Origin of the sequence: Hydrotalea sandarakina, from assembly GCF_003254115.1 — a bacterium.
Classification (GTDB): domain Bacteria; phylum Bacteroidota; class Bacteroidia; order Chitinophagales; family Chitinophagaceae; genus Hydrotalea; species Hydrotalea sandarakina.
The window spans coordinates 362,501-420,171 of record NZ_QKZV01000003.1; the positions used below are offsets into that span (position 1 = coordinate 362,501).

Annotated in this window: 50 protein-coding genes and 1 tRNA gene (2 of these 51 running past the window's edge); 18 read left to right on the top strand and 33 right to left on the bottom strand. The window is 36.2% G+C overall.

The window, feature by feature from the left end; genetic code table 11:
- On the bottom strand, positions 1 to 871 hold the 5' portion of the coding sequence (locus tag LX80_RS06780; protein ID WP_111294528.1) for a DUF4476 domain-containing protein. 344 nt of this gene lie to the left of the window's left edge; only the first 871 of its 1,215 coding nucleotides appear in the window; its start codon is at positions 869 to 871; its stop codon lies off the left edge, out of view.
- Positions 872 to 1,061: 190 nt separating this feature from the next.
- On the opposite strand from LX80_RS06780, the gene LX80_RS06785 reads away from it, so the two are divergent.
- Positions 1,062 to 3,515: a M1 family aminopeptidase gene (locus LX80_RS06785; protein ID WP_111294530.1), complete on the top strand. Its 2,454-nt coding sequence runs from the start codon at positions 1,062 to 1,064 to the stop codon at positions 3,513 to 3,515.
- 72 nt (positions 3,516 to 3,587) lie between these two features.
- Here LX80_RS06785 and LX80_RS06790 read toward each other — a convergent pair whose 3' ends face one another.
- From LX80_RS06790 to gap, 6 genes are all read right to left on the bottom strand, one after another.
- On the bottom strand, positions 3,588 to 4,385 hold the full coding sequence (locus LX80_RS06790) for a DUF6263 family protein (RefSeq protein ID WP_111294532.1): 798 nt from the start codon (positions 4,383 to 4,385) through the stop codon (positions 3,588 to 3,590).
- A gap of 87 nt (positions 4,386 to 4,472) precedes the next feature.
- Positions 4,473 to 5,216: a TPM domain-containing protein gene (locus tag LX80_RS06795; RefSeq protein ID WP_111294534.1), complete on the bottom strand. Its 744-nt coding sequence runs from the start codon at positions 5,214 to 5,216 to the stop codon at positions 4,473 to 4,475.
- Between the two features lie 41 nt (positions 5,217 to 5,257).
- On the bottom strand, positions 5,258 to 5,719 hold the full coding sequence (locus tag LX80_RS06800; protein WP_111294536.1) for a TPM domain-containing protein: 462 nt from the start codon (positions 5,717 to 5,719) through the stop codon (positions 5,258 to 5,260).
- Positions 5,720 to 5,728: 9 nt separating this feature from the next.
- Positions 5,729 to 6,322 carry a LemA family protein gene (locus tag LX80_RS06805; protein WP_111294538.1) on the bottom strand — a complete coding sequence of 198 codons (594 nt, stop codon included), beginning with the start codon at positions 6,320 to 6,322 and terminating at the stop codon, positions 5,729 to 5,731.
- 189 nt (positions 6,323 to 6,511) lie between these two features.
- Positions 6,512 to 7,708 (bottom strand): phosphoglycerate kinase, encoded by a 1,197-nt coding sequence (locus tag LX80_RS06810; protein ID WP_111294540.1) that lies wholly within the window; start codon positions 7,706 to 7,708, stop codon positions 6,512 to 6,514.
- Between the two features lie 84 nt (positions 7,709 to 7,792).
- Positions 7,793 to 8,806: a type I glyceraldehyde-3-phosphate dehydrogenase gene (gene gap / locus LX80_RS06815; protein WP_111294542.1), complete on the bottom strand. Its 1,014-nt coding sequence runs from the start codon at positions 8,804 to 8,806 to the stop codon at positions 7,793 to 7,795.
- 239 nt (positions 8,807 to 9,045) lie between these two features.
- Here gap and LX80_RS06820 point away from each other — a divergent pair.
- The 3 genes from LX80_RS06820 to cfa all read left to right on the top strand — a co-directional run bounded on the left by LX80_RS06820 (position 9,046) and on the right by cfa (position 10,699).
- Positions 9,046 to 9,117 (top strand) — tRNA-Glu (locus LX80_RS06820).
- A 225-nt stretch (positions 9,118 to 9,342) separates the two neighbouring features.
- Entirely contained in the window at positions 9,343 to 9,501 is a 159-nt protein-coding gene (locus tag LX80_RS14450) for a hypothetical protein (protein WP_170120394.1), read from the top strand.
- Between the two features lie 82 nt (positions 9,502 to 9,583).
- The gene (gene cfa / locus LX80_RS06825) at positions 9,584 to 10,699 is read left to right on the top strand and encodes a cyclopropane fatty acyl phospholipid synthase (RefSeq protein WP_111294544.1); all 1,116 of its coding nucleotides are present in this window, start codon (positions 9,584 to 9,586) and stop codon (positions 10,697 to 10,699) included.
- A gap of 96 nt (positions 10,700 to 10,795) precedes the next feature.
- Here cfa and LX80_RS06830 read toward each other — a convergent pair whose 3' ends face one another.
- The 5 genes from LX80_RS06830 to LX80_RS06850 form a co-directional block, all read right to left on the bottom strand.
- Complete coding sequence (locus LX80_RS06830) at positions 10,796 to 11,551, bottom strand: hypothetical protein (protein WP_146250406.1); 756 nt, start codon at positions 11,549 to 11,551, stop codon at positions 10,796 to 10,798.
- Between the two features lie 400 nt (positions 11,552 to 11,951).
- Positions 11,952 to 13,079, bottom strand: a complete 1,128-nt coding sequence (locus LX80_RS06835; protein ID WP_170120395.1) for a glycoside hydrolase family 26 protein — start codon at positions 13,077 to 13,079, stop codon at positions 11,952 to 11,954.
- Positions 13,080 to 13,266: 187 nt separating this feature from the next.
- On the bottom strand, positions 13,267 to 14,502 hold the full coding sequence (locus tag LX80_RS06840) for a hypothetical protein (RefSeq protein WP_111294550.1): 1,236 nt from the start codon (positions 14,500 to 14,502) through the stop codon (positions 13,267 to 13,269).
- Between the two features lie 18 nt (positions 14,503 to 14,520).
- Positions 14,521 to 16,170, bottom strand: a complete 1,650-nt coding sequence (locus LX80_RS06845) for a RagB/SusD family nutrient uptake outer membrane protein (protein WP_170120396.1) — start codon at positions 16,168 to 16,170, stop codon at positions 14,521 to 14,523.
- A 27-nt stretch (positions 16,171 to 16,197) separates the two neighbouring features.
- A complete protein-coding gene (locus tag LX80_RS06850) occupies positions 16,198 to 19,404 on the bottom strand; it encodes a SusC/RagA family TonB-linked outer membrane protein (RefSeq protein WP_170120397.1) in 3,207 nt (1,068 codons plus the stop codon).
- Between the two features lie 242 nt (positions 19,405 to 19,646).
- On the opposite strand from LX80_RS06850, the gene LX80_RS06855 reads away from it, so the two are divergent.
- Positions 19,647 to 20,540, top strand: a complete 894-nt coding sequence (locus tag LX80_RS06855; protein WP_111294556.1) for a helix-turn-helix domain-containing protein — start codon at positions 19,647 to 19,649, stop codon at positions 20,538 to 20,540.
- A gap of 13 nt (positions 20,541 to 20,553) precedes the next feature.
- On the opposite strand, the gene LX80_RS06860 is transcribed toward LX80_RS06855, so the two are convergent.
- The 16 genes from LX80_RS06860 to secA all read right to left on the bottom strand — a co-directional run bounded on the left by LX80_RS06860 (position 20,554) and on the right by secA (position 39,529).
- Positions 20,554 to 21,093 (bottom strand): YceI family protein, encoded by a 540-nt coding sequence (locus tag LX80_RS06860; protein WP_111294558.1) that lies wholly within the window; start codon positions 21,091 to 21,093, stop codon positions 20,554 to 20,556.
- 39 nt (positions 21,094 to 21,132) lie between these two features.
- Positions 21,133 to 22,272: an NAD(P)/FAD-dependent oxidoreductase gene (locus tag LX80_RS06865; RefSeq protein WP_111294560.1), complete on the bottom strand. Its 1,140-nt coding sequence runs from the start codon at positions 22,270 to 22,272 to the stop codon at positions 21,133 to 21,135.
- Positions 22,256 to 22,960: a methyltransferase domain-containing protein gene (locus tag LX80_RS06870; protein WP_111294562.1), complete on the bottom strand. Its 705-nt coding sequence runs from the start codon at positions 22,958 to 22,960 to the stop codon at positions 22,256 to 22,258. The genes LX80_RS06865 and LX80_RS06870 overlap by 17 nt, the downstream gene beginning before the upstream one ends.
- The gene (locus tag LX80_RS06875) at positions 22,957 to 24,018 is read right to left on the bottom strand and encodes a type III polyketide synthase (RefSeq protein ID WP_245898011.1); all 1,062 of its coding nucleotides are present in this window, start codon (positions 24,016 to 24,018) and stop codon (positions 22,957 to 22,959) included. Before LX80_RS06875 ends, LX80_RS06870 begins: the two co-directional genes overlap by 4 nt.
- Positions 24,019 to 24,040: 22 nt before the next feature.
- A complete protein-coding gene (locus tag LX80_RS06880; protein WP_245898009.1) occupies positions 24,041 to 24,904 on the bottom strand; it encodes a UbiA family prenyltransferase in 864 nt (287 codons plus the stop codon).
- Positions 24,905 to 24,977: 73 nt separating this feature from the next.
- Positions 24,978 to 26,381, bottom strand: a complete 1,404-nt coding sequence (locus LX80_RS06885) for an MBL fold metallo-hydrolase (RefSeq protein ID WP_111294567.1) — start codon at positions 26,379 to 26,381, stop codon at positions 24,978 to 24,980.
- Between the two features lie 77 nt (positions 26,382 to 26,458).
- On the bottom strand, positions 26,459 to 26,860 hold the full coding sequence (locus LX80_RS06890; RefSeq protein WP_211307716.1) for a DUF4442 domain-containing protein: 402 nt from the start codon (positions 26,858 to 26,860) through the stop codon (positions 26,459 to 26,461).
- Between the two features lie 146 nt (positions 26,861 to 27,006).
- Positions 27,007 to 27,744 carry an MlaE family ABC transporter permease gene (locus tag LX80_RS06895; protein ID WP_111294571.1) on the bottom strand — a complete coding sequence of 246 codons (738 nt, stop codon included), beginning with the start codon at positions 27,742 to 27,744 and terminating at the stop codon, positions 27,007 to 27,009.
- A 49-nt stretch (positions 27,745 to 27,793) separates the two neighbouring features.
- Positions 27,794 to 30,193 carry an NADP-dependent malic enzyme gene (locus LX80_RS14680; protein ID WP_317046464.1) on the bottom strand — a complete coding sequence of 800 codons (2,400 nt, stop codon included), beginning with the start codon at positions 30,191 to 30,193 and terminating at the stop codon, positions 27,794 to 27,796.
- Positions 30,194 to 30,300: 107 nt separating this feature from the next.
- Entirely contained in the window at positions 30,301 to 30,987 is a 687-nt protein-coding gene (locus LX80_RS06905) for a response regulator transcription factor (protein WP_111294573.1), read from the bottom strand.
- A gap of 163 nt (positions 30,988 to 31,150) precedes the next feature.
- Positions 31,151 to 32,332: a M20 metallopeptidase family protein gene (locus LX80_RS06910; RefSeq protein ID WP_111294575.1), complete on the bottom strand. Its 1,182-nt coding sequence runs from the start codon at positions 32,330 to 32,332 to the stop codon at positions 31,151 to 31,153.
- Between the two features lie 19 nt (positions 32,333 to 32,351).
- The gene (locus LX80_RS06915) at positions 32,352 to 32,777 is read right to left on the bottom strand and encodes an SPOR domain-containing protein (RefSeq protein WP_111294577.1); all 426 of its coding nucleotides are present in this window, start codon (positions 32,775 to 32,777) and stop codon (positions 32,352 to 32,354) included.
- A gap of 9 nt (positions 32,778 to 32,786) precedes the next feature.
- Positions 32,787 to 33,674 (bottom strand): aldehyde dehydrogenase family protein, encoded by an 888-nt coding sequence (locus LX80_RS06920; protein ID WP_111294579.1) that lies wholly within the window; start codon positions 33,672 to 33,674, stop codon positions 32,787 to 32,789.
- 54 nt (positions 33,675 to 33,728) lie between these two features.
- The gene (locus LX80_RS06925) at positions 33,729 to 35,198 is read right to left on the bottom strand and encodes an aldehyde dehydrogenase family protein (protein WP_111294581.1); all 1,470 of its coding nucleotides are present in this window, start codon (positions 35,196 to 35,198) and stop codon (positions 33,729 to 33,731) included.
- A gap of 36 nt (positions 35,199 to 35,234) precedes the next feature.
- Positions 35,235 to 36,149, bottom strand: coding sequence for a deoxyribose-phosphate aldolase (gene deoC, locus LX80_RS06930; RefSeq protein ID WP_111294583.1), 915 nt, complete (start codon positions 36,147 to 36,149; stop codon positions 35,235 to 35,237).
- A gap of 86 nt (positions 36,150 to 36,235) precedes the next feature.
- Entirely contained in the window at positions 36,236 to 39,529 is a 3,294-nt protein-coding gene (gene secA, locus LX80_RS06935) for a preprotein translocase subunit SecA (protein WP_317046465.1), read from the bottom strand.
- A 226-nt stretch (positions 39,530 to 39,755) separates the two neighbouring features.
- Here secA and LX80_RS06940 point away from each other — a divergent pair, with 226 nt between their 5' ends.
- From LX80_RS06940 to mdh, 8 genes are all read left to right on the top strand, one after another.
- A complete protein-coding gene (locus tag LX80_RS06940) occupies positions 39,756 to 40,373 on the top strand; it encodes a DUF6992 family protein (protein WP_111294587.1) in 618 nt (205 codons plus the stop codon).
- A gap of 82 nt (positions 40,374 to 40,455) precedes the next feature.
- A complete protein-coding gene (atpG, locus tag LX80_RS06945) occupies positions 40,456 to 41,334 on the top strand; it encodes an ATP synthase F1 subunit gamma (protein ID WP_111294589.1) in 879 nt (292 codons plus the stop codon).
- A gap of 42 nt (positions 41,335 to 41,376) precedes the next feature.
- A complete protein-coding gene (scpB, locus tag LX80_RS06950) occupies positions 41,377 to 42,114 on the top strand; it encodes an SMC-Scp complex subunit ScpB (protein ID WP_111294591.1) in 738 nt (245 codons plus the stop codon).
- A 47-nt stretch (positions 42,115 to 42,161) separates the two neighbouring features.
- The gene (gene lysA, locus LX80_RS06955; RefSeq protein WP_111294593.1) at positions 42,162 to 43,373 is read left to right on the top strand and encodes a diaminopimelate decarboxylase; all 1,212 of its coding nucleotides are present in this window, start codon (positions 42,162 to 42,164) and stop codon (positions 43,371 to 43,373) included.
- Positions 43,374 to 43,385: 12 nt separating this feature from the next.
- Positions 43,386 to 44,168: an ABC transporter ATP-binding protein gene (locus tag LX80_RS06960; RefSeq protein WP_111294595.1), complete on the top strand. Its 783-nt coding sequence runs from the start codon at positions 43,386 to 43,388 to the stop codon at positions 44,166 to 44,168.
- A 161-nt stretch (positions 44,169 to 44,329) separates the two neighbouring features.
- Positions 44,330 to 44,677, top strand: coding sequence for a hypothetical protein (locus tag LX80_RS06965; RefSeq protein WP_111294597.1), 348 nt, complete (start codon positions 44,330 to 44,332; stop codon positions 44,675 to 44,677).
- Positions 44,678 to 44,895: 218 nt separating this feature from the next.
- On the top strand, positions 44,896 to 45,402 hold the full coding sequence (locus tag LX80_RS06970; protein ID WP_146250408.1) for a TlpA family protein disulfide reductase: 507 nt from the start codon (positions 44,896 to 44,898) through the stop codon (positions 45,400 to 45,402).
- A gap of 37 nt (positions 45,403 to 45,439) precedes the next feature.
- Complete coding sequence (gene mdh / locus LX80_RS06975; protein WP_111294601.1) at positions 45,440 to 46,369, top strand: malate dehydrogenase; 930 nt, start codon at positions 45,440 to 45,442, stop codon at positions 46,367 to 46,369.
- A gap of 44 nt (positions 46,370 to 46,413) precedes the next feature.
- Here mdh and LX80_RS06980 read toward each other — a convergent pair whose 3' ends face one another.
- The 4 genes from LX80_RS06980 to LX80_RS06995 form a co-directional block, all read right to left on the bottom strand.
- Entirely contained in the window at positions 46,414 to 47,421 is a 1,008-nt protein-coding gene (locus tag LX80_RS06980; RefSeq protein WP_111294603.1) for a glycosyltransferase family 9 protein, read from the bottom strand.
- A gap of 108 nt (positions 47,422 to 47,529) precedes the next feature.
- Positions 47,530 to 48,747, bottom strand: a complete 1,218-nt coding sequence (locus LX80_RS06985; RefSeq protein WP_111294605.1) for an MFS transporter — start codon at positions 48,745 to 48,747, stop codon at positions 47,530 to 47,532.
- A gap of 92 nt (positions 48,748 to 48,839) precedes the next feature.
- A complete protein-coding gene (locus LX80_RS06990) occupies positions 48,840 to 49,517 on the bottom strand; it encodes a DedA family protein (protein WP_111294607.1) in 678 nt (225 codons plus the stop codon).
- Positions 49,518 to 49,531: 14 nt separating this feature from the next.
- Positions 49,532 to 50,776, bottom strand: a complete 1,245-nt coding sequence (locus tag LX80_RS06995; protein WP_111294704.1) for a dicarboxylate/amino acid:cation symporter — start codon at positions 50,774 to 50,776, stop codon at positions 49,532 to 49,534.
- A gap of 295 nt (positions 50,777 to 51,071) precedes the next feature.
- Here LX80_RS06995 and LX80_RS07000 point away from each other — a divergent pair, with 295 nt between their 5' ends.
- The 3 genes from LX80_RS07000 to LX80_RS07010 all read left to right on the top strand — a co-directional run bounded on the left by LX80_RS07000 (position 51,072) and on the right by LX80_RS07010 (position 53,983).
- Positions 51,072 to 52,565, top strand: coding sequence for an amino acid permease (locus LX80_RS07000; protein WP_111294609.1), 1,494 nt, complete (start codon positions 51,072 to 51,074; stop codon positions 52,563 to 52,565).
- Between the two features lie 205 nt (positions 52,566 to 52,770).
- The gene (locus LX80_RS07005) at positions 52,771 to 53,493 is read left to right on the top strand and encodes a YebC/PmpR family DNA-binding transcriptional regulator (protein ID WP_111294611.1); all 723 of its coding nucleotides are present in this window, start codon (positions 52,771 to 52,773) and stop codon (positions 53,491 to 53,493) included.
- A 61-nt stretch (positions 53,494 to 53,554) separates the two neighbouring features.
- Positions 53,555 to 53,983 carry a thiol-disulfide oxidoreductase DCC family protein gene (locus LX80_RS07010; RefSeq protein ID WP_245898010.1) on the top strand — a complete coding sequence of 143 codons (429 nt, stop codon included), beginning with the start codon at positions 53,555 to 53,557 and terminating at the stop codon, positions 53,981 to 53,983.
- A gap of 8 nt (positions 53,984 to 53,991) precedes the next feature.
- Here LX80_RS07010 and LX80_RS07015 read toward each other — a convergent pair whose 3' ends face one another.
- Entirely contained in the window at positions 53,992 to 56,379 is a 2,388-nt protein-coding gene (locus tag LX80_RS07015) for an alpha-ketoacid dehydrogenase subunit alpha/beta (RefSeq protein ID WP_111294613.1), read from the bottom strand.
- Positions 56,380 to 56,862: 483 nt separating this feature from the next.
- Between LX80_RS07015 and LX80_RS07020 the strand changes: the two genes are divergently transcribed.
- Together LX80_RS07020 and LX80_RS07025 are read left to right on the top strand one after the other, a co-directional pair.
- Positions 56,863 to 57,309 carry a DUF1573 domain-containing protein gene (locus LX80_RS07020; protein ID WP_170120398.1) on the top strand — a complete coding sequence of 149 codons (447 nt, stop codon included), beginning with the start codon at positions 56,863 to 56,865 and terminating at the stop codon, positions 57,307 to 57,309.
- 69 nt (positions 57,310 to 57,378) lie between these two features.
- Positions 57,379 to 57,671, top strand: the 5' portion of a protein-coding gene (locus tag LX80_RS07025; RefSeq protein ID WP_111294617.1) for a DUF1573 domain-containing protein. 82 nt of this gene lie beyond the right edge of the window; the window shows 293 of its 375 coding nt (coding positions 1–293); the start codon lies at positions 57,379 to 57,381; its stop codon lies off the right edge, out of view.

Below are 57,671 nucleotides of genomic sequence, written 5' to 3' on the forward strand. Positions count from 1 at the left end.
TATTTTGATTATCATTATTAGTTGCATTCAAATTACCGGAACTGTCAATTGTATTGGTAGCCACCGTTGTAACTACTTCTTTTGGCATTTGTGGCGTTGCCGGAACTTCTGCTGGTTTTACTTCAGCTTTAGGAGCCTGTTTTAAAGGTATGAATACAGCAACTGTGTCGGGTTTACTAACACCCTGCACCACGTAAATTTGATCCAGCCCTTCTGCACTCATTCTTTCAAAAGTTTTAGCCACATTGCCATTATTGGTTGCACGTGTTACCGGTTTAGGCATTACTTGTTTTTTGATAACAGCATCAGTATTAGTTGAAACAGTACCTGAATTATTTGAATTAACTGAATTGGGTTCAGCAGCGTTCGCCTTTAATGGTTTTACAGCTGCTGCTGTAGTTGATGTTGCTGTAGTAGATGCCGGATTATTATTGGTGGAAGAAGCCGCAATATTATTATTTTGTATTTGTGTAGTTTGAGCAACTGTTGAACTTTCTGAACCGGAAGGCATGGTAGCTGCAATTACCAGTTCATTCGATAAACCGGTTAATTGCCAATTGCCATTCTCACCTTTTGATAAATTATAGCCCGCATCCTGATCGGAAACAGGTATTTCAAAATTTAGTACTAATGATGGATTTTGCTGCCATTGTAACTGAATTTGATGTTTCCCGGGCATTAATCGGGGAATAATCATATAACCACCTGCGGTTGAAGCATAGTTTTGTTCATTTAACTGCACCGTATAGGGTTGCCGGTTGGCCGATTGTAAATAAACAAAATGATAATTCTGCGCAAACCCATTTTCATTGATAAAAAAGCATGCAACAAAAAAGGGAAGAATGGCTAAAGCTATTTTCTTGAAAATCATTACTCATTAAAATTTACACAAAGCTAACTGAAAAATGCGAGCTATCAGATACCCTTACCAAAGCAATATTTTTTGTGTTTTTGGCTTTCTTTAACCAAAACTAAACCTTGCCTTATTATCTTTATTCCCTATTTATTTTCGCAAACAAACTTTTCACAATTTTATTCATTAATCATTAGCAAAAAAACACATGAAAAAATTATTATTTGCATTTTTTGTTTTTACCTATGCTTCAGCATTTTCTCAAAAAGCAGATGATTGGCAGAAAATATATCGCGGTTTTGCAACAAAAATCAATGACCTGGTACATACCAAATTAGAAGCAAGTTTCGACTATGCTCATAGTTATTTAAATGGTAAGGAATGGATTACACTGAAACCTCATTTTTATCCAACAGACTCATTAACCTTAGATGCAAAGGGTATGCAAATTGATAAAATAGCAATGGATAAAAATGGAAAAATGTTGCCCCTTACCTATCAATACGATAGTTTGCAATTGAAAATTAAATTAGATAGAAGCTACACACAAAACGAAAAATATACCATTTACATTCAATACACAGCAAGGCCCAATGATTTTAAAGGGGAAGGAAGTGCAGCTATTACTGATGCCAAGGGATTATATTTTATTAACCCATTAGGCAAAGACCCCAATAAACCTACACAAATATGGACACAAGGTGAAACAGAATCGAACTCTGTTTGGATTCCTACTATTGATAAACCCGACCAAAAATGTACAAATGAATTTATTTTAACGGTTCCTGATAAATATGTAACACTATCAAATGGTAAATTGATTAAACAGCAAAAAAACAACAACAATACACGAACCGATACTTGGTTAATGGATTTACCTCATAGTCCCTATTTATTTTTTATTGGGGTTGGCGACTATGCCATTGTGAAAGATAGTTATAAAGGGAAAGAAGTATCGTATTATGTAGAAAAGCCTTATGAAAGCGTTGCCAGAAAAATATTCGGACATACACCTGAAATGATTCAGTTTTATTCAAACATTTTAGGAATTGATTTTCCTTGGCAAAAATATGCTCAAATTGTAGGACGCGATTATGTGAGCGGCGCCATGGAAAACACAACTGCAGTATTACATCAGGAAAGTGCACAACAAGATGCCCGCCAATTAACAGATGAAAATATTTGGGAAGAAACCATTGCGCATGAACTATTTCACCATTGGTTTGGCGATTATGTTACCTGCGAAAGCTGGAGCAATTTAACTGTAAATGAAAGTTTTGCGAATTACAGTGAAGTGCTTTGGGATACTTACAAATATGGAAAGGAAGCAGGTGATTATCAGAACTGGAAAGATATGAACGACTATTTCTTAAGTAATAGTGATAACAAAGATTTGGTTCGCTTTTATTATGAAAACCGTGAAGACATGTTTGATGCTGTTAGCTATAATAAAGGCGGAAGAATTCTTCACATGCTGCGAAATTATGTAGGAGATAGTGCATTTTTTAAATCGTTGAATTTGTATTTGAATAGTAATAAATTTGGTAATGGCAGTGCCGTAAAACTGCGCCTTGCATTTGAAGCTGTTACAGGTAAAGATTTGAATTGGTTTTTTAATCAATGGTATTTTGGAAGTGGCCATCCCATTTTAGACATTAACTATGTGTACGATGATAAAGCCCATTTAGAAAAAGTAATTGTTCAACAAAAACAAGTAACAGGCAAAATTTTCAAATTACCTTTTGCTATTGATATTTACACAGGCGAAAACAGGCAACGGTACCAGGTTTGTGCAGAAAATGCAATTGATACTTTTTACTTTAAAGTTGATGAAAAACCTAATTTAGTAAATGTTGATGCCGATAAAATTTTATTGGCACAAAAAACGGATCACAAAACTGTTTCAGAGTTCTTTTATCAATACAACCATGCGCAAAATTATTTAGACAAAAGAGAAGCTGTTGTTTATGGGGGTAATCATTTAGATGATATTTTGGGTTACACTTTAGTTGAAAATGCATTATATGATCCTTTTTTCAGAGTGCGTCTTCAGGCATTAAATATTTTTAATAATACCAGCCAAACTTTGCACCAGCCTACTATTGATAAAATTGAGAAACTAGCTAAGTCTGACCCCAAAAAATTAGTGAAAGCCGGTGCCATAGATGTATTAGGTAAATTAAAAAATAAAGATTACAAAAGTTTCTTTATTAACTCGTTACAAGATTCCTCTTATTCTGTAGCCGGCGCAGCTTTAAATGCTTTGAGCAAAATTGATAGTGTGGAAGCCTTTAAACAAGCACTAACGCTTAGTAAAGCAACTGCCAAAGGACGTTTATTATCTTCTATTGTAAATATGTTTATGCGTTATGGCGATGCTGATAATTTTGATTATGTAGCTTATAACTTTAATGCTTTACCTGTTGGGCAAGAAAAGTTTGAATTGTTACCCGACTTCACCGTTTATTTAGCTAAAATTAATGATAGCACTCAATTTAAGCGCGGCGTTGATTATATTATCCAGTTTAAGAATGATATTCCCCAAGCTTATCATGAACAAACTGATCCATTTATTAAATTGTTTTTGAATGAACTAAAATCTAAAAAACAAACAATGGGTCAAGTAAACTTAGCTAATTATATTACCGAAAAATTAAAATAAAAAAATCAATTCCATAAAAAATGCCGTGACTATATTAGTTACGGCATTTTTTTTATCATACAAATATTAGTATTAATCAGTTACTGTAGTTGTAATTGTACCTTTAGATGTAACAGGTGCAGATTGTCCCATCATTTCCATTGTTCCTCCTAAATCAACATTACTGGTTTCGTTCATTAATAAACGACTGGCTTTATTATAGGTTCTTGTAGCCAGGGCAGTGCCTTTTAAATTTTGAACGATGTCCATACCGTTTCTGTTCATTGTTTCTTTTAAAACCATATTGGCTTTTACTTCCAGCACAATCGTATTGTCGGTAATTTGCTTAATGGTGTATTGTGAAACTGTTTTAGAATCGGCTTCGCTGGTGGTAGAATCAGTCCATTGAAAACCTTCTTTTAAATTATTGGCAGGTAATAAAAACAAATATTTTGCCTGATCATCAGCACCGCCCATTTTAATAATGGCATCTACTTTTTGTGACTGCGAAAATAATTTACCATCTTTTACTTCAATTAAATTTGGAACATTTAATGCTTTGAATAAATCAGCCATTTCAGGATTATTACGCAAAGCAGAATCGTCTGAGTCAAAGTTCTGATCCTGCCCCATCACTTTTACGCCACCTTTAACTCTTGTAATGGTAGCTGAGTAGGTGTAACCATTGGCACTAACATTTTTAATGGTATCAATTGTAGTAGTTTGCCCGCTTGTAACAGTTTCAATATCCTGTCCGGCAAAATTTATATTGGTAGTAACTTTAATATCAGTAACTGTTTTAAAAGTTTTTCCGGGTTGTGGCAAGTTGGTTTGAGCATGCACAGCCAATAAACTACCATAAGTAAGCAGGGATAAAAATAAATGTTTCATATTATGTTTTTAAAATTTAATGTAAATCAAAAATATCATTTTAAACAAATGAAAAAAAATTTACTATTTTTTATAGTCCAATAGCAATTACCAACTACCACCGGCTCCACCGCCCCCACTACTTCCACCGCCAAAACCACCAAAGCCGCCACCGCCGCCTCCGGATCCACCCCAACTGCCACTACCTCTATTATTTAACATGCCGGATAAAATGATGGGCGCAATTAATCCACCGCCCCCACCTCCCCCACGGCCCATGTTACGTAAAATAAAAAAAACAATCAATAACAATATAATAAACACCAATGCACCACTTCCGGTAGGTACATCTTTTTTTCTTGCTACTTTATATTCACCAACAGCAGCCTTTGCTAAATCATCGGTAGCTTTATTCAGCCCCTCGTAATAATTTTGTTGCCTAAAAGCAGGCACAATATCATTTCTATAAATTTCTGAAGTAGTAATATCGGGAATAGCCCCCTCTAAACCGTAGCCAATTTCTATCCAAACTTTTCTATCATCAATAGCTGCTAAAATTAAAATGCCATTATTTGTTTTTTTGTTTCCTATGCCCCAAGCTCTGAACAAACGATTGGCATAATCTGCAATATCTTCTCCATTTAAAGTCTTAACCAATACAATGGCAATTTGGTTGGAAGTAGAGTCATCTAATGCAACTAATTTCTCTTCTAATGCTTCATTTTGTTGGCGAGTTAATACATTGGCATAATCATTTACCAACCTGGGAGGATTGGGCTTAGGCAAAACATCCTGTGCCAAGCATAAAAAACTTGGCAACAGAAGCAAAATAAAGAGAATTAATTTTTTCATTTTTAATATGCTTCAAACTTTAGCTGCAGAACAGTAAATGTTTAATCCCCAAAAACAATATCATCAGGTAGTTCATTGCCATCAGCTGCGGCTTGATTAGGAAAATGAGTAGCTAAGGCCATACCAATTTTATTAATAATTATTGTTATGCCTTCAGCAAAATGACTGGCATTGAAATGTTGCAACATTTCCTGAACAGCTTTTTCCCAAAATTCCTGACCAACTTTTTCATGAATGCCTACATCGCCATAAATGGCCAATTTTCTGCTTTGTATAGCTATATAAACCAAAACCCCATTTCGTTGCTGTGTTAATTGCATGTTTAATTCAGCAAAAATTTGTGCAGCCCTTTCAACAGGATTTTGGTTATTACAAGTATTTTCAACGTAAACACGTATTTCACCACTGGTAATTTTTTCAGCCTTTTGTATGGCTAATACAATTAATTTTTTTTCCTGCTCGGAAAAAAAATCCTTGGTTTTTTTTGGTGAAAAAATTCCCATTAATAAAAATTATTTAATGTTGAAATTAATATCGGGCGCTTTTTCAGTTCCGGGATCGGCTTGGTAATAAGGTTTTTCGCTAAAGTGAAAAATGGCGGCAAAAATATTATTGGGGAATGTACGTACTTTTAAATTATAACTATTAACTGCGGTATTATAATCGCGCCTGGCAACATTAATGCGATTTTCTGTTCCTTCAATTTGTGCCTGAAAGTCTTGAAATGCCTGCGTAGTTTTTAAATTAGGGTAAGCTTCAGCCACAGCCATTAATCTGCTAAATGCCCCTTGCAATTGGCCTTGTGCCTGTTGAAACTTTTGCAAGCTTTGCGGATCATTAATGTCTACATTTACGCTGGTTGCTTTAGAACGAGCATCAATTACTTCTTTTAAGGTTGACTTTTCGAAGTTAGCAGAGCCTTCAATGGTTTTAATGACACTATTATATAAGTCGGTACGGCGTTGATAATTGGTTTCTACATTACTCCAAGCTTGTTTAACAGCCTGTTCACCTTGTACCAAACCATTGTATTTGTTACATCCACAACCGCCTAATAGTAAAATAATAGCAGCAATAATAATGAGTGTAAGGGTTTTTGAATTCATACTTGCGGGGTTTTAAACATGTAAAAAAATAAAAAATATTTGAATATTTGTTGCTGTTTTTTTTGTAAGATAAATGTTTGCAATGAACTTATGGATTTATTTTTCAAAATATATGCCTAAAATTTTTTCAGCCGAAATGGCACAAAAAAACCATCCTTTCGGATGGTTGAAAATTATTTAGTTGATTTATCAACTATTAATGGCTGCTATTCCCGGCAAAACTTTGCCTTCAAAATATTCCAGCATAGCGCCACCACCCGTACTAACATAGCTTACTTTATTAGCAAAACCAAACTGATTTACTGCTGCAACACTATCGCCTCCACCTACTAAGCTAAAGGCACCTTTCTGTGTAGCTTCTGCAACAGCAACGGCTATGGCTTTGGTTCCATGCTGAAATTTGGGCATTTCAAAAACACCCATTGGGCCATTCCAAAGAATGGTTTTGGCGGAATGTATAATATGTGCAAACTGTTCACATGCCTCAGGGCCAATGTCTAAACCCATCCAACCATCGGGAATGTTGTTAGAAGGGCTTGTTGAAGTTTCTGCATCAGCAGCAAACTTATTGGCTATAATACTATCACCGGGCAAATGAATGCATACGCCTTGCTTTTCAGCAGCTAACAACAATTCTTTTGCTGTGGAAATTCTATCGTCTTCGCATAATGAACTTCCAATAGAACCACCTTTAGCCTTCATAAACGTATATGCCATTCCACCGCCAATAATAATATCAGTAGCTTTTTTCAATAAATTTTCAATTATTAAAATTTTATCGGAAACCTTGGCACCGCCAATAATAGCAACAAATGGTTTTTCAGCTTGATGCATGATTTTTTCTGCACTGGAAACTTCAGCTTCCATTAACAACCCAAACATTTTTTTATCGGCAGGAAAAAATTGCGCAATAACAGCTGTAGAAGCATGTGCCCTATGTGCAGTACCAAAAGCATCATTTACATAAACAGTTCCTAATTTGGCTAATTTTTCTGCAAAGGATTTATCGCCTAATTCTTCCTCTTTATAAAAGCGAAGATTTTCTAACAATAATACTTCACCAGATTGTAATGCTGCGGCTTTATTGTATGCTTCAGTACCAATACAATCATTAGCAAACTGCACAGGTGTGCCACCCAGCAATTCTGATAAATGTTGCACCAAATGTTTTAAAGAATATTTTTCCGATGGACCATCTTTGGGTCTACCTAAATGGCTCATTAAAATAACACTTCCACCATCTGTTAAAATTTTTTTGATGGTTGGAATGGTAGCCCGCATGCGATTATCGTCTGTGATTTGATAATTTGCATCCAAAGGCACATTAAAATCAACCCTTATTAAGGCCTTTTGGCCATTAAAATTGAAATTAGAAAATTTGCTCATGTTTTTTCTATTTATTTAGAAAGCCCCCTCAAGATAACAATAAAATAATATCAAATAAAAAAAGCCGGTGATACCGGCTTTTAGCTATTTTTTTATCAATCCGGCAAAATAACGAACAGTGCGTACCAATTGTGATACATAACTCATTTCATTATCATACCAGCTTACAACTTTCACTAATTGCTTATCGCCTACTGAAATTACTTTAGTTTGAGTAGCATCGAACAATGAGCCGTAGTGCATACCAATAATATCACTACTTACAATTTCATCTTCATTATAACCAAAACTTTCATTGCTGGCTGCTTTCATAACAGCATTGATTTCTTCAGCGGTTGTTTTTTTAGCCAATACAGCGGTTAATTCAGTAGATGAGCCGGTGATAACCGGTACACGTTGAGCACCACCATCTAATTTACCTTTTAATTCGGGTAACACCAAACCAATGGCCTTAGCAGCACCGGTGCTGTTTGGTACTATATTAGCGGCAGCAGCACGTGCCCTTCTTAAATCGCCTTTTGCATGTGGTGCATCCAAAGTATTTTGGTCGTTGGTATAAGCATGTATGGTGGTCATACTTCCAACTTCAATGGTAAAGGCATCATTCAAAGCTTTTGCCATTGGGGCCAAACAGTTGGTAGTACAAGAAGCACATGAAATGATAGTTTCAGACCCATCTAATATTTGGTGGTTTACATTGAACACAATGGTTTTCAAATCACCCGTTGCAGGCGCAGAAATTACAACACGCTTAGCACCTGCTGTTAAGTGGGCTTCAGCTTTAGCCTTATCGGTAAAGAATCCGGTTGATTCAATTACAACATCTACCTGATGGTTGCCCCAGGGAATTTGTGCAGGATCGCGCTGCGCATATATTTTTACTTCATGACCATTCACTACAATTGAATTTTCAGTAGCAGTAACAGTAGCATCAAATCTACCCTGTGCACTATCATATTTTAACAGATGAGCCAGCACTTTCGGACTGGTTAAATCGTTTATAGCTACTACATCAATGCCTTCCATATTAAAAATTTGGCGATATACTAACCGGCCAATTCGTCCAAAGCCATTAATGGCAACTTTAACTGTACTCATTTTTACAAGTATTTAAATGATAAAAAAGATAAATCGTTGGCAAAATTACAGCTTTGTTGTTAACTATTTGTTTTGTATTTTGCTAAATAAGGCTATTTCATATTTATTGATGCAAATCAAAAAAAATATGTATTTGATGATGAATGATGAATAATGACATAACTATCCAAAAAATAAATTTGCTGAAAAATTTTGAGAGAATATAGCCTACCCCTATTTTTGCACTCCCAAAAACAAATGGAGCGTTGGTCAAGGGGTTAAGACGCATCCCTTTCACGGATGAATCACGGGTTCGATTCCCGTACGCTCTACAAAAAACCGCCAATCAAGCGGTTTTTTTTATTGCATTAATTTATTGAAATTTTCCCTTTCAAAAGTTAATGGAACATTACTAAAATAAATTTGTCAAACAGTTGTACCTTTACACCCTAACAGGGAAATGAGGCCTTCCTACTTAAACCACCTGGATATATTTCTATATTAAGGTTAATGGCATCTACAAACGTTAACCGGCATTTGCCACAAATGTTATTTCGATGAAAAAGCCATTTTATTTCCCCAATTTATTAATGCCCATTCCTTCCTTTCACTTGCTTATTCCAATAATGCATTACCTAAAAAATATTTGTTGTCCTAATACCAATCAAGCAAGGTTAATGCCGCAAGTTGTTGTTATTCCGGTAAGAAATTACTAAACAATACTTTTAAACAGTAATCAACAAACCATTATTGCGTTTGATGGGATTTTTTTTGAAATACATATAACAATTATATAAAATGAGTAAAGAACAGAAAGTAATAGAAAGCCTATTATCGGAAACAGACATACACATTAATGGTAAGCATAAATGGGACCCACAAATTAATGACCATAAATTTTACAAACAGGTAATTGATGAAGGTTCAATTGGATTAGGTGAAGCGTACATGAATGGTTTATGGGATTGCGATGCGCTGGATGAATTTTTCTACAAGGTGCTAACAGCCAAAATTGAAACTAAGATTAAAAAAAATTTGAAAGTATTATCATACATATTTGCCAGCAGATTTATTAATAAACAAACCAAAGAAAGATCTAAACAAGTTGCCTATGTGCATTATGATATTGGGAATGACCTTTATAAAAATATGCTAGACAAAAGATTAATTTATTCTTGCGCTTATTGGGAGAATGCACAAAATATTGATGAAGCACAAGAAGCAAAATTAAATTTAATATGTAGAAAATTACAACTGGAACCCGGCATGCGATTGTTAGATATTGGCTGCGGATGGGGAGGATTGGCAAAATATGCGGCAGAGAATTTTGGTGTATCCGTTGTAGGTGTTACGCTATCAAAAGAACAAGTAATTATTGCTAAAGAAGTAAATGAGGGCTTGCCTGTTGAAATTAGATTACAAGATTACAGAGATGTTCATGAGCAATTTGATAGAATTGTTTCTGTTGGTATGTTTGAACACGTTGGACATTTAAATTATCATCATTTCATTAAACTAGCCCATGAAAATTTAACTGAGGATGGTATATTTTTATTACACACTATCGGCAGTAGTGAAAGTGTAAGTACTACTGACCCTTGGATTAATAAATACATTTTTCCTAATGGTATGTTGCCTTCTATTCCTCAAATAGCAAAAGCCATTGATGGTTACTTTGTAATGGAAGACTGGCATAACTTTGGTTTATATTATGATAAAACCTGTATGGCCTGGCTCAATAACTTTAAAAACAATTGGCCACAAATACAACAGCATTATTCTAATGAGTTTTACAGAATGTGGACCTACTACTTATCCGTAAGTGCCGCTTCGTTCAGGGCAAGAAACAATCATTTGTGGCAAATAGTGCTAACTAAAAAAAACAGAAAAGGCATGTATCTTTCAGTTAGATAAAATAATAACTACAATTTATTTGCCATATATAAGAAAACCCCTTGAAAAGTTATTGAATCAAGGGGTTTCATTTATACTCAATATTTTCAGTAAATCTTAATTCATTATACCTTCTGATAATTGTTTTATTTGCTGATAGGCGAATTCATTTTCAGCAATTTTTTGACGATTATAGCGTTGTACCAAAGAATCTACTTGCTTTTTCATGGGCATTTCATCTGCCCCACTGAAACTGCCTTTTACATATATTTTTTCTTTTAAATTAATATTGGTTGGGGCATAAGCCATTATTTGTTTTGCTGTTGCAACAAGTTTTTGTTCATCCATGTGCTGATTGCGTAAATATTGCAAAGTATAATTAAGCAAACCATAACCTTCATATTGCGATTGTACCAACTGTTGTAACACAGCGAAAATTTCGTTTGTATTTTGAGTTGACAATAATTTTAACCTGCTTAAAATAAGCCATCCGCCGTATTGGCGATAAGTATTGATATAAGGATGATTGGCATTGGCTTGTATAAATTTTTCGTAAATATTGTAAGCTTCAAGCGGTGTGTGTAACTCTGCCCATTCTTTTAATTCCTGCATACCGGGTAAGCCACCGGATACAATGAATGCTTTTTGTTCTTCAATTAATGTTTCATTGGTTTTAGAGGGAATTTGAAGAGAAGAAACAAACTGAACCGACGGTGTAAATTGTTGATAGGGCAATGAATTATCAGCAGCAAAAGAAGCGGCACTTTTAAATGCTGCAATTTTTTGTTCATCGCTGCTTTGCACCATTTTGGTTTGATGACAAGCTGCCATTATTAAAACAACAGCAAAGAATAATAATTTATTTTTTCTCATATAACCGATTTTATTTTTATTAATACTCAACAGTGTTTCAGTAAGAGTTTCAAATATGTATACCCAGAATGAATTGTAAATAAAAATAGAAAATATATTATATAATACAAATAAAATTTGTAAAAATTAACAGATAAAATATAAACGTTCAAACATCAAAACAGTTATCAGCTGTTAACACTTCACGTAAACCAAGTTTGGCTAGTTATAAAATAAATCCATAAGAAAATGTGTATAGGCATCGACAGAAATTTCATTTTGTATTCTTGTTTTAAGCCTAAAGATATTTTAGGGAAAAGAAAATTCATTGATTTAAAAAATGATGATGCACACATATATATAGATACAAAAAAGGCCTAAGTAAAAACAAAGGCCCGGTTCCATTCTTAATAAACGACTACTACTTATGAGAAAATAATTGGTACACTTTTGAAAAAGTAAGTTGATTTTGAAATAAAAACATTCCGGATTTTGTCATTTGCAAAAAATCGGGTGCAGAAGCCTCACCTTTAAAAGGAACATAATACTCTTTACTTCCGTCATGTTTAACACCGGCATTACGCCATGCCAAGGCATATGCAATACGAGCATCTTTTACTGCCGGTAAAAAGGTATTTGTCCACCAGTGTTCGTTAGGAATAGTATTATATCCAAATTCAGTTAAAGCAGGGATTTTGTGATTTTCCAATGCAAAAGTATCTAAAGCTGCCAACATAGTACGACAGTTTTTAATAAATTCATCATCTTTATTGTTTTGCTGGTAAATATCAAATCCAACAATATCAACAAAAGTATTTCCCGGATACCTTTCTGCATATTCCTCTAAGCCATGAAATTTATCCGTATTATAAGCGTACAACAAATGATGTACGTTTGCAACATCCATTAAGTAATGCACGGTATATTGATATAGTTGCTTCATTTCATCCGGGGAACAATGCACCCTACCCCACCAAAACCAATTACCATTCAACTCATGAAAGGGACGAAAAATAATGGGAATATATTCTCCACTTTTACCTTTTAATGTATTAAAGAAGCGAGCAACTTTATCTAACCAACTATTATACAAACTATTATTTTTACCACCGGGCAAAACAGATGCTACTGTTCCGGGTGCAGCATCCCAGGCTGTTTTTCCGGTTAAAGGATTGTGCAAATGCCAGCTAATGGTAATAATTCCACCCCGCTCATAAGCCTGTTGTATCAATTTTTGCGTCTTCACAAAGGGCACTCCGTCAATATCATGCTCTGCATCCAATTCAATACCTGAAATTTCAAATCCGTAAACTGCCGGATAACTGCCAATTACTGATTTAATATCACTTTTGCCTTTCTTGTATTGCCAGTTATAACCGTAAGCTAAATCATCTTGATGCCCAAATAAAATTCCTTTTTGTAAAGACAGTTGTAAAAAGGCATACAAACTTTTTGTTTCAACAGTTGCATGCTCATCAATAGGTTGCGCATATAATTGATGAAAAGAAAAAGCAAATAACAGCAATATTAATAGTATTGTTTTTTTCAATTTTTTGCTTTGGCAAATATTATGGATGCAGTTCAGCATGCTATATCTATACAATAATTTTAAGTAAAGTTTTCAATTCAAATTTCGTTATTTCATCAACTAAACTATTTCAATTGAAATGAATAGCGAACCGATTTTTTTTATAAATCGGTTCGCTTCAAGTTATTATTAGAAAAATTGAATACAGCTATTTCACCAACATTACATCATCAAAATAATACGTTTCATCTACATCGCCATTTTGTCCTTTTAAGAAAAATCCTAACTGTTGTAAAGTTGTTCCCGGCTTCCAGAAGTCAATAGAGTTTAAAGGAATTTTAAAATAAGTCCAAACATTGGGTGGAACGGTAATTGGGTTGATGGAATTTTGCCCATAACCTGCTGAAGATGTATTGGTTTCAATATTTAAAGTATGGGTAACGGTACCCCCTTTAACCCAAAATACTAAGTAGGTATATGATGGGTCATAGGGCAAGCTTGGCCACCAATTGGAGAAACCTTCTATTTTCCAACCTCCGGCAGGATAGGAAGCAATGAATGAAGCGTTACCGGTTTTAGCAGCATTTGTTGATTTACCGGAAGGAGAAGCCCAAGAACCGTCAGACCAGCCATTTTGAAAATCATCTGTAAAAATTTGATAAGTATTATCTATATCAATTAGTTCCTGCTTATCCGTTAAAGTTTTAGAAGTTCCACCCGAGTTATAGGTAAAAGTTAAAAAACCGCGAATAATTGAGGTGGAAGGAAACTGCAAAGTCATTATCGAATCATTCTGATTTACAATGGTAACGTTAGCGGTATTACCATTCACATCGCCAAACGTTACACCGGTAACTGCAGCAAATCCTACACCACTTAGGGTAATTTGTGAGCCTGCATAAAAATCATAATTAGAGTACCCGGAGGGTGTTGGTGGGGGCGCTAAAATGGTAAATTTATAAGCAGCCTTGCCATACAATGTTGTTACAACTAAACTATCATTAGCTAATGGTGGTAAATATGGAGTTTTAGAAGGCACCTGTACTATAATAGATTGGTCAGTCATCAAAGCTCTATTGAAATAAGCGGTATAGCCGTTAAAGGTTACTGAAACAGCACTACCCAAATTGGTACCATAAATTATGTAATAATTCCCCAAGTTACCTGCTGTGGTTACAGAATCAAATGGACCAACTTTGTTGGTACGTGCAACAGGTGTTTTAATAACATTACCTGATGCATCATAACTTATTATCGTATCATAAGTAGTGGTGGTGTCCGTTTTACTCCAGGTATGTACTGAAGTTATGGTTGGTTTACCTGTTCCGGGAGTAAACCCCAAGCTATCATATTTTCTGCAGGAAACAATTAACGAAAACATTAATAACATTAAACCTGCAAAAGCAATATGAGATTTTTGAATATATATTTTTTTTGTTTTCATATGCTATTTTCTAAAAGTTTAAAATTTATAGGGCACCGGTGGCATTAATAAAGATGGATTAGCCGCCGTTTCTGTAGCAGGATAAGGCAATATAAAATTGGCATCTGTTAGGGTAAAACTTCTACCGGGATTATAACTTGTAATTTGTCCGGTATTACCATCCACATTTACAGTACGTCTATCCTGTGCATTTATCATGGCAATAGCCACAGGATGGTGCGGATTATTGAACCCATCAATTCTTTGTAAATCGTACCAATAATCGCCTTCTATGGCAAATTCTAATCTTCTTTCATTCAATAATTGTTTATAGGTAAAGCTGGTAAGTGCAGGTAAACCGGCTCTTTGACGTACTTTATTTAAATATCCTAAAGCTACTGCATCGGTTGATACAGCGTTGGTATCAATACCTTGTCCGGGTTGTACACCGGCAGATTTTCCTAAAATTGCTTCAGCACCAATTAATAATACATCGGCATAGCGCAACAAGTAAGTATTATTTGAAGTAGCTTGAAAAGCACTTAATCCGCCATTATCATCAGGGGTACCTACTACGTACTTTTTCATACCGGCACCAGAACCCTGCGCATTTACAGCGCCCATACCCATATCTATTCTGTGCACATAATAACCACCGATTTTCTTTTGTATTTCGGGATAATAATCACCATCAATCATGATACATCCATGTCGTCGTATTGAATCACCCGCATTTTTAAATGCATTTTGCAAATCGAGACTAGGTCCTAACTCACCCCATCCATCACCTGTTCCTGTAATATTGGTATTGGGTGCAATTACTGATTGAATTTGATTTCCAAAACCATAACCGCCATTAGATGTCCATTGCAATGCAATCATTGATTCTTTATTATTATTGCCTGCCAATTCAAACATTTGTGTATAGCTGCCCGGCACATCTAATCCAACTAATCCAAATTCGCCACTATTAATTACTTTTTGTACTTCAATTAATGCACTATCATATTTCTGTTGATACAAATAAACTTTGGCCAACAAGCCTGAAGCCGATGCACTGGAAACATGTCCGGTAGAAGCAACTCCGGGTCTGCAATTTGCTTCAGCGAATTGCAAGTCCATTGTAATAAATTTATATACATCGGTAACCGGATTGGTCCGTACAGTTGAAAAACTTCCTACATAAGGCGATGGGTCGGTAATGATAGGCACATTACCAAATAAGCGAGTTAAATAAAAATAAGCGGCAGCCCTCATTAAGCGAGCCTCACCTAATGCATTGTTTACAACGGCTGAAGGAACAGAGGGTGGAACCGCATTTGGCAAATTGTTTATCAATGCATTTGCTTGCGCAACAACAGTGTACAATGAATTCCAGGCACTCATTACTGTTTGTGTAGCATTACTGGCACCAAATGCACCAAATGCATCAAATGCCCCATCGGTACCTGCATAGCAAATGGCATTACCGGCTTGTAAATCGCCAATAGCTAAAAACGCTTTACCATTAAAACCAAACCAGGGTGCTGCATATAAAATGTTAGTACTTGATTGCACCTGATCGGTAGTTTGGTAGTAAGTTCCTACGGTTGATGCGTTTTCAGGTGGACGATTAAAAAAATCTTTTTTACAACTTGTTACGAATAGCCCTAGAACAAGTATTAAATGAAATAAATATTTATTTTTCATATTATTCATTGCTTAATTGTGATTGAATTAGAACTCGGCATTAACACCAAACGTAATAGTACGAGGTGTTGGATACCGGCCATAATCTATATTTTGCAAAATGGGGTTTTGGTTTAATGAACCTATTTCAGGGTCTAATCCGCTATATTTAGTTATAACAAATAAATTTTGACCACTGATGTATGCTTTTAATCTTGCCATTTTTACTTTACTAGCCCATTGTTGAGGCAAGGTATATCCTATTCTTACGTTTTGGATACGTAAGTAAGAAGCATCTTCCAAAAAGCGATCGGACATTACCAAATTATTATTACCAAAACCTGAACGAGGAGCCGGTATGTTTGAATTTGGATTATTGGGTGTCCAGAAATTAGCTACATCAGCTCTTTGATTCATGTATAGGCTGTACATACCCATAGTTTGGAAGGATACTGCGTTCAATATTTTACCTCCTTGCGAACCCACTAAAAATATAGATAAATCAAAATCTTTATAAGTAAAATTGTTGGTAATACTATAAGTGAAATCAGGATTAGGACTACCTAAAGGATATTGCTTATTAGGGCCTCCTTTACCATCATTCCCATCATATAAAATGTCACCTAAATAAATAGTATTGGTTTGCGAACGGTCGCTACTAATTTGTTGAGGTTGGCCAATAACATTTTGCGGGTGTTGCGCCAAATAATTTAATTGATCTTGTGTTTTAATAATTCCCAATACTTTGTATCCATAAAATTCACCTATAGGACCACCCACTTGTGTATAAGTTGCCGGAATTAGTGGACCGAATCCGGTTGAAACATTACCAATTAAGGCAGGAAATCCATTTAAGGAAACCACTTTGTTATTGTAATGTGAGAAAATAACATTAGTAGTCCAAGTAAAATTTTTCTTAATAATATTTCTGCTGGTAATGCTGAATTCAAAACCTGTGTTTTGAATTTCACCGGCATTAACCCATGGTGGTTGTACTACAGCTGCACTTGAGTATTCAGCTGTACCACCGCCTAAGAAGGCTGGCAAAGGTTGTTGGAACAAAAAGTTTTTAGAGGTTTTTTTGTACACATCAAACGTTGCATCTACTCTATTATGTAAAATGCTGAAATCAATACCCGCATTACTTTGTATGGCTGTTTCCCAAGTTAAGTTAGGATTGCTGAAGTTGGCAAAACTAAATCCTGTTCCTAAGCCGGTTACTACAGGGGTAATAGCTGAGCCATAACGGTATTGGCCATTGGTATTAGAATTACCGGTAGTACCATAACCCAAACGAATTTTTACGTTGGTAAACAAGTTACTGGCTTTACGCATAAAGGGTTCATCAGATAAACGCCATGATGCAGCAACACCCGGGAAAAAGCCAATTTGATGCCCCGGTGCAAAGTTGGATGACTGGTCGCGACGATTGGTTGCGGTAATACTATACTTATTATTGAATGTATAAATTATCCTTAGTAACCATGACTCCATTGATGTACTTCCTTTTGGCTCATCTAAAGTATTAGATGATTGCGTACCCAGATTTAAAGTTTGTACCGCATTTCCTGCAGTAAACCCTTTGGTACTTGCAACAATTCCATCATAAGCTGATTCCCATACTTCGTGACCAAACAATGCCTGTACAAAATGTTTGGTACCAAAAGTGTGCGTATAATTCAAATGTTCCAACCAACTCCAATAATGATCAAAATTGTTATTTTCTAATAATACGGCTTGTGTGTTTACAAATGCAGGGGCACTTCCTGTTGCACCGTATGAATAAGTGGGACGAAATATTTTTGCCTGTCCCCAATTAAAACTTCCGTTAACCTCAGAGTGTAGTGTAAAGTCTTTATTAAATTTAATATCGCCATACACCCTACCTTGTATATTACTGCGAATTAAATAATTGGTTATGCTTAATGCTTGCTGTACCGGGTTTTGGCCACCTTGTATTATACCATTCACTACTGCAGGACCGGAAAAGCTACCATCGGCGTTGTAAACTGAAACATCCGGTGCCTGAAGCAATGCATTATAAATAATTCCATATGAATTGCCTAAACCTATATTGGCTTTGTTTTGATTAGCAGTAATGCTGGTACCCATTTTTAACCAATCTTTTACTTGTGAATTGATGGTTGTATGAAATGCATATCTATTAAAATCAGAGCCAATAACGGTACCCTTTTGCTGAAAATAACCACCGGAAATATAGTAATCCGTTTTTCCATTTGAACCTGAAGTAGATAATGTATGGCTCATCAAAGGTGCTCTTCTGAAAATAGCATTTTGCCAATTCGTACCCGGCCCTAACTTGCTCGGATCTGCAAAATCCACTCGCCTGGTTAAACCGTATAAATCGGCCAACGTATTCTCGAACTTGGCATATTGCGGCAAATTCATCATTTTTAAAAATTTGCCTTGCTCTTGAAAACCATAGTAGGCATCATAATTCAAATGCGCTTCGCCATATTTACCTTTTTTGGTTGTAATAATAACTACACCATTCGCACCTCTACTTCCATAAATAGCAGTGGCGGAAGCATCTTTTAAAATATCAATGGATTCAATATCATTCGGATTAATACTTGCCAACACACTGGGCTTTTGTTCTTGCTCGCTGGGCGATAATCCGCCTAATGTTTTATCGTTTGAAGATGCCTGAGAAGGGGCATTTCCATCAATAGCCACACCATCTATAACATACAATGGTTCTGAGCCACTAAATGAAGTAATACCACGAATGCGAACTGAAACAGCTGCACCTGGTTGACCAGAGTTTTGCGTTACAGTAACACCACTGGCACGACCTTGTAACATTTGATCGACAGATGGTTGTGGTATATCTGCAATTTGTTTTGAACTAACTGTAGAAATAGCACCATTAACATCTTGTTTCCGTTGTGTACCATAACCAATTACCACAACATCATTTAAATCAGAAGAAGATGGTTTAAGGACAACATGAATATTATCTTTTCCATTAATATTCACTTCTTGCGTTTTTAAACCAACATAAGAAAATACCAATACGTGTTTATCGTTGGGAACATTAATAGAAAATACCCCATTGGCATTGGTTGTAGTTCTAACTTTTGAGTCTTTTACCATTACCGTAACGCCATCTAACATGGCACCTTTATCATCGGCAACAGTTCCGGAAATTTTCCGTGTTTGCGCATGTACCACATTACCCAACAGTAGGCACATTACTACGCAAAAAAATGAAAGCAGCTTCGTTTTTTTCATATAGCAATTCGTTTTGCCAAAATTAAATGCAACCGATTGCATGTTTTAATACTTTTTTATCCATTTATGAAAAATATTTAACAATTTTTAGCGGGTTGATTTTGAAAGTACTGTAATAACCTTGATTTGACATATATCAAGAATATTTTAAAACAATACTTTTTTAGCCTAAAATGAATAATTTTATGCCGGATGCAGCGTTTTAAAAGTCAAGTTGTCTAAGGAAAATTTAAATCGGTTACATGCATAATCCGACTAAAATTCTAAAAGAAATTATTCCATTAACCCAGAATGATTGCTTCACCATTTTTGCAAGGGAAAAGCAATCCGTTGATTATCCTTTACACTACCACGAAGAAATTGAGTTAAATTTTATCATGAATGCACCTAAAGCAAGAAGAGTAATAGGTGATCATATGGGTGAAACGGATAATCTTGAGCTAGTACTAATTGGTTCTAATTTGCAACACGGCTGGTTCAATCATCAATGTACCAGTAAAGAAATTACTGAAATAACAATTCAATTTCATCCCGATTTATTTGATGACAATTTGCTAAAACGTAATCAACTCAGCTATATTAAAAACCTTTTACAACTTTCATCACGTGGCATATTATTTTCCAAACAAACTGCTTCAGCAGTAAAACCTTTGTTATTAAAACTGCCACAAAAACAAGGTTTTGAATCAGTTTTAGAATTGTTTACCATTTTGCACCAACTATCAACTTCCAAAAATTATCGACTTCTAGCGTCTAATAACAACCTTCATAAAATAAAAACAAATAATTATGGTAATTCACGCTTGGAAGCAGTGATGGAGTATTTGAATAATCATTTTCACCAACCAATCAATCTTGCTGACATTGCCAATATAGCCGCAATGACAGAAGTTTCATTCAGCCGATTTTTTAAAAACAGAACAGGCCAAACTTTTATTGATACTTTAAACGAAATTAGAATTGGCCATGCTGCAAGATTATTAATTGAAACCAATTTAAGCATAAATGAAATAGCAGATAAATGTGGCTATAACAACATGAGTAATTTTAATCGCGCCTTTAAAAAAAGAAAACAATGTACACCTAAGGAGTTTAGGGAAACTTATACAGACTTTGGTACAAAAATGTTTATTTAAAAAATGTATTGCGTCATTTAACCGCCATTACATTTAATTGTACTAATACCGTATTAGCCAAAACCCAACTTGAAGAACCAACACCAAAATCTAAACGATTAATGGTAAACTGACCTTGCAAACGATATCCTATTGACGTAGCCTCAACTTTAAATGGGAAATTAATTGTTTTAGAAACACCTTTTATAGTTAATTTTCCGGTAACCCAACACATTCCATCTGTCAAGTTTTTATATACATTAGTAGATATGAAATGCAGTTCTGGGAACTTTTCCACATCAAAATAATCACTTGCACGCAAATGCTGATCTCGTGCATTGATCCCTGTATTTACAGTGGCCGCTTCAACCGTTACATTAAAATAGTCTTTGGTACAGTCTTGTTCGTTAATAATCATTTCACCTTGTAATCCCTTTAGCGTTCCCGAAGTATTAATGCCAAAGTTTTTAATGGTAAAACGAATGTGGGAAGCTGCATCATCGGGATGAAAAATTTGAGCATTTACCTGCATAAAAAGCATGAAACAACTTACCAACAAACTAATTCTTATCATATATGCATTTTAGCCTTATATCTATTCAACAAAGCAAAACTAAAATGGTTGGCCATGTGTAGCAGCGATGATATGCCTGGCTAAGAAAGGTAAGCGGCGCATTACTCCTAAAGAAAGAGAAGTGAGCCAATCTGCACCCATTAATGATTGTACTTTTCTTCCATACCATAATCGAGTTTTGAAATGGTGTTCCCAATCAATCCTGTATTGTCGTTCCATTTCAAGCCTATTAATCATACCTTTCAAAAACTTGTCAACCACAGTAAAAGCTAATTTGCCGGAATGCATTGCCATACTCATTCCATTACCACATAAAGGGGTAATTAAACCCGCAGCATCACCAACCATTAAAACATGATTTTGTATTTGCGTTTTGGGTGCAAAAGATACCTGTGCAATAGCCTCGGGTTTTGCGTATAAAAATTCTGCCTCACTAAAAATTTTTTTTAAAGCGGGATTTTGATACAAAACCCTTTCTTGCATTGCCTCAATACTGTTTTCATTTTCCTTCAAGTTACGCATTGTAGTAAGATAACACAAGCAACATTTTTCATCTTCAATCATGGAAATACCGCAATAGCCATTTTTGAAATTATGCAGTGCTATCAAATTATTGGGAAAGTGATATTTAATGTGATATTTAATGCCAATAAAATTATTACAGGATGAAAATTTTCTTTCTTCGTTAATTCTTTTCAACTGAACATCTATATTGCTTCGTTTACCAAAACTGCCTATAACAACTCTTGATGAAAAATTTCCCTTGGTGGTAACTACCGCAAAAAAATCTTGCAAAAAGTTGATGTTCATCACTTTTGTTCCTGCAAATACTTGTACATTTTTTTCAATGGCAAGTTTATATAATTCATCATCTAACTTAAACCTGCTTATACCAAAGCCCCCTAAATCTAATTGAAACGGATAGGCATTGCCTTTGATATCTGTTACCAGCAATTGTTGAATTTCAGGTAATTGCCATGAGTTTAATGGCAATCCTAATTCAATTAAAAAAGATTTGCTTTCATTACTCACATATTCACCGCAAACTTTATGAAATGGATATTCCTCTTTTTCAAAAACAGCAACATTGTAACCGGCATTTGCACATTGAATGGCAAAAGTTAAACCACCCAAGCCACCACCTGCAACAATTATATCAAAATTAATTTCTCTTTGCATGTTGTACCAAGATTAAATATCGAAATGCCCATTTCCAAGAAATAGTATAATGTTGAATATCAGCAAATTCCAATAAAGAAATCCACTCCGTTTTTCGCCATCCTTTTGCTACGCTTAAAGCTGCATCGTGCTTTACTAAATATGATTTTGAAAAGATTTTAGTGAGGAATAAAATTGAATAGTATGCGAAACCATTTCTATGCAAATCATTTATAAAAAAACCTAACTCGCAATTTTCTTTCATCCATTTTAATTGAAAACAAATTTCTTTTTCGGTGAAATGATGGCAGAACAAACTTGAAAATATAATATCGGGTTTTTGTTTAAAATGAACAGTTGCAAAATCTGCTACTATCCAATTCGTATTCATCCTGCTGTCAAATAATGCTTTAGCAACTTCAATACAATTTTCGTTTTTATCAATACCTACTATGCTGATTGTAATATTATGTTGAATACAAAAAGTAGCAATAGCTTTTAAATTATCACCTCCACCACAACCTATTTCACAAACAGTAACTGATTTCCTATTACCTACTAATTTTTTAAATCCATTCAATGTAATTTTATGGCCGCCTAACCAAGTATTAATCACATTCAATTCCTGCATGTTTATTTTGATTTCCTCAAAAGGGATATTCTCCCCATCTAATAATTCAGGTTGATATGATCGATTTTGCAAATTCATATTAAAGTAGCAGTAAAGGTTTCCATTGTTAAACCGGGGCCAAATGCTATTCCAAAAACGGATTCCTCATGCAATGGCTTTTGCTTCATAATTTCATTTAACACAAATAATATACTTGGCGAAGACATATTGCCATAGTTTTCTAAAACATATCGGGAAGGGATTGTTTTACACGGCGGCAATTGTAATTTTTGTTCAATTACGTCAATAATTTTTCTTCCGCCGGGATGAATACACCAGTGTACAATATCTGGCGTTGAAAGTTTATTTTTTTCTAACGCAGTGGCAACTAATACATCAATATCACTTTCTATAATTGTTGGAATAAAACTGCTCAAAGTCATCTCAAAACCATTGTTACCAATTTGCCAGGCCATATCATTTTTGCCTTTATTTTCAATTGAAGAATAAAAATTATTCAATTGTATTACTGCTTTGGAATTATTTTGGAGAATTTGATTAGAAACCAATACAGCAGCGGCACCATCAGCAAACAACATGCTACTTGTTGCATTATCGTCCGAAAATTTGGGTTGAAAATGTATTGTACATAATTCAACAGCAACTATTGCAACCAAAGCATTGGGTTCGGCATTACAAATATAATTAGCCATTTTTAGTGCATGAATGGCTGCATAACATCCCATAAAATTAACAGAGGTTCTAAAAATGCTTTTAGACATTTGAAGCATTTCAACCAATTGCAAATCAATACCGGGTGCACACATACCTGTACAACTTACCGTAATAAGATGCGTAATTTCAGAAGATACTGCTACCCCTTCTAAACAATGTTGAACAGCAGAAAAAGCCAATTGTGGCGCCAAGGACTGATAAACTTCCATACGTTTAGCTACGGTAGGATTCTCATTCCCTTCAAAAAACAATTGTCTATTATTTAGTTCATGATCCGAAAAGTCTGATAAAACGGAGTAGCGTTGACGAATGCCACTTTGACGGTATAAATAGGCTAAGATTCGTTTTTGTGATTGGTTTAAAGCATACATATCCTGCATAAAATGCAGAATATTGATTTGCTGATGACAATATTTTGGCACCGCTGTTCCTATGGATATAATATTAGCCAAATTGTTGCAGTATAAGTATAAAAATAAAAGCTACATTAGTAAATATAGCAGCAATCCAATTCATTCGCATTGTTTGTTTAAAGTTTGCCTGTGCTGAATCTTTCCATACGCAATACAACCAGTAAAAAAAGTTAACCAATACCGGTAAAAAGAATAATTGAATAACAATAAATACATAGGCAGCACCAATACTTATAAAATAGTATGCCATGCATAAAAATGCCAGCATGTACATGAACATACAAAACAAAAATGTTCCTCTCACCCCCAATAACATGGATATGGTAGTTACCCCATCTGCCTTGTCGGCTTCATGTTGATACACTTGTGTAATTGGATAAAAACCACCAATTAATAAAATAGAAATAACAGCACCCATTATAGGGAATGTAACAATTGATTCACCGGTTGCGGCAACATAAACAGTAAAAAAAATTAACCCACCTTGATTAAATACCACTGTGAGAAAGCCAATAATTGGAAATTTTTTTAGTCGAATTCCTCTGTAACTATATAGCCGAGAAAAACATACGTATATGCAAATACCTATGCCAACAGTTGTACTTAACCAAAATGCCCATAAAACCGCTAACACATCCATTATGAAGGAAACATAAAATAGTTGCTTAGTGGGCAACATTGGTTTAGCTACCCCGCCAATACTTTCTGTATCCTTATCCATGTAACTATTATAGGCATTACTGGCAGGATATAATAATACATGAATAATAATAAAAAGCTGCAATACATTTTCCCAATGTATTGTTTTTACAAACAATAAAGCAAACCAAAATACCGGCATTAAAAAAAAAGAAAAAGGGAAGCGTAACAATTGTATAGTGGATTGCTTTAGCATAGTTGATTATTATCGTCGAACTTTTTTGTTCGTGGAATGGATAATTTATGAAAACGCTTCCCTTTCAATACCACTAATCCAATAAATGCTCTGAATGAAGTTCAGGAATTACTACTTCTTTAAATCCTTTTCGCAATAATCTACTGCGAAAATCTTGTTGAACATCATATTCCCCATGTACTAAAAATAATATACGCACCAAATCTTTTTGTTGGCAAGCTACAAACTGCAATAAATCGTCATAATCACCATGTGCACTCATACTATGCATTTCACCGATTTCTGCTACAACTTTATAATAATCCGCAAATATTTTTACCTCTTTTGCACCTGCCAATAAACGTCCGCCAAGGGTATGCGGCTCGCAATAGCCTACCATTAAAATGGTATTTTTACTATCGCCTATATTATTCAATATATGATGTTTTACCCTGCCTGCATCTGCCATTCCACTTGCAGAAATAATAACACAAGGTTCTGTTTTAAAATTCAATGCTTTACTTTCATCGACAGTTTTAATAAAAGTGAGACCGGGAAAATCAAATGGATCACTATCTTGTTCCATAACCTTTCTAATTCTGCTATTAAAGTATTGCGGATATGACTTAACCACTTGTGTAGCTTCTCTGCTTAAGGGACTATCCACATAAACAGCCACTTTAGGCAATCTTCTTTCTAAAGAAAGTTGATTTAAAGCATACAATAATTCCTGTGTACGACCTACACTAAATGCAGGTATAATTAATTTTCCTTTTTTTTCTACACAAGTATGTTCAATCCATTTTAATAAAGTATCCGGAACACTATGTACATCATCATGTAGCTTATTACCATAGGTACTCTCTAAAATAATGTAATCAGATTGCGGAAATGTTTGTGGGGATCGTAAAATAACATCATTATATCTACCCACATCACCACTGAAAGTTATTTGCTTTGTTTGGCCATTTTCAGTAATACGTAAATGTATGGCTGCACTACCAATAATATGCCCAGTATCGGTGAACATAAATTCAATGCCCGGCTCAATAGTTGTCCATACACCATATTCGGCCAAATTAAAATAATCAAAAGCTTTTTCTGCATCCGATAAATCGTATAAAGGTTCATAAGGAGGAAGCCCTTGCTTGGCTCTTTTTTTATTAATGAATTTCGTATCATCGCGTTGAATTTCTGCAGAATCTTGTAATAAAACATCACTCAATTCGCGAGTTGCAGGTGTTGAAAATATTTTACCCTGAAAACCTTCTTTCACCAACTTTGGTATTAAACCACAGTGATCAATATGTGCATGCGATAAAATTAAATAATCAATTTCAGAGGGTACAAAACCAAATTGCATATTTAATTGTTCAGTTTCTTTACCCAACCCTTGAAACATACCACAATCTAACAATATTTTTCTTCCATTATCTAAGGTTACTAAATGTTTTGTGCCGGTAACCATTCTGGCAGCACCGTGAAATGTAATTTTCATATTCAAATTAAAAATAAATTATTAAATGTTTGTTTTTAAAGTTAATACAAATTCATATTCAACTTTCAAATACCGGTTTATTTTCTTTTAAAACTCCAGTTAAATTCAAAATTGGCAACAATTTCATGATGTTCATTTACACCAACTGATCGGCAGATAATGCTAACACCTTCACCTGTATTAATGGTTTGTTGAATAGCTGCAGCAATGTCATCACCGTTAGTACATTTAAAATGAATAGCACCGGTAGCTTTTTTCAGAAATTGGGCATTTAACCCCACCACCAACATGCTTACGTTAGCTTGTTTATCGGCAATGTGTGCAAAAGCTAAAATACCGGTGCTTAACTCTGCTGCCATACTCAGCACAGCAAAATATATGGAACGAAATGGATTTTTATTTAAATAACGATACTTTACACCAATAACTGCCTCGTTGGTTGTTAATTGCTTTACACGTAAACCTGCCCAAAATGCCATGGGCAGATTTTTTAATAAAAAAAATTGATATAGGAATGGGTTACTAACAACCTTTTGAAAGGATTGGAATGATTGTACTTTCATATGTGCAAACTGAATAAACTACAATTTAACAAATTGTAGCCGGTAACCCAAACAAAATAACATTAAAGCAATAAAGCAGCTAATGCATAATCGGCAAACAAAATCAAAATACAACTGGTAACTACGGCACGGGTACTAGCCTTTCCAATTTCTAATGCACCACCCTTTACAAAGTAACCAAAATAAGCAGGAACACTGCTAATAATAAAAGCAAAGGTGTATGATTTGTATAAAGCAAATTGTATGTTGTAAAGATTTAAATTTTGCCGTAAACCAACATCATAAATATCATATGATATAATGCCGGTTAAACTGCCGGCTTCCCTTCCACCCCATATTCCTAACACAGCAGAAATAACTATTAATGCTGGAACAACTATTAATGCTGCTAAAATTTTAGGGAACAATAAATAACTTTTTGTATTGATACCCATAATTTCTATGGCATCAATTTGTTCGCTAATGCGCATATTACCCAATTCACTTGCAATTTTACTACCAACTACTCCCGCCAAAACAATACAAACAACGGTGGGTGAAAGTTCCAAAATCATACTATCACGAACAATTTGTGCAATGGTTGCCTGTGGCACTAATGGGCTAACCAATTGATAGGCTGTTTGTACAGTGGTTACCGCACCTAAGAACAAAGAAATTATCACAACAATTGGCAAGGCGCCAACACCAATATCAACACATTGGTTCATTAGTTCCTTCCAATACATTTTCCAGTTTTCGGGCTTGGTAAACATGCCCTTCAACAACAATAAAAAAGCGCCTAGATGCGAGAAAAATGACATTCGTTTTCGTTTGTGTATAGTTAGTTTGTAAAAAAACTTATTAAAAATATTAATTCTTTTTCAAACGGCGTTTTTTCCACCATTTGGTTTTTTGAATTTCAGCTTCAGTATCCAATTTACATTTCATTTGTGCATCAACAACGGCAATTAATGCCATATTTACAATACTACGTACACTGCTTCCCAATTGTAACACATGCACCGGTTTCTTTAGCCCTAACAAAATGGGCCCAATGGCATCCGCACCACCTAACTCTTTCAATAAATTATAAGCAATATTACCGGAAGTGAGATTAGGGAAGATAAGTACATTTACATCCTGATCAACCAAATCACTGAATGGATAATTATCTTTTAAAATTTCGTTATTAAAAGCCAAGCTGGCTTGCATTTCTCCATCAATAATTAATGAAGGGTTTCGTTGTTTTACAATTTGTACGGCTTCGGCAACCAACTTTGCCTCATATGAATTACTGCTACCAAAGTTACTATAGCTAAGCATTGCAATGCGAGGGGTTAAGTTAAATGTGCGCACCTCACGGGCTACCATTAATGTAATATCAGCTAATTCTTCGGCAGAAGGATTAAAATTAATTGTAGTATCTGCCAAAAATAAAGGACCACGTTTGGTAAGCAGTAAATACATGCCTGCAATATTTTTTACACCTTCATCGGTACCAATAATTTGTAAAGCAGGTTTAATTGCATCGGCATAGTTGCGGGTTAGCCCCGAAATCATAGCATCAGCATCTCCCGTTTCAACCATCATACAACCAAAATGGTTCCTGTCTTTCATGCGTTTAAAACTCTCATAACGGTTAAAGCCTTTACGTTGTCGTTTCTGGAAAAATATTTGTCCATAAAATTCACGCTTATCGGCATAAGCATCGCTTCGTGGATCAATAATGGGCAAATCAGAAATATCAATACTGTTTTCCTCAGCTATTCGTTTAATGTCTTCTTCAACACCTAATAATATAGGATATCCTATTCCTTCATCATAAACAATACTGGCAGCTTTAATAATTTTTAAATTATCTGCTTCTGCAAACACAATGCGCTTTGGTGCACGGCGGGCTTTACTGCTAATAATGCGCATTAATTGATTATCTAAGCCTAACCGTTTATTCAATTCCAAAACATATTCATCCCAGTTATCAATAGTACGTTGCGCCACACCTGTTTCAATAGCGGCTTTGGCTACGGCAGGTGCAACAGTTGATAATAATCGAGGATCAACGGGTTTGGGAATAATATAATCAGGACCGTAAGTTAAGTTTTTAAGGTTGTAAGCTAAGTTTACAACATCAGGCACCGGTTTACGGGCCAATTCGGCCAATGCCTTCACTGCGGCCAATTTCATGGCTTCATTAATTTGAGTAGCACGTACATCTAATGCGCCCCTAAAAATGTACGGAAATCCCAATACGTTATTTACCATATTCGGATAATCGCTTCTGCCGGTAGCCATAATAATATCTTTCCTAACGGCAATTGCATCTTCATAACTTATTTCCGGGTCGGGATTAGCCATGGCAAATACTATAGGATTCTTAGCCATGCTTTTAATCATTTCTTTAGATACAACATTACCTACACTTAAGCCTAAAAACACATCAGCATCTTTCATTGCTTTTGCCAAATCCCAGTCGGGTTTATCAACTGCAAATTTCTTTTTTAAATCATCTAAGTCGGTACGGCCTTTGTGTAACACTCCATCTTTATCAAACATAATAAAGTTTTCATACTTCGCCCCTAACTCAATGTACAATCGTACACAAGCCATGGCTGCGGCACCTGCACCATTTACAACAAATTTTGCTTTTTCAATTTTCTTTTTTTGAATATCTAATGCATTCAGCAAAGCTGCGCTGCTAATAATTGCAGTGCCATGCTGGTCATCATGCATAATCGGAATTCTAAGTTGTTTACGCAGTTGTTCTTCAATGTAAAAACATTCCGGTGCTTTAATATCTTCCAAATTAATACCGCCAAATGTTGGCTCTAAACTTTTTACAATAGCCACAAATTTTTCCGGATCCTTTTCATTAATTTCAATATCAAACACATCAATATCCGCAAAAATTTTAAACAAAACCCCTTTCCCTTCCATTACAGGCTTGCTGGCTTCGGGGCCAATATCGCCCAAACCTAACACTGCCGTTCCGTTTGAAATAACGGCAACCAAATTGCCTTTTGTTGTGTATTTGTAAATATTTTCAGGATTTTCTTTAATAGCCTTGCAAGGCTCTGCAACACCGGGGCTATAGGCTAACGATAAGTCGCGCTGTGTTTTTGCTTCTTTGGTAGGTATTACTTCAATTTTTCCCGGACGTCCTTTGGCATGGTATTCCAATGCCTCTTCTCGCTTTAACTTTTTAATATCCATGGCTGCATTTTTTTGTTGCCGGCTAATACAACTTTGGGCATCGCCTGTTGTGTCACTCACTTCAGGGTTCGGGGCAGTAGGCAACAATGCCGTTACCCTAAAAACATTGTTTTAGCCGCATGCAAAGTACAACTAAAATACAGAAATAACCATGATTGTAATAAGCGCTAAAAATTTTGCGTGTAATCGGCCATATGTGTTAAGCCATGCTGATGGGCAAATAAAGTTAAATGCTGACGGCTGGTAAGTTTTAATTTATTGGACACTGCTTCAAAATAGCCATGTACCGATTTTTCGCTCAGGTTCATTAAATCGGCTACTTGTTTATACTTTAACGAAGTGGCAGCTAAAATTATGAATGCCATTTCTTTGGGGTTAAGTGTGGGTAATGCATTCCGAAAAGCAATAATTTTTTCTTTCCGTTTTTTAACGGTTGCCAGAATGTGCTCAATGTCAAAGTCAAGCCTATAGTCAATAAAAATATCTCCTTTTAGCACTTTCTCAATGGCTTCGGCCAAAATATTTTCCAACAAGGCTTTTGCAACAAAACCATCCATACCGGCTGTAATAGCATGTATGGCCATTCCTTCAGTACTATGCGAGGTTAATCCTATAATTCGAATTTGGGGAAATTGATCTTTTATAAAACTGGTAGCTTCAATACCATCTATCAATGGCATTTCAATATCCATTAATATTACATCAGGTAACTCTTTGTGGGTAATTATTTCCTTCAGTAAATCCATACCGTTACGAGCAAAATACAACAACTGCATTCCTGGTTCCCGTAATACCCAACCGGTAGTTTTATCTAAAAAATTTACATTGTCTTCAGCAATCACAATTAAGGCCATACTCAGCAGCAAATTAGAATATTACATCAATTTATACTGCAAGGTATGGGTTTACACTTTACAAAAATTCCGTGAAATCACCTGATTTTTTTGTTGAAAAGTATAGTAGATTTGCAAATTTGCGTTGTTTTTTAATTAAAAATTTTCACCATCAATATTGGAATTATAAGGAAGCACTTGCTCCCAGCCAAGCCATCATACCCATTCCCGTTTCTATGGCTGCTTCATCAATATTAAAAGTGGGCGTGTGAACCCCTGAAGTAATTCCTTTTTCCGTATTCATTACACCCAACCTAAAAAAACATCCGGGTATCACCTGTGTGTAATATCCAAAGTCTTCAGCGCCCATTCTTACTTCTGTTTCTTCAATATTATTTTCACCCATATATTGATTAGCTAATTGCCATGCATTCTCCGTCAATTCAGCATCGTTATCAACAGTTGGGTAACCAATATCAATATGCAATTGCACTTCTGCCCCCATACTTTTAGCCATACCATTAACCATTTGTTCAATTAATGTATGGGCTTTAAATCGCCATTGCTCATCCATTGCTCTAAATGTTCCCATTAATTTAACCTCGCTGGGAATTACATTAGTGGTATGCCCGCCCTGTATAGAACAAATTGACAACACCGATGGCGACAAAGGGTTATTGTTGCGAGAAATAATTTGTTGCAAAGCAGTAATAATATGAGCTGCTACCAAAATAGTATCAACAGTTAAATGTGGTGCAGCAGCATGTCCACCTTTACTTTTTATGGTAATATAAATTTCATCGGCACTTGCCATAACGCGTCCTTTTCTAAAACTTAGTTTTCCTATTGGCAAACCCGGATGTACATGTAAGCCAATAATACCTTGTGGTTTAGGATTTTCTAATGCGCCTTCTTTAATTAATAAACTAGCTCCACCGGGATTTCTTTCTTCACCGGGTTGAAAAATAAATTTCACGGTACCTTTCCACGCATGCTTCAACTCATTTAATATTTTAACTGCCCCCAACAAGCAAGTGGTATGCACATCGTGCCCACAGGCATGCATTACACCATCATTAGTTGAGCGATAGCTAACGGTATTTTCCTCTTGAATGGGCAAAGCATCCATATCGGCACGCAAAGCCATTATACGAGATGCAGGTTCAATTCCTTCAATTGTACCAACAATGCCTGTACCTGCTTTTACTTGAAATGATATACCCCACTCCGTTAGTTTTGATTGAATGAATTTAGAAGTTTCAAATTCCTGATAACTTAATTCAGGGTGTGCATGTAACCAGTGGCGCACTTCAATAAATTCGTTGGCATATAACTTAGCCTTTTGTTGAATGGCTGACAAAAGCATAATGACAGTTTAATATCTTTTAATTAATAGCACCCGTAGCTGTGTATTCCACCATATCATCTACTACATAAACGCTGAATGGGAATGTATTATTTAATTGCGTTCGTAATACTTCCGCATCTTCCCGTTTTAAAAAATTGCCGATACGCACTTTAAAATAAGGGCTTTGAAAAAGAACGTATGATTTTTGTTGAGGGAATTTAGACAATAGTTCAGATTTTATTTTAAAAGCTTCATCGCGACTACTGGTGCTTAATACTTGAATGCGATAACCTTTCACCAATCCACCAGTTGCTTTCAACATTAAGCGTTTATTCATTGCTGCCTGCTTAGCCACCAAGGTGTCCATCCGAGCATCTTTATACACAATAATCGTATCCGCAGAATTAGCATATACTTGCGTGGCGGCAATAATAAAAATAGCTATTAACAATACTCTAATCATATACACGTATTAATATCCCGATTTGCCGGCAGCCACCGTTTCAATAGGATGCCAAGTTGTTTTTATTTCCTGTACATCGGTTATAAAATAAGGCGATTGTGCAGTGTCGTCTAACCAACTTATTGCATTGTATTCAACAACACGTTTTACATTTAAAGCCGATTTTTCTTTCACTAGCTGCATTTCCTGATTTGTTAATTGATAGGTTACAACTGCATTCACATCCATGTGATCGGCAAAATATTTTAGCAGCTCGCTAACTTTTCCGGTTAAAATATTCACTACACCTGCAGGCACATCAGATGAATGAATAATTTCTGCGAAACTAATGGCAGATAAAGGCAACTGTTCTGCCGCCAATACCACACAGGTATTGCCGCCTGCAATTACGGGCGCTATGGCTGAAACTAAACCAATTAAAGCCGATTGCTGTGAAGCAACTATAGCCACCACTCCGGTTGGTTCCGGCACAGAAAAATTAAAGTGAGGCGATGCTACCGGATTAACTGAACTAAAAACCTGCTGATATTTATCGCACCAGCCCGCATAATATACCATACGGTCAATGGCTGCACTAACTTCATTGTTGGCATCAACAGATTTATATCCTAATAAAAGTAATTCATCAATTAACTGGGTTCTTCTACTCTCCATCATCTCAGCTATACGGTATAGTATTTGCGAACGATTAAAAGCTGATTTCCCTGACCAGCCGCTAAAGGCACTTCGTGCAGCAACAACAGCATCGCGAAAATCTTTCCGAGAGGCCAAACACATGTTAGCAATCAATTTTCCATTGGCGTTTTTTACGGCATAATACCGTCCGGACTCTGTTCTTGGAAATTGTCCGCCAATGTAAAGTTTATAAGTTTTTAGTACATCAATTCTTTCAGTCATATTTTCAAATTGAAGATTCAGATAATTTTACTTTGATACACAAGCGCCATTACGTTACTTAACATAAGCATTTAATCCATGTAAACCACCTTCACGTCCAAAGCCGCTTTCCTTGTATCCGCCAAATGGTGAAACCGGATCGAACTTGTTGTACGTATTTGCCCATACCACACCAGCACGTAACCGCGTTGTAATATTAAATATTCGTGAGCCCTTGTTGGTCCATACTCCTGCACTTAAACCATATGGTGTATTATTGGCTTTTTCAATTACTTCATCATCCGTTCTAAATGTTTGAATGGCTAATACCGGGCCAAAAATTTCTTCCTGTGCAATACGACTGCTTTGTGCAACATTGGTAAATAAAGTAGGCCTGCAGAAAAAACCTTTATTAGGTAAAGCACAACTGCTTTCAAACATTTCGGCACCTTCCTTCTTCCCAATGGCAATGTATTTTTGAATGGTTTGTAATTGTTGCTTGGAATTAATGGCACCAACATCAGTATTCTTATCTAATGGATTTCCAACTATTAAAGTAGCAATTCTGTCTTTCAGTTTCTGAAGTACCTCTTTGTAAACAGATTCCTGAACAAACAAACGGGAACCGGCACAACATACGTGGCCCTGATTAAAATAAATACCGTTTATAATTCCTTCTACAGCCTGATCAATGGGTGCATCTTCAAAAATAATATTAGCTGCTTTACCGCCAAGTTCAAGCGTTAATTTTTTATGAGTGTTAGCAGTAGCACGTTGAATAATTTTACCCACTTCTGTACTGCCGGTGAAAGCAATTTTATCAATGTCGGGATGATTAACAAGTGCTGCGCCTGTTTCACCGGCACCCGTAATAATGTTTACAACACCTGGCGGCAAATCGCAATCTTGAATTAATTCTGCCAATTTTAAAGCAGTTAATGGTGTAGTTTCTGCCGGTTTTAACACAACCGTATTACCACAAGCCAATGCCGGTGCAATTTTCCATGCAGCCATTAATAAAGGAAAATTCCAAGGAATAATTTGGCCTGCAACGCCTAACGGTGACACATTTCTGTTAGGGAAGGCATAATTCAGTTTATCAGCCCAACCGGCATAATAAAAGAAATGATTGGCTGCAAGAGGAATATCAATATCACGTGATTCGCGAATAGGCTTTCCGCCATCTAAACTTTCAATAATTGCAAATTCACGAGCACGCTCTTGAATCATTCTGGCAATTCGGAAAATATATTTAGCCCTTTCTTTGGCAGGCATTTTGCCCCAATGTCCATTATAGGCAGCCCGTGCAGCCTTAACAGCTTTATCAACATCGGCAGTACCTGCTTCAGCTACTGAAGCAATTTTTTGTTCCGTAGCAGGATTGATAGTATCGAAATATTTTTTGCTTAATGGTTTTTCAAATTTGCCATTAATGAACAAATTATATTGCTCGTTAATAGAGGCAGCACTTACACTTTCCGGCGCAGGTGCATATTTTATATTGAATTTTAGTGCGGGTTGAATATTTTTTGATGATTTAGCCATAAGCTTTTATTAATAATTTTTTAAATTCAAATACACTTAATCTATAGAGAAATAATTTGCTGCCTGGTATACACCGGTGCGTTCTTTTTCCAGTTGCATTAATACATCATTGGCAAGACTGCTGGCACCAAAGCGAAACCATTCATTACTTAACCAATCGGTTCCCAAAGTTTCCTGCACCATTACCAAGTAATGCAATGCAGCCTTAGCTTTTGAAATACCACCGGCAGGTTTCATGGCAATTTTTTTCCCGGTTCGATAATAAAAGTCGCGTATTGCTTCTAACATTACTAATGTTACAGGCATTGTTGCAGCAGGCTGAATTTTGCCGGTTGAGGTTTTAATGAAATCGGCACCGGCATACATGGCAATTTCACTGGCACGGCGCACATTATCGTAAGTTACTAACTCACCTGTTTCTAAAATTACTTTTAAACGAGCATTACCACAAGCTTCTTTAATGGCAGCTATTTCATCAAATACAAAATTGTATTCTCCTTGTAAAAATTTGCCGCGACTTATTACCATATCTATTTCATCGGCACCTTGATCAATGGCAAATTTGGTATCGCGCAATTTTACGTCGCGAGATGCCTGACCACTGGGAAAGGCAGTAGCAACAGCAGCAACCTTTACATTTGAACCTTGTAGGGCTTTTTTAGCTACCGCTACCATTGAGGGATATACACATATAGCCGCTACCGTTGGTAAGCCCGGGTAGGCATCATGTAAATGCATGGCTTTATAACATAACTGCTTTACTTTTCCATCGGTATCTTTTCCTTCCAACGTGGTTAAATCAATCATGTTTAAAGCCAACTTTAAGCCTTCAACTTTACTTTCAGTTTTTATACTACGCTTGGTAAAACGTGCAGCACGTTCTTCCACACCAACATGATCAATTTGAGGCGTATTTCTAAAATCGGGTAAAAATGCTGTTACAGCAGGCATATAGCAAGTTTAATTTTTTTCAAATGTAAATAAAAAAGGGGTTAAAAGCCTGTAAGCTTATAACCCCACTAAAATGACAAATATGATTATGCTTCTTTACCGTGGCAGTTTTTATATTTTTTTCCGCTACCACAAGGACAAGGATCATTGCGACCTATTTTAGGACCTACTTTTACGGGTTCTTGCTTTACAGGCGTAGGATCGTAATAATCATCTTCAGTAGTTGTACCATCAACAGATTCTTTGCGAGTACGCATATTACTTAAATCTGTTTTTTGCTGACGACCTTCACGAACTGCTTCTCCTTCCTGTGTTGGTATAGTAGCTAAACAAAGAAACTGAACAATATCTTTATTTACCTCACTGTCCATTTGTTTAAACAGGTTAAAAGCTTCAACTTTATAAATTACCAGTGGGTCTTTTTGTTCATATGCTGCTGTTTGTACACTTTGCTTCAGGTCGTCCATGGCTCTTAAATGTTCTTTCCAAGCTTCATCAATAAAGGCTAAAGTTATCCAGCGCTCTAATGCATTCACCAATTCAACACCGTTGGTATCAAGTGTTTTTTGCATGTTTACCAACACTTGTAATTGTTTGCGGCCATCGCTAAAAGGAACAATTACATTTTCAATATGTGCGCCTTGTTGTTGACGAATGTTTTTAAAAACCGGTAAAGTTTCAGCAGCTAATTCGGCTTTTTTGTTTTGATAATTACTAATGGCTTGATTGTAAAGTTTTTCCGTTAACTGTTCGGCCGACATTTTGTTCAGTTCTTCCGGTGTAATATTGGTATCGGTACCAAAATGAACAATACAAGCCAAACGCAAACCTTCAAAATCATCATCAGCTTTAAACCCATTAATAATTTCGCCGGCAACACTGTAAAATGCATTATCTAAATCCAATGCTAAACGTTCACCGAACAAAGCATGGTTACGTTTGGTGTAAATAACCGTGCGTTGCTTGTTCATTACATCATCATACTCCAATAAACGCTTACGAATACCAAAGTTGTTTTCTTCTACTTTTTTCTGTGCACGTTCAATAGATTTGGTAATCATACTGTGCTGAATTACTTCACCTTCTTTATAACCGGCAAATTCCATTACTTTGGCAATACGGTCGCTGCCAAACATGCGCATTAAATCGTCTTCTAAAGAAACAAAGAAAACAGAAGAACCCGGATCACCTTGGCGACCTGCCCGTCCACGCAATTGCAAATCAACCCTACGCGATTCATGACGTTCCGTACCGATAATTGCTAGTCCACCCACTTCTGCAACACCCGGCCCTAATTTAATGTCCGTTCCTCTACCCGCCATATTTGTTGCAATGGTAATGGCACCTGCCATACCGGCTTCAGCAATTACCTGTGCTTCTCTAGCATGTTGTTTAGCGTTCAATACATTATGTGGAATTTGTTTTTGGCGTAACATCCTACTTAACAATTCACTTACTTCAACTGAAGTGGTACCAACTAAAACCGGACGACCCAGTTTGTTCATTTTCACAATTTCATCAATAACAGCTCCAAACTTTTCACGCTTGGTTTTATATACCAAATCATTATTGTCTTTACGAATAAGTGGCTTATTGGTGGGTATAGTTACTACATCCAACTTGTAAATGTCCCATAATTCTGCTGCTTCGGTTTGAGCAGTACCGGTCATACCGGCCAGTTTATGGTACATTCTAAAGTAGTTCTGTAAAGTAACGGTGGCATAGGTTTGTGTAGTAGCTTCAATTTTCACATTTTCCTTGGCTTCAATGGCTTGATGCAATCCATCTGAATAACGCCTTCCATCTAAAATACGACCGGTTTGTTCATCAACAATTTTCACCTGTCCATCCATCACTACATATTCAACATCTTTATCGAATAATGTATAGGCCTTTAACAGTTGGTGTACGGTATGTATGCGGTCGGCTTTTTGTGTATATTCATTAATTAATGCTTCTTTTTTGTGTAATTTCTCTTCAGCAGAAATTTCTTTGTTGTTTTCAATTTCGCCAAGCCCAACGCTTATATCAGGCAACACAAAGAAATGAGGATCTTCGCCCGACCTTGTAATAAGGTTAATGCCTTTGTCGGTTAATTCAACCGAATTATTTTTTTCATCTATATAGAAATATAATTCGGCATCAACAATGTGCATTTCTCTAGACTGATCGGCTAAATAATAATTTTCGGCCTTCTGCAATTTCATTCGAATGCCGGGTTCACTCAGGTATTTAATGAGTGCATTATTTTTGGGAAGACCACGAAAAGCACGATATAATAATAAGCCCCCGTCTTTAGGGTCATCATTGCCTTCGGCAATTTTTTTCTTTGCTTCATTCAAAAATTGATTAACTGCCTTTTTTTGTGCTTCAACCAATTTTTCAATTCTAGGCTTAAGTTCAAAAAATTGTTCTATGTTATCCTGCTTTCCAATTGGACCGGAAATAATTAAAGGTGTACGAGCATCATCAATTAAAACACTATCAACCTCATCTATAATAGCGTAATGGTATTTTCGTTGCACCATTTCATTGGGAGAGTGCACCATGTTATCGCGCAAATAATCGAAACCAAATTCGTTATTGGTACCGAAGGTAATATCGGCCAAATAGGCGTTTCTTCTATTCTCCGAATTGGGGTCGTGTTTATCAATACAATCAACTTTCAATCCTAAAAATTCAAAAATAGGGCCATTCCATTCTGAGTCACGACGTGCCAAATAATCATTTACCGTAACTATATGTACACCTTCACCCGGTAAAGCATTTAAGTAGGCAGGTAAAGAAGAAACCAATGTTTTACCTTCACCGGTTGCCATTTCGGCAATTTTGCCTTGGTGTAAAACAATACCCCCTATTAACTGCACATCATAATGCAACATGCTCCAAACTACTTGTCCGCCTGCGGCAGTCCATGTATTTTTAAATACTACCTGGTTATTCTGTATAGAAATGTAATCTTTTTTTACACTTAACTCGCGGTCTAAATCGGTGGCAGTAGCTACTAAAGTGCTATTATCTTTAAATCGACGAGCTGTTTCCTTAACAACAGCAAAAGCCTCGGGCAATATTTCATTTAAAACAATTTCAATATGTTTATCCCTGTCTTTTTTCAGCTTATCAATTTTATGATATAACTTATCTTTCTCATGTATTTCTTGAGGCGGTAAAGAATCGGCCGTTTGTTGCAGCTCAGCAATTTCGGTGTCAATTTCCGAAAGATGAGCCTTTATTTTTGCTTTAAATTCAACTGTTTTATTCCGCAGTTCATCATTACTAAGGGCATGAAACTGCTCGTAATAATGATTGATTTTGTTTACGATAGGAAGAATTTTCTGAACATCTTTCTCGCTCTTGTTTCCCCCTAAAATTTTCGACATTAATTTCAACATAACTTAAAATAACTGATGATGCATAAAAATTTTATTCAAATTGGATGCTACAAAATGCATTTAGCCAAATTGTCATAAAAATAAGTATCAAAGGTAACTAATTTGCCACTTTGAATACTTTATTAACCGCAATAATACTGCTTTATCAAATACTTAACGAATTGAGTTTTTATTTTGAACTTTTTTAATCTTGGTTTATTAACGGATAAATTATATGAATAGCGCATTGAATTTTTGTTACAAAGTATTATTGGTTGCCATTGTTATTTTTTTCTGCCAAAAAAGTTACGCTCAAATAAACAGCAACACTAATCAGGAATTATCAGATAGTGTTTATAGAAACAGACAGAATATTATTAAAAGAAATATGACCGTGTTAGGGGCATGGGCAGGTGTAAACATTATACAAAGCAGCATTAGCGCAGCCAGTACAACCGGAAGCACACAAGCGTTTTTTAAAATGAATGTTTACTGGAATGTTGCCAATGCCGCCATTGCCGGCATAGGAATTTTAAGTGCAAAAAAGGCCTTAAAACATACTGTATCGGCCCAAAAAAACTGGCAACAACAACAAAATATTGAAAAACTACTATTACTGAATACAGGGTTAGATGCCGCATACATTACTACAGGCTTGTATCTTAAAGAACATGGCTTACGCGTTAATAACCCCCAAACCCAGGGCTATGGCACCAGCATAATGGTTCAGGGTGGATTTTTGCTGATTTTTGACCTAATTCAATACTTTGACCACCACCAAAATGGCAAAAAATTAAACCAACTGAATTTTGAACCTACCAATAGCGGTGTAGGCTTGGTTTGGCACCTGTAATTAAAATTTTAAGTAGTTTTTTAGGGAAGGATGGGAATTTAACTCCAATCTGCTACTTTTGCAGCCAATTTAAAGTTGAACTATGCCCGGTCAGTTAAAAGAAGTACGAAACCGAATTAAAAGTGTACAAAGTACGCAGCAAATTACAAAAGCCATGAAAATGGTGAGTGCTGCTAAATTGCGCAGAGCCCAGGATGCCATTATTCAAATGCGTCCTTACGCCAATAAATTGCAGGAAATGCTCAGCAATATTGTGAGTAATATGGAAGGCGGCACCTCTTTAGCCTTAGCCGAAGAACGCCCTGTTGAAAAAGTATTATTGATAGTAATTACCAGCGACAGAGGTTTATGCGGTGCTTATAATTCAAACGTAGTTAAACTTACCAAGCAAATTATTGCTGATAAATATGCAGCCCAATTCAAAAAAGGAAACGTTAGCATTTGGAATATCGGGAAAAAAGGGTACGAAAGTTTAACTAAACAAGGATACCATACAAATGATACCTATAAAGATATTTTTCTGCACCTTAGTTTTGAACAAGTTCAAGAAGCCGCTCAAGCTGCCATGAAAGCATTTGTAAACAAAACTTTTGATGCAGTTGAAATTGTATACAGCGAATTCAAAAATGCAGCTTCACAGCGTTTTGTTGCTGAACAATTTTTACCCATTCCCAAAATTGAACAATCGGGTAAACAAAAGGCCGACTTTATTTTTGAACCTGAAAAAGAGGTATTATTAACTGAATTAATGCCTAAAATTTTAAATACCCAATTGTATAAAGCTGTTTTAGACGCACATGCAAGTGAACATGGCGCCAGAATGACTGCTATGGACAAGGCCAGTGATAATGCTAACGAACTATTAAAAACATTGCGCATTTCATACAACCGTGCACGTCAGGCAGCCATTACTACCGAATTAACCGAAATTGTAAGTGGTGCAGCTGCGCTGCAGGGTTAAGAAAAAAATGTTATTTTAGCAGCCCTTAACAACTAAGCATTTGTGGAACTAAGTGAAATTATACCCCATTTAGAGGCTTTAATTTTTGCCAGCGAAAAACCCCTGACTGCTGCCGAAATGGTAGAGTTAGTGAACAATGCTTTGGGGTTTATGGAGGAACGCATAATGCCCGATCAGGTAGAACAAGCTTTAGAAGCTATTAAAGAAAAATACCAGTCGGAATTTTATGCTTTTGAGGTTGTTGAAAGCGGCGGTGGATGGCAGTTTTTAACAAAAAAAGCCTATCACAAAACTGTTGTACAATTAAATGGTGATAAGTTTTTAAAACGCTTATCCAATGCAGCCTTAGAAACCTTAGCCATTATTGCATACAAACAACCTATTACTAAAGGTGAAATTGAAACCATACGTGGCGTAAACAGCGATTATAGTGTTCAAAAACTTTTAGAAAAAGAACTTATCCTAATAAGTGGCCGAAATGAAGCGCTTCCGGGCAAGCCGTTACTATATACAACTTCCAAAAATTTCATGGATTATTTTGGGATAAATTCACCCAACGATTTACCCAAAATTAAAGAGGTATTAGCCGATGAAGCCATGAATGCTACCATCATTAAACCTGAAGATTTTGCCAGCAATACCGCTTCGGCAGAAGATAGTGAAAATAGCACCATTGTTGTAAATGAGCAGGGTGAATTGCTGATGAATGATGAAGGCAACAGCAACAATGAAAATTCCGAAAACAACGAAGAAGATTCGGCTAAAAATTCTGAGGAATAAAACAATCCTTACTAATTCTCATTACATTCAAGCTGTATCTTCGCAAAATGCAGCAACTGAATAACCTAACCTTAATATCTATTGCAACGCAATATGGTACACCGGTTTATGTGTATCATGCGGAAAAAATTAAAGCGCAATACCAACAATTAACACAAGCATTTGAAGGCATCAATACCCGTTTCTTTTATGCATGCAAAGCATTAACCAATGTTAACATATTAAAATATATTGGCAGTTTAGGGTGTAATATTGATTGTAGCTCTATTAATGAAGTAAAGCTGGCACTGTATGCCGGAATTCCTGCAGGCAACATTTTATATACTTCAAACGGTATTGCCTTCAGCGAGATTGAAGAAGCCGCAGAAGCGGGTGTACACATTAATATTGATAGCATTGCCAACCTGGAAAAATTTGGGAAGAAGTACGGCAATACCTACCCCGTTGGTATTCGGTTACGACCCAATATTATGGCAGGCGGTAATTTAAAAATTTCAACAGGGCATAATAAAAGCAAATTCGGCATTCCTATTGATCAAATAGATGAAGTTTTAAAAGTAATTAATCAAACTAACCTTATTATCAAAGGGCTGCACATACATACCGGAAGTGAAATAAAGGATGTGGCAGTTTTTGTAGAAGGCATTGAAGTGTTGTTTGATTTAATACCCAAATTTCAACACCTTTCTTACATTGATTTAGGTGGAGGTTTTAAAGTGCCTTATAAAGAACAAGAAGAAGGCACTAATATTCAACTGTTGGCCGAAGAAGTTAAAAAAGCGTTTGCGGTTCACCCTAACCCCAATGGCCAACCTTTAACTGTTTGGTTTGAACCCGGCAAATATTTGGTTAGCGAAGCAGGGTATTTCATTACACAGGTTAATGTAATGAAACCAACATCTGCAACCACTTTTGTTAGTGTAAACAGCGGGTTCAATCATTTAATACGCCCTATGTTTTACGATGCTTATCATCGTATTCAAAACATTAGTAATCCCAATGGACCCATACATCACTATTCTGTTGTAGGCTATATTTGCGAAACTGATACATTTGCATGGAACAGACCCTTAAATGAAGTTAGAGAAAACGATTTATTGGTTTTTTACAATGCCGGGGCTTATGGTTTTGAAATGAGTAGCAACTATAATAGCCGCTTTAAACCTGCAGAAGTATTGGTATTGAACAATGAAGCACATTTAATAAGAAAAAGCGATAGCTTCGAAGATCTGTTGAAAAATCAGTTAATTATTCTATAAGCATTTTGCCTTATGATTGAAATAAGCCACATACGCAAAGCCTTTGGCGATAAAACCATTTTGGAAGACATTAGTGCCCAAATGGAAGCAGGTAAATGCAACCTGATTATTGGAACCAGCGGTAGTGGTAAAACTGTTTTAACAAAATGTATTGTTGGCTTATTTACGCCCGATTCAGGCGATGTTTTATACAGTGGTGAAAGCATGCTCACCATGAATAAACACGAAAAAAAATTATTAAGGCAACAAATAGGAATGCTTTTTCAGGGTTCTGCCCTATTCGATTCTAAAACTGTTGAAGAAAATGTTCGTTTTCCACTTGATATGTTTTCTAAACAAACCATGGGGGAAAAACAAAAAAGAGTGGATGAGGTATTGGCAAGAGTAAACTTATCAGGTTCCAATAAAAAATATCCCGCCGAATTAAGTGGGGGAATGAAAAAGCGTGTGGGTATTGCACGAGCCATTGTACTCAATCCCAAATATTTATTTTGCGATGAACCTAACTCAGGGCTTGACCCGCAAACCTCACTACTCATTGACAAACTAATTAAAGATATTACACATGAATTTAAAACCACAACTATTGTGGTTACACACGATATGAATAGTGTAATGGAAATTGGCGATCATATCATTTATCTGCACAATGGCAGAAAACAATGGGAAGGAAGTAATAAGGATATTATATTTAGTAAAGACACATTATTAAACAACTTTATTTTTGCATCTGAGTTTTTACAAGATGCAAAAGAAATGCGCATGATTGAAGCATCAAAAAACAACCAGCTTTAACTACCCTCTTTTTCGTAAGTAACTTTTTGAAAGTAAATAATCTTTACTCGCGTGCTTGTAACAATTCTTTTTAAAAAAATTATTTGTTACAAAATAAACTTCTGTGTTTGCTGCAAGTCTGTAAATAAAAACACTTTTTAAAAAAACAAAAAATGAAACTCATGAAAAAAACAGTTTTTTTACTCGCTTCCGGCTTATTTTTTACCGTAGCAGCAATGGCACAAACAGGCGCAACCACTAGTACAACAACTACTCAAAACCCTGCTGTAAAATCAGGAATGAAAGATATGCGCCACGATATCAGAGATGAAAGGAAAGACAAAAGAGAACGTGCAAAAGCCATTGAAAATGGCAATACTGCTAAAGCTAAAAAATTAACCAAGGATATACACGCTGATCAAAAAGACATTAATCAAGACAAAAAACAGTTACAAAGCGAGGGAGTTAAGCATCCCATTAAACGTGCCGACCGCCAAATACACAAACAAAATATGGCACATAAGGGATAAATGTTGTTGAGGTATTTAGTTGTTCAAACCTGCGAAAATTCAATAAATGATTTTTGCAGGTTTTTTTATGCCCAAAAACAAAGCTTATTTTAACAATACAGGCAACATTTCTCAATTAATTTTGCCGTGCCCATAAGTGGCAATGCAGCTATTCGTATCTTTACATTTTAATAAACTTGAATAGTGCGTTTATTTAAAACCTCTTAAAAATAGTTTACATGAAGCAGCTTCTCATTGCTTTCACCATGATTTGCCTTTATCCAATTATGGCAAATGCACAGCAAAACAACGACAGTTTACCACCTTACTTAAAAAATCCAACCATTCCTTCTTTTCAAATTTTAACTACTGACAGTACCTGGTTTACTAACCGTTCTATTCCCAAAAATATTCCTGTAGCTATTGTTTATTTTAGCCCGGAATGCGGCCACTGCCAGTACGAAGCCAAAGAGTTGAATAAAAAAATGGATAGTTTATCCAATATATTTTTCGTTTGGGTAAGCTATCACCCTTTTCCGGATATTAAAAAGTTTTATTACGAATATGGATTAAGCAAATACAAGAATATTGTTGCAGGAAGAGATCCACAATATTTTATTCCGGCATTTTATAAAGTAGAGTTTACACCTTATATAGCTTTGTACAATAAGCAAGGCAAGTTTGTAAAAGAATTTAGGCAAGGAGCTTCCCCTCAGGAAATTATGGAAGCTCTGCATTTGAATTAAAAATAAATTTTATTCACTAATTTTTAAATATACATTTATGAAAATTACCGTTGTAGGTGCCGGCGCCGTTGGTGCTACTTGCGCCGATAATATTGCCAGGAAAGAACTTTGCCAGGAATTGGTATTATTAGACATTAAAGAGGGTATTGCAGAAGGAAAAGCACAAGATATGATGCAAACCGCTGCATTATTGGGCTTTGATACCCGTATTACCGGAAGTACAAACGATTATACGAAAACTGCCAACTCAGATGTAGTTGTAATTACTTCAGGTTTACCACGTAAACCCGGAATGACAAGAGAAGAACTGATTGGCGTAAATGCCGGTATTGTAAAAGGTGTAGCTGAAAACATTTTGAAATATTCGCCCAATGCAATTTTCATCATTATATCCAACCCAATGGATACTATGACCTACTTAACGCTACAAGCAACCGGATTACCCAAGCATCGCGTTATTGGTATGGGTGGCGCATTAGACAGTTCACGTTTCCGCTATCAATTAAGTCAACACTTGGGTTGTAGCCCAGCCGATTTAAATGCGGTAGTAGTGGGTGGCCATGGTGATACTACCATGATTCCATTAATTCGCATGGCTACATGGAATAGTGTTCCTGTAACCAAATTTTTATCGGCAGAACAACAACAACAAATTATTAATGATACAATGGTAGGCGGTGCTACTTTAACCAAATTAATTGGCACTTCTGCCTGGTATGCACCCGGTGCTGCCTGTGCTTCAATGGTTGAAAGCATTGTACGTGATGAAAAGAAATTAATAAGCTGTTGCGTTTACTTGGAAGGTGAATATGGCCAAAAAGATATTTGCCTGGGTGTACCTGTTATTATTGGCAAAAATGGCTGGGAAAAAATTATAGATTTCGATTTAAATGAAGAGGAAAAAGCTGCTTTTGCAAAAAGTGCTGCAGCAGTTAGAAGCATGAATGATGTATTAAAAACATTATAATAATTGCCTTATTAAATATTGAGCCTCGTAAACTTTTACGAGGCTTATTTTTTTGTTACCCTTTCTAAAGCATCAGTGGCAATTTTTGTAACATCTTGCCATTCCATACAATGAAAATGTTTTTTTGGACAAGTACGTGTACCAAAATTAGAACAAGGTTGGCACGATAAATTAGGTACTACATAATTATGGGCTAATTTTTCTATCTGCCCATGGTTAGCTGTTCCATAAAAAGGGGCTACATCTAATGCAGGTGAAGTACCTCCCCAAACTGCTAAAACCTTTTTTTGAAAAGCACAGGCAATGTATAACAATCCGGTGTCGTGCGAAATAACGAGATGGGCTTGCCGAACAATATCAGCCGATTCATGAAGAGAAAATTTGCCACAGGCATTATAAATTTTTATTTCGTCAACACCGGCCACTAAAGCCCCAATGGCGGCATCTTCTTTTCCACCCACCAATACTATTGGATAGTTTAGCAATGAACATAACTGTTGCAGCTTTTCAACAGGTAATTTTTTGGTATAGTAAGATGCCCCAATAACAATGGCAATATATCCGGCACTGTGCGAAACCGGTAAATCGCCTGCTTTTAAAACTGCATGTGGCGGAATAAAATAATCCAACCCTTTCCCATCATCATATACACCCAATGGTGCAAGTGCATCCAAACACCGCAAACTAATGTGGCGGCCGGGCATAAAGTTGATGTGAAAACGGGTTAATAACCACTTTTGCCAACTTAACTTTTTAAACGATAAAACTTTTGTACGTAATGCCTGACGTATTTTGTATGAACGAAAGTTTTTATGCAAATCAATGATGTAATCAAAGCTCTCAGCTTTTAGCCGCTTGATTAATAGCGACAAATTACCCTCATAGTAATGAAAATAATCAATATATGGATTGGCCTCAGTAACAGCTTTAAATTGAATTTTACTCACAAAATGAATTTCAGCATCGGGCAATTGTTGTTTCAAACACCTAAACACAGGTGTAGTTAAAACAATGTCGCCGATTGATGAAAAACGAATGACCAATATTTTCATAGCATAAATTTATCCAACAACACATTCATTTCATACACATTGGTATAAGTTCTAAATAACAAATGTGTTGCTATTAATGAATTAAATTGATAATGAAGACATTACTGCCTATTCAACATAATTCAAATCTTTATGAAAGGTTTCTTCTGTAAATAATAATGCAAGCAGGGCAATTATCATTACTACAATTCCGGTTATCCATGCACTGGTTACATAACCGGCATATGTTTGCAATGCAGTAAACAATAAGGAAACCAATACTAATGAACCACGTACCATATTGGGTACCGTTGTGGCCACCGTTGCTCGAATATTGGTGCCAAATTGCTCTGCTGCCATTGTTACAAAAATGGCCCAAAATCCGGTACCAAAGCCAAGAATTGCAGAAACTAAATAAAGCATATTTACATTGCTATCATACAAGTTAAAATACCATATCATGGAAAGTGCGGTAATTCCGTAAAATATTAAAACAGCTTGCTTTCTGCTTTTCAACAACTGACTTAAAAAGCCAACCAATATATCACCAATAGAAATAGCTACATAAGCATACATCACTGCCTTTCCTGGATCAATATTTCCCTGAATGCGCATGTGTGCTCCAAACTCTTTTGAAAAACTAATTAAAATACCAATCACATACCAGGTTGGTAAACCAATTAAAATAGCTTTGATGTACTTGAAAAAATATTTTCGACTAGAGAACAACATAAAAAAATCGCCCTTACGTACATTTTTATTTTGTAAGGATTGAAACATACCCGATTCTAATACACCAACGCGTAATAATAATAATAACAAACCCAATCCGCCTCCAATAAAATAACAAGTTCGCCATTCAAATTCTTCTTTAATAAAAAATGCGAAAACAGCCCCGGTAAGGCCAATACCTGCCACTAACGAGGTTCCAATTCCTCTTTTTTCTTTTGGTAACAATTCACTTACCAAAGTAATACCGGCACCCAATTCGCCTGCAAGGCCAATACCGGAAATAAAACGCACCAATGCATATTGATTAACGGTTTGTACAAAGCCATTGGCAATATTGCCCAGTGAGTATAAAATAATTGATGCAAACAATACTTTCAATCTACCTTTTTTATCGCCCAATACACCCCATAATATGCCACCCAATAAAAGCCCAATCATTTGTATATTCAAAATAAATAATCCATCTTCGGCAATGGCAGCATCGGTTAAACCAAACGATTTTAAAGAGGGAACGCGGATAATACTGAACAATAATAAATCATATATATCTACAAAATAGCCTAATGCACCAACAATTACAGGCAACGATAAAATACCATATTGCTTTTGATTCATAGATATGCTTCTCGTTTTAAAAGCATGAATATAAATAAAATGCAGGTAGCAATAAAATTGATGTTGGAATTTACTTTATGTAAACAACACATTTATTGTTGCTTATTCTTTTTGCCAAAGAACAACTTTATTAACACAGGAGCAGTGGTTACCAAAACAATTACTAACACAATAATTTCCAAGTGCTTCTTAATATCGAACTGATAGGTTTCAATAAAAAATTTATCTAAGTAATGCCCACCGGCAACCATGGTAATTACCCAGGCCACACAACCTATTATATTAAAGAAAGTGAATTTTTTTTGATGCATATTCACAATGCCCGCAACAATGGGGGCAAAGGTGCGAACAATGGGTACAAAACGAGCAAAAATAATGGCGCCGCCTCCATGCTTTTCATAAAAATCGTGCGCCTGTTGCAAATAATGTTGTTTAAATATAAAGTTATCTTTCCAATTATACATTGCAGGCCCCACCTTTCGGCCAAACCAGTACCCAGTAGCATTCCCTAATATTCCCGCTAAGGATATAAGTATAATCAATAATACCAAATTAATAAAGCTATTTTGCGTATCAATGAATGAATGCATTAACATATTACTATATATACCGGCAACAAATAATAAGCTATCGCCCGGTAAAAAAAATCCTACGAACAAACCTGTTTCTGCAAACACAATAAATAGTAATACCCAAAGCCCGCCATGTTCAATATAAAATTGGGGTTGTAATAACTGGTGCCACTCAAATGAGGATAATAATATATTCATAATAAAAAAAAGTTTTAAGCCGCTTGTTCATATTCCAATGCTCCTTCCCACTTACTAACTACCGAAGTAGCCAATGCATTACCCAACACATTGGTTGCCGTTCTAAACATATCGCAAAAATGGTCAATTGGTAATATGAGTGCAATGCCTTCGGGTGGAATATTAAACATGGCACAAGTGGCCGTTACCACTACTAACGATGCACGTGGCACACCTGCAATACCTTTGCTGGTTAGCATTAATACAATTAACATGGTTAGCTGTGTGCCTAAGTCTAAGTGTATTCCATAAGCCTGAGCAATAGCTAAACTGGCAAAAGTCATATACATCATACTTCCATCCAGGTTAAACGAATAACCCAATGGCAAAATAAAGGCTACAATTTTATTGTTACAGCCATATTTTTCCAACTCTTCCGTTAATTTTGGAAATACGGCTTCACTGCTGGTGGTGCTAAATGCAATAATTAAAGGCTGTATAATTCTTTTTAACAGAGCCGGTAATTTGTTTTTCAAAATTAAAAGCCCAACCAACAATAATAAGGCCCACAATAAAAAAATACCTAAAATAAAGTACAGTAAATAAAAACTGTAAAACTTAAAAACTTCTAAACCGTTACTGGCAATTACCGCCGCAATGGCACCAAAAACGCCTAATGGCGCAAAGGCCATAACGTAAGCCACCATTTTTAAAATAACATGAGCCACTGCATCTAACCCTTTTATCACTACTTTTCCTGCATCACCCAGGGCGGCTGTAGCAATACCAAAGAACACTGAGAAGATAACAATTTGCAAAATTTCATTCGAAGCCATTGCTTCAAAAATACTTTTAGGAAATACATGCGTTACAAAAGTTTCTAAAGAAAAACTTTGTGTTTTACCAATTACATCTTTGGCATTGCCGGCATCATGTACCGTTAAATGTATGCCATGGCCGGGTTTAAAAATATTTACCAATAATAAGCCCAGTAATAAGCTGGCAAACGATGCACTGATAAACCACAACAATGCTTTACCTCCCACACGTCCTACGGTTTTTAAATCGCCTAATTTAGCAATACCCACTACGAGTGTACTAAATACTAATGGGGCTATAATCATTTGCACTAACCTTAAAAATATGGTAGTTAATAAATTTACTTTAGGTGCAAATGCAGCAATGAAACTTGGTGTAGCTGTTTTATTAACCATGTAGCCTACGCCAATGCCCAAAAACATGGCAATTAAAATGTAAAGTGTTAATCTGTTTTTTTTCATACGGTTTTTATCATTCAAGCAAAGTATGCAGGCTACTGAACCATTCATTCATAGTTTATTCAGCCCTTTTCAAGGTGGCAATATAGGTATAAACTACTTATAATTGTGTTTACCGAAACCTGAATATCACAAATAAAACCAAAATTGATATACCCCAACACATTCTTCTTCTTTGCAATAAAAATGTTGTACAAAAATGTAATACTTCTCTGTAATTCATAAAGTTTTACTGCATCCAATCAATTAAATGCCTATTTTGCCAATCCGAAAATTGTAAAACCTAATCAACTGTACCATGAGTTTATTTAGAAAAAAATCGATTGAAGGTTTACTTGCACAAACTTCCGATAGTGAATCAGGCTTAAAACGGACACTGGGAGCAAGTAACCTAATTGCCTTAGGTATTGGTGCCATTATTGGCGCAGGATTATTTGTTAGAACTGCTGCCGCTGCCGCCGAAGCTGCAGGACCGGCCGTTACTATATCATTCATTATTGCAGCCGTAGGTTGCGCCTTCGCAGGGTTATGCTATGCCGAATTTGCCTCAATGATTCCCATTGCCGGCAGTGCTTACGCTTACTCGTATTTAACCATGGGTGAATTAATTGCCTGGATTATTGGCTGGGCTCTTATTATGGAATATGCATTAGGTGCCGCTACCGTATCTATTGCATGGAGTGAATACCTTAATAATTTGCTGGGAGGACGAATTCCCTACGAATGGTGCCATTCACCATTTGAAAGCACAAAAACTGGCGAACATGGCATTATTAATTTACCGGCATTATTTATTTTATTGGTATTAACATTATTATTAATTCGTGGTATGCAAGAGTCTGCCACTGTTAATATGATTATTGTGTTCATTAAAGTAGCCATTGTTTTAGCATTTATTGCCATTGGTTGGCAATTTATTAACCCTGCCAATCATACGCCTTATTTAATACCTGCCGATACCCCGGGACATGAAGGATACTTTAAACATGGTTGGGGGGGAGTTTTAGGCGGTGCTGCAATTGTATTTTTTGCCTTTATTGGTTTTGATGCCGTTAGTACCGCTGCTCAAGAGGCCAAAAACCCCAAACGCGATATGCCCATTGGTATTTTAGGCTCATTAGTAATATGTACCATTTTATACATTTTATTTGGCCATGTTTTAACCGGCGTTGCCAACTGGAAAGAATTTAAAGATGCAGGTAAAGAAGCCTCTGTTGCTTTTGCCATTGAACATTACATGAAAGGCTATAGCTGGTTAGCTACCGCTGTAACAATAGCCATTTTAGCAGGTTTTTCCTCTGTTATATTAGTAATGTTAATGGGCCAAAGCCGTATTTTTTATACCATGAGTAATGATGGCTTAATTCCCAAAGCTTTTGGCGACTTACATCCCAAATTCAAAACACCATACAAAGCCAACTTAATTTTATTTGTATTTGTAGGCATTTTTGCAGCCTTTGTTCCTGGAAACGTAGCCGGCGACTTAACCTCATTTGGTACTTTGTTTGCCTTTTTATTAGTTAGTTTGGGTGTATGGATTTTACGCGTTAAATCGCCACAAATACACAGACCTTTTAAAACACCATTAGTACCCTTAGTGCCAATTTTAGGCTTTGTAGTTTGTTTAGGTATGATCATTGCTCTTGACCCCGAAACGCTCAAAGCTGCATTTACCTGGATGATTTTGGGTATTATTGTTTACTTTAGTTACAGTCGTAAACACAGTAAATTAAATGTTCCCGCCGATACCTTACCAACGGCCGACGATTTTAATAAACAAAACCCGGCATAACATTCCAAAAAGCCCCAAGTTATTGGGGTTTTTTGTTGTACCATCCTTAACCGCTAAATTTGCCAACAATTTTTTTGTTACCGGCTGTCGGTACTTTGGGCATCGCCTGTTGTGTCACTCACTTCAACGTTCCTGCAAAAAGGAGCCGGCTTTGCATCTGTTACCAACAGCTTAATTAATTTAATAAACGCTTATTGATTTTATTATGGGAAGGATTTTTGAAGTAAGAAAAGCCACCATGTTTGCCCGCTGGGACCGTATGGCCAAACAATTTACCCGTATAGGTAAAGAAATAGTAATTGCCGTAAAAGCCGGTGGCCCCGACCCCGCTACCAACCCCGCCCTTCGTCGCTGCATTCAAAACGCTAAAAGCGTTAATATGCCCAAAGACCGTGTAGAAGCAGCCATTAAACGTGCCATGGGTAAAGAAGCCTCTAACTACGATGAAATATTATATGAAGGTTACGGACCACACGGAGTTGCCATTTTAGTAGAAACTGCTACCGATAACCATGTGCGTACCGTGGCCAACGTAAAAAGCCATTTTAATAAAGGAGGCGGCACCATGGGTACCAGTGGCAGCGTAAGTTTTCAATTCAAAAAAATGGGGGTATTCAAATTAAAGCCCGATAATTTAGACATTGAATCGCTTGAACTGGAATTAATTGATTACGGTTTAGAAGAAATGGGTGAAAGCACCGATGATGAAGGCAACAATATTGTAGTATTGCGTTGCGCCTTCGTTGATTTTGGTAAACTGCAAAAAGCCTTAGAAGATAAAGGCATTACACCCATAAGCGCAGAACTGGAATGGATACCCACCACCACTGTTCCCGTTACCGATGCGCAAGCTGAAGAAGTAAGTAAGCTAATTGAACGATTGGAACAAGACGAAGATGTTACCAAAGTATTCCACAACATGGGGTAATAACCCTCTTTAAAAACAGAGATAGCTAAACCCTATCTCTGTTTTTTTGTTCACTAATATTATGATGGCAACCACCAATAATACACCTTCATCCTACAATTCAATTATTTTATTTGATGGTGTTTGCAATTTCTGCAGTGCAGTTGTACAGTTTGTGTTAAAACACGACAAACATCAACGCTTTCTTTTCTCACCTTTGCAAAGCCAATATGCACAAAAAATATTGGCAAAATACCAACTCAGCAATAAAGATTTGAATAGTTTTATTCTCATTCAAAACAATCAAATCTATACACAATCAACGGCAGCCATTAAAGTTGTAAGAGCTTTAGCCTTTCCAACCAATTTATTGGCCATAGCCATTATTATACCACCGTTTATTCGCAATTATATTTACCATATCATTGCAACAAACCGATACCGTTGGTTTGGTAAAAAAAATAGTTGCTATATCCCTGCCTCCAATTGGGAAAACCGTTTTATTGAATAATCTGCCCTTTATTCCTGCATCATAGTTAAAACCATTCGCACCACATCTTCAGCATTGGGCTTACTGAAATAATCACCATCACTGCCATATGCCGGGCGATGAGCCTGAGCCGTTAAAGTACGTGGTGCAACATCTACCCAACGGTAACCACCTTGCTCTTCCATTACTTTATTAAACATATATGCAGCGGCACCACCGGGTACATCTTCATCAATAAATAAAATACGATTGGTTTTTTTAAGCGATTTTAAAATATCATGGTTTATGTCAAAGGGCAATAAAGTTTGCACATCCAACACTTCGCAACTTACATTCAATTTAGCCAAACGCTCTGCAGCTTCTTCTACAATTCGTAATGTTGAACCATATGAAACAAGGGTAATATCATCACCCGGTCTAATAATTTCAGGCACGCCTAATGGAACCGTAAACTCCAACAAATTAGCCGGTAATTTTTCTTTTAACCTATATCCATTCAAACACTCAATAACAATACCGGGATCGTTACCTTTCAACAAAGTGTTATACATACCTACCGCTTGCACCATGTTGCGGGGTACACATACATGAAAGCCTCTTAAGGCATGTATTACCAAACCCATTGGGCTTCCGCTATGCCAAATACCTTCTAAACGATGACCCCGGGTGCGTACAATAACGGGACAGCTTTGACGGCCGAATGTACGATAATGTGTTGTAGCGGCATCATCACTTAAGGTTTGTAAACCATACAATAAGTAATCAATATATTGTATTTCCGCAATGGGGCGTAATCCACGCAATGCCAAGCCAATGGCCTGTCCCATAATGGTTAATTCACGAATTCCGGTATCGAAAATACGTGTGTTGCCATGTTTGGCTTGCAAACCGGCAAAACCTTGGTTTACATCACCAATATTCCCAACATCTTCACCAAATGCCAGTACTTTCGGATTATTGGCAAATAATATATCGAAATACCTGTTTAATATTTCATAACCGTTTAATACCGGCGCATCAAAAGGTATTAATGGTTTTACTGTTTCAACTTTTAAAGCGCTGGCAGTGCCCTCATTGTACAAATGCGAATTATACAACTGATTATTTTCATGCAACAATGAATTATAATATTGTTGAATGTCATTGTACGATGGTGAATGGGGTGCCATTTCCATTGCCACATGTAAAGTATGCAATACATCGCGCCGCAAGGGTTCAATATTTTTTTGCAGTTCACTTACTTTTTGTTGAATGGTGCGATACACATCCATGTCATTCACCACCATTTCATTCAACAATTCAGCGGTTTTTTGTACCTGAACTTTTATGGGTTGAATAAATTTTTCCCATGCATTATTGCGGGCTTCTTTTACTAATATTTTGGCTTCTTGTGCAATGGCATTCAATTCATCATCGGTAGCCAACCCACTCAATACAATCCATTCTCTGAATTTTTTAATGCAATCCCATTCCCTTTCCCAAGCTAAGCGTTCAGCACTTTTATAGCGCTCATGGCTGCCGCTGGTAGAATGTCCTTGTGGTTGAGTTACTTCTTCCACATGAAATAATGCGGGTGTATGTGTTTCGCGAACTTTTTGCAATGCTGCTTCAAACACTTCACACATGCCTGCATAGTCCCAGGCCTTCACTTTATAAATGTTGATGCCATTGGTATGTTCATCTTTTTGCATACCCTGCAAAGCCTCTGAAATAGAGCCTTTGGTGGTTTGGTATTCGCGGGGTACGGAAATACCGTAGCCATCATCCCAAACAAATACCGCTAAAGGCACTTGCAATACACCGGCGGCATTAATGGTTTCCCAAAATGGGCCTTCAGAGGTTGAAGCATCGCCTATTGTGCAAAAGCATATTTCATTTCCGTTATTACTTAAGTGTTTAAACTGTTGCAATACCGGTGTATTCCTAAAACATTTAGAGGCAAAAGCCAAACCCAATGAGCGAGGCATTTGTCCGGCCGTAGGTGCAATATCAGATGAAATATTTTTTCGGTTGGCCAAATCAAGCCAATTTCCATTTTCATCAACATTGGGTGTGGCAAAATGCGAAACCATTTGCCTTCCGGCACTAAATGGATCGTTTTCTATATTAGGATCGGCATATAGTTGCGAGAAAAACTGGTCAACAGTAGCCAACCCTGTTGCAAACATAAAAGTTTGGTCGCGGTAGTAGCCACTTCTAAAATCACCCGGCTGAAAATATCGGGCCATAGCTACCTGCGCCAATTCTTTACCATCACCAAAAATGCCGAACTTAGCTTTCCCGGTTAAAACCTCTTTTCTTCCCAATAAACTGGCTTCTCTGCTAATTACAGTAATTTTAAAATCATTCAGCACTTGTTGCCTAAAGCCTTCATATGATAACACGTTGGTATCAATAGCAGTATTTGTTTGTTCCATAACACAAAAATAATTTTAAAAAACTATCAACTGTAAGTTTTTTGTTCTTTGGTAAACTGTCAATTATGCAGCATTGCACCACAACACTATATGGCTAAGTAAATTTCATTTGGCTAATAGGGCTGTGCATTTTTCATTGGATTACGCAACTTCATGTTAAGGTAAATAAAATTATGCACTACAGGGACAATTGTGCCAAATTGTCAAAAAATAGTGAATAAGTAGAACAACATTTGTCCATAACACAACCATAATTTTTGTTGCCTTCCTAACTTTTAGCATTTCTTAATTTTTTTTGACTTAGCATTACTTAATTTTATTTTAAGAAGTCGTTGAAATTGTAACTATTCAATACAAAAAAATGAACCTATGCAAAACCGCATCAATGTGTTAATATTATTAAATCAGGCACCCTTTTTTACAGCTTAGCATTGTATTTGTAAAATGATAAATTACGCATTACTTCACTCTAAAACAGGACAAATGAAAAAACTTTATGCATGTTTAATTATTTTATTGGGTTTATCCGGTACATTGAAAGCGCAGATTACTAATGCCGATATTACGCATCAGTTTAATTTCACCAACGATAATTTTGATTTTGGAAAAATACCCTATGGTAAGCCCGCACAATACACCCTTACTATTACCAATATTGGAAAAGATACTGCTACATTAGATGATGTACGCCCCAGTTGCGGTTGTACGACTCCTCAATTTGAGCGTGGTAAAAAATTTGCACCCGGCGAATCGGTAAAGGTAGTTTTAGGTTTCAATGGCAACACATTAGGCCCCTTTTATAAAACAGCGGGAATATTTTTAAACAATTACAAATTGAGCAAACAAGTAAGTTTTAAGGGCGAAACCTTTCAACAACCTGCATCCGACTCAGGAAAAATGAAACAAACCGGCACTGTAATTCATCAATAAATTACATCTTTATTTATTACAATTTTTGCTTTACCAAAACCATTATTTTTACAACAAAATTTCTATACTATGAAACAATTGCTTTTAGCTGTTTTTTTATTGGCAGGTACTGTTTGCTTTGCACAAAGCCCTGTTGAATTTACAACCGTAAAACACGACTTTGGCAAAATAAAAAAAGGCGTTCCGGCCACTTATGTTTTTCATTTTAAAAATATTGGCACCAAGCCGGTAGTAATAGAAGTTGCTACTGCCGAATGCGGCTGCACTACCCCCGAGTACCCTAAATCACCAATTGCCAAAGGCAAAACAGGAGAAATTAAAGTAACCTATAATGCGGCCATGTCCGGCGCTTTTACTAAAAG

What these genes read in the sequence shown, in the direction of transcription:
- LX80_RS06980 (WP_111294603.1), bottom strand. Translation starts at nt 47,421, where the DNA reads ATGAAAATATTGGTCATTCGTTTTTCATCAATCGGCGACATTGTTTTA.
- LX80_RS06870 (WP_111294562.1), bottom strand. Translation starts at nt 22,960, where the DNA reads ATGAATTTGCAAAATCGATCATATCAACCTGAATTATTAGATGGGGAG.
- lysA (WP_111294593.1), top strand. Translation starts at nt 42,162, where the DNA reads ATGCAGCAACTGAATAACCTAACCTTAATATCTATTGCAACGCAATAT.
- LX80_RS06850 (WP_170120397.1), bottom strand. Translation starts at nt 19,404, where the DNA reads ATGAAAAAAACGAAGCTGCTTTCATTTTTTTGCGTAGTAATGTGCCTA.
- cfa (WP_111294544.1), top strand. Translation starts at nt 9,584, where the DNA reads ATGAGTAAAGAACAGAAAGTAATAGAAAGCCTATTATCGGAAACAGAC.
- mdh (WP_111294601.1), top strand. Translation starts at nt 45,440, where the DNA reads ATGAAAATTACCGTTGTAGGTGCCGGCGCCGTTGGTGCTACTTGCGCC.
- LX80_RS06840 (WP_111294550.1), bottom strand. Translation starts at nt 14,502, where the DNA reads ATGAAAACAAAAAAAATATATATTCAAAAATCTCATATTGCTTTTGCA.
- LX80_RS06985 (WP_111294605.1), bottom strand. Translation starts at nt 48,747, where the DNA reads ATGAATCAAAAGCAATATGGTATTTTATCGTTGCCTGTAATTGTTGGT.
- LX80_RS06880 (WP_245898009.1), bottom strand. Translation starts at nt 24,904, where the DNA reads ATGCTAAAGCAATCCACTATACAATTGTTACGCTTCCCTTTTTCTTTT.
- LX80_RS06995 (WP_111294704.1), bottom strand. Translation starts at nt 50,776, where the DNA reads ATGAAAAAAAACAGATTAACACTTTACATTTTAATTGCCATGTTTTTG.
- LX80_RS06905 (WP_111294573.1), bottom strand. Translation starts at nt 30,987, where the DNA reads ATGGCCTTAATTGTGATTGCTGAAGACAATGTAAATTTTTTAGATAAA.
- LX80_RS06960 (WP_111294595.1), top strand. Translation starts at nt 43,386, where the DNA reads ATGATTGAAATAAGCCACATACGCAAAGCCTTTGGCGATAAAACCATT.
- LX80_RS06795 (WP_111294534.1), bottom strand. Translation starts at nt 5,216, where the DNA reads ATGAAAAAATTAATTCTCTTTATTTTGCTTCTGTTGCCAAGTTTTTTA.
- LX80_RS06970 (WP_146250408.1), top strand. Translation starts at nt 44,896, where the DNA reads ATGAAGCAGCTTCTCATTGCTTTCACCATGATTTGCCTTTATCCAATT.
- LX80_RS06865 (WP_111294560.1), bottom strand. Translation starts at nt 22,272, where the DNA reads ATGCAAAGAGAAATTAATTTTGATATAATTGTTGCAGGTGGTGGCTTG.
- LX80_RS06810 (WP_111294540.1), bottom strand. Translation starts at nt 7,708, where the DNA reads ATGAGCAAATTTTCTAATTTCAATTTTAATGGCCAAAAGGCCTTAATA.
- LX80_RS06915 (WP_111294577.1), bottom strand. Translation starts at nt 32,777, where the DNA reads ATGATTAGAGTATTGTTAATAGCTATTTTTATTATTGCCGCCACGCAA.
- LX80_RS06910 (WP_111294575.1), bottom strand. Translation starts at nt 32,332, where the DNA reads ATGCTTTTGTCAGCCATTCAACAAAAGGCTAAGTTATATGCCAACGAA.
- LX80_RS07010 (WP_245898010.1), top strand. Translation starts at nt 53,555, where the DNA reads ATGATGGCAACCACCAATAATACACCTTCATCCTACAATTCAATTATT.
- atpG (WP_111294589.1), top strand. Translation starts at nt 40,456, where the DNA reads ATGCCCGGTCAGTTAAAAGAAGTACGAAACCGAATTAAAAGTGTACAA.
- LX80_RS07015 (WP_111294613.1), bottom strand. Translation starts at nt 56,379, where the DNA reads ATGGAACAAACAAATACTGCTATTGATACCAACGTGTTATCATATGAA.
- LX80_RS06785 (WP_111294530.1), top strand. Translation starts at nt 1,062, where the DNA reads ATGAAAAAATTATTATTTGCATTTTTTGTTTTTACCTATGCTTCAGCA.
- gap (WP_111294542.1), bottom strand. Translation starts at nt 8,806, where the DNA reads ATGAGTACAGTTAAAGTTGCCATTAATGGCTTTGGACGAATTGGCCGG.
- LX80_RS06845 (WP_170120396.1), bottom strand. Translation starts at nt 16,170, where the DNA reads ATGAAAAATAAATATTTATTTCATTTAATACTTGTTCTAGGGCTATTC.
- LX80_RS06920 (WP_111294579.1), bottom strand. Translation starts at nt 33,674, where the DNA reads ATGACTGAAAGAATTGATGTACTAAAAACTTATAAACTTTACATTGGC.
- LX80_RS06805 (WP_111294538.1), bottom strand. Translation starts at nt 6,322, where the DNA reads ATGAATTCAAAAACCCTTACACTCATTATTATTGCTGCTATTATTTTA.
- LX80_RS06925 (WP_111294581.1), bottom strand. Translation starts at nt 35,198, where the DNA reads ATGGCTAAATCATCAAAAAATATTCAACCCGCACTAAAATTCAATATA.
- LX80_RS06855 (WP_111294556.1), top strand. Translation starts at nt 19,647, where the DNA reads ATGCATAATCCGACTAAAATTCTAAAAGAAATTATTCCATTAACCCAG.
- LX80_RS07000 (WP_111294609.1), top strand. Translation starts at nt 51,072, where the DNA reads ATGAGTTTATTTAGAAAAAAATCGATTGAAGGTTTACTTGCACAAACT.
- LX80_RS06860 (WP_111294558.1), bottom strand. Translation starts at nt 21,093, where the DNA reads ATGATAAGAATTAGTTTGTTGGTAAGTTGTTTCATGCTTTTTATGCAG.
- LX80_RS06965 (WP_111294597.1), top strand. Translation starts at nt 44,330, where the DNA reads ATGAAAAAAACAGTTTTTTTACTCGCTTCCGGCTTATTTTTTACCGTA.
- LX80_RS06800 (WP_111294536.1), bottom strand. Translation starts at nt 5,719, where the DNA reads ATGGGAATTTTTTCACCAAAAAAAACCAAGGATTTTTTTTCCGAGCAG.
- LX80_RS07005 (WP_111294611.1), top strand. Translation starts at nt 52,771, where the DNA reads ATGGGAAGGATTTTTGAAGTAAGAAAAGCCACCATGTTTGCCCGCTGG.
- LX80_RS06940 (WP_111294587.1), top strand. Translation starts at nt 39,756, where the DNA reads ATGAATAGCGCATTGAATTTTTGTTACAAAGTATTATTGGTTGCCATT.
- LX80_RS06990 (WP_111294607.1), bottom strand. Translation starts at nt 49,517, where the DNA reads ATGAATATATTATTATCCTCATTTGAGTGGCACCAGTTATTACAACCC.
- LX80_RS07020 (WP_170120398.1), top strand. Translation starts at nt 56,863, where the DNA reads ATGAAAAAACTTTATGCATGTTTAATTATTTTATTGGGTTTATCCGGT.
- LX80_RS06890 (WP_211307716.1), bottom strand. Translation starts at nt 26,860, where the DNA reads ATGGCATTTTGGGCAGGTTTACGTGTAAAGCAATTAACAACCAACGAG.
- LX80_RS06895 (WP_111294571.1), bottom strand. Translation starts at nt 27,744, where the DNA reads ATGTCATTTTTCTCGCATCTAGGCGCTTTTTTATTGTTGTTGAAGGGC.
- deoC (WP_111294583.1), bottom strand. Translation starts at nt 36,149, where the DNA reads ATGCCTGCTGTAACAGCATTTTTACCCGATTTTAGAAATACGCCTCAA.
- LX80_RS06830 (WP_146250406.1), bottom strand. Translation starts at nt 11,551, where the DNA reads ATGAGAAAAAATAAATTATTATTCTTTGCTGTTGTTTTAATAATGGCA.
- secA (WP_317046465.1), bottom strand. Translation starts at nt 39,529, where the DNA reads ATGTCGAAAATTTTAGGGGGAAACAAGAGCGAGAAAGATGTTCAGAAA.
- LX80_RS06885 (WP_111294567.1), bottom strand. Translation starts at nt 26,381, where the DNA reads ATGAAAATTACATTTCACGGTGCTGCCAGAATGGTTACCGGCACAAAA.
- LX80_RS06790 (WP_111294532.1), bottom strand. Translation starts at nt 4,385, where the DNA reads ATGAAACATTTATTTTTATCCCTGCTTACTTATGGTAGTTTATTGGCT.
- LX80_RS14450 (WP_170120394.1), top strand. Translation starts at nt 9,343, where the DNA reads ATGAAAAAGCCATTTTATTTCCCCAATTTATTAATGCCCATTCCTTCC.